Raw genomic sequence first — 57,671 nt, forward strand, 5'->3', positions numbered from 1 at the left:
TCGAAGGGAATATCGGCATGCGCGAACGCCTGCAGATCGGTTTCCCGTTGTCGTGTCAACACATCGGTGAACGACTCACCGCCCGACAACCGGGTGCGGAATACCACGGTATTGACGAACATTCCGATCAGGTCATCGAGTTCGCGCTCACCTCGACCCGCGACCGGTGTACCGACGGCAATATCGTCGGAACCGGACAATCGCGCGAGCAGCACCGCGAGCGCGGTATGCACGACCATGAACAGGGTGGCCCCATTGGCTCGTGCGAGTCGCACGAGGCCGGCGTGCGTGGCGGCATCCACCGACACTTCGACCCGAGCGCCGGCCATGGATGCCACAGCGGGTCTGGGCCGGTCGGCGGGCAGCTCGAGCAGGTCGGGCAACTCGGCGAGGTGTTCGCGCCAGTACGCGATCTGTTGTGCGGCAATGGACTCGGGATCGGATTCGTCGCCGAGTGCGGCTCGCTGCCAGAGCGCATAGTCGGCGTACTGCACCGGCAGTGGCGTCCACGCCGGGACATGACCCGCGGTCCGCGCGGCATAGGCCACGGTCACATCGCGTACCAGCGGCCCCATCGAGGAGGCGTCGGCCGCGATGTGATGGACCACGACAGCGAGCACATACTCGGGTGGTGCGTCGACGGGGCCGCCGCCGATCTGCCACACCCGCACCCGTACCGGCACCTCGGAGGTCACATCGAACGGCGTCGACGCCAGCGCGTACACCGCCGCGGCAACCTCGGACTCGGTCACCCGTTCCGGCGTGACATCCAGTTCCACCTGTCCGGCCGGTAGTACGACCTGCACGGGGCCCTCCGTGCTTTCCGGGTACACGGTACGCAGCACCTCGTGCCGTGCGACCACATCGCCGAGCGCCGCACCCAGTGCCGCGACATCGAGCGAGCCGGTGAGCCGGAGCGCGAACGGCAGGTTATATGCCGCCGAACCCAACGCCGCCGCGGCATCATCCTCGACTTGGTCGAACCGGTTGAGGAACCACATCCGCCGCTGCGCCAAGGACAACGGCAACCGCTCCGGCCGAACGAGACTGCCCAGCTCGACACCGCGACGGCCATGCGTCTGCGACTCGATCGCCGTCGCCAGATCGGTCACGGTCGGCGTCTCGAACAACGCCCGCACCGGAACCCGCGCGCCCACCGCGGCGCCCAGCCGCGCGACCACCTGCGTGGCGACGAGGGAATTGCCGCCGAGGGCGAAGAAATCATCATCGGCGCCGACGCGGACCAGTCCCAGCACGTCCCCGAAGACTCCGGCCACGACCTCTTCGACCGGCGTCGCAGGCGCACGGAATTCGCGGCTGGCGAACGTCGGAGCCGGCAGTGCTCGACGATCGAGTTTCCCGCTCGAGTTCAACGGGAGAGCTTCCAGCGCGACGATCGTGGCCGGAACCATGTAGGCCGGAAGCGTGGCGCCGATTTTCGCCAGCAATTCCGCCGGCTCGATCGACTGCCCAGGAGCGGCAACCGCATAGGCGACCAGCTGATCACCCAGCGTAGACGGCGCGACCAGTGCCACCGCCTGGCTCACCGAGGGCTGAGCCAGCAACGCCGTTTCGATCTCCCCCAGTTCGATGCGTTGCCCGCGAAATTTCACCTGGAAATCAGTGCGACCGAGGTATTCGAGCCGATGCGACAGGTCTCCCGTCGGCGCATGCCACATCACCAGATCACCGGTCCGATACATTCGCCGACCGGCGTCGAACGGATTGGCGACAAACCGATCCGCGGTCAGATCCGGGCGCCGCACGTACCCGCGGGCGAGCTGATCGCCCGCCAGATACAGCTCCCCCGCCACCCCGGCGGGCACCGGACGCAGCCGTGCGTCCAGAACGAAGAGCTGGGTATTCCACTGCGGCAACCCGATCGGCACCGACCGCCGATCCGCACCCCGAGCGGGCCAGTAGGTCACCGACACCGCGGCCTCGGTCGGTCCGTACAAGTTATGTACTCGAGCATCCGACACTGCGTGGATGGCAGCCACCGTCTCCGGCGGCAACGCCTCACCGATCACGAAGATGTGCGCCAGACTCGGACACGCGCCCACCGCGGTATGCGCGGCGAACACCGTCAACATGGACGGCACGAAATCGGTCACCGTCACCCGCTGTGCGGCGATGACGTCCGCGACATAGGCCGGATCACGATGACCATCCGGCGTCGCCACCACCAATTTCGCCCCGACGCGCAACGGCATGAAGAAACCCCACAGCGACACATCGAATGTCGTCGCGGTCTTCTGCAAATACACGTCGTCCGGACTGAGTGGATATTCGGCCAGCATCCACTCGATCTGGTTGTGAATCGCCGCATGCGAAACCGCCACACCCTTGGGCCTGCCGGTCGACCCCGAGGTGAAGATGACATAGGCCGGATGCTGCGGCAGTACCGGGCGCACCAGTTCCTCGGCGCGCACCGGCGCGCTGTCGAAGGAATCCAGCTCCAGCAGGTCGAGATGAAGCAGCATTGTGCCGGACGGGACCGGCACGGCGTCCGCGATCGTGGTCACTACACAGGCAGGCTGTGCCGTATCGAGAATATGGGCGATCCGGTCATCCGGATGATCCGGATCCAGCGGCACATACGCGCCACCGGCCGTCACGATCGCGTACATGCCGACAACCAGATCGACCGAACGCCGAATCGCCAACCCCACCAACGACTCGGCCCCGATACCCTGCGAAATCAGCAGCCGAGCGAGTCGATTGACGCGCTCATCGAGCTCGCGATAAGTAAGTTCGACACCCTCGTAAACGACCGCGACCGCGTCCGGATACGCAAGCACCGCCCGGCGATAACCATCGAGCAACAGTTCGGCCGCCACCGGTTGGCGGGTGTTGTTCCAGTCGACCAGAATTCGATCGCGCTCGGCCGTCGTCAACAGGTCTATCTCGCCGACGACCTGTCCCGGGTCTGTCGCCACAGCAGCGAGCAGACGCTCCAACCGCCTGGCGAACTGCGCGATCGATGATTCATCGAACAGGTCGGTGGCATAGGTGAACATCGCCGACAATCCGGCCGCGATATCCTCGGCCCGAGGCGGAACCACGGTCAGCTGTAGATCGAATTTGGCGACCACGCCACCGAATTCGACAGCGGACATGGAAAGGCCGGGCAATTCCAGTCGCGGGGAGTCCAGGTTCTGGAAGAACAGCGCGACCTGGAACAACGGGTGATGGGCTTGCGACCGAACCGGGTCGAGCACTTCCACCAGCCGCTCGAACGGCAACTCGTTGTGCGAGAACGCCGCCAGATCCGTTTCCTTGGTGGCCGCGAGCAACTCGGTGAACGAGGCGCCGAGGTCGATTCGGGTCCGCAGGGCCAGCGTGTTGACGAACATGCCGATCAGATCGTCGAGTTCACGCTCGCCACGGCCGGCGACCGGCGTGCCGATGACGACATCGTCGGTACTCGACAACCGGCCGAGCAGTACCGCGAACGCGGCGTGCACGACCATGAACAAGGAAACGCCGGTGCGGTGGGCCAGCTCGGTCAGCTCCGCATGCGTTCGCGCCGGAATCTCGAAGGAGAACGCCGCACCCCGACCGGAAGCGACCGGCGGTCGGGGCCGATCCGCGGGCAACTCCAGCCGATCCGGGATGCCATCCAACGCCGTACGCCAGTAGTCGATCTGGGTGGCAGCCAGCGATTCGGGATCGGACTCGGCACCGAGGACCGCGCGCTGCCACACGGTGTAATCCGCGTATTGCACCGGCAAGGGCGCCCAACTCGGTGCGGCGCCGGCGACCCTGGCCAGATACGCGGTCATCAGGTCCCGGATCATCGGCGCGACGGACGCGCCGTCGGCGGCGATGTGGTGGATCACGACAACAAGGACATGCTCGGTGTGGTCAGGATGATCCGTGGACTCCACGCCCCGCCCGATGTCGCCGAGGGCGATTCGTAGCGGGACCTGCGCGGCCACATCGAAACCGGCGGACGTGGCTTCGAGCAGCCAGTCCGCGAGATCCGCCTCGGCCACCGGCTGTGGCGTCAGCGTGGAAACCGCCTGCTCGACAGGCAGGATCTCCTGATAACCGACGCCGTCCGACGCGGGATACACCGTGCGCAACGTCTCGTGCCGACCGATCAGATCGGCGACCGCCGCCTGCAAGGCCGCCACGTCCAATGCCCCGGACAGCCGGACGGCGAACGGAATATTGTTCGCCGCCGACACCGGGTCGAACTGATTGAGGAACCACATCCGCTGCTGCGCCAACGACAACGGAATCGGCGGCGTCTCGCCGCCTCGCTCCGGGCGCGGCACCGGCGCCAGCGCGCGACGTCCGCCTCCGCCCTGCAGCGATTCCAGCCGCGCCGCGAGCACGGCGACCGTCGACGCATCGAAGATCACCCGAGCCGGCATTCGCGTGTCGAGTGCCGCGCCGAGCCGAGCGATCACCTGGGTGGCGACCAGTGAATTACCGCCCAGGTCGAAGAAATCGTCGTCCGCGCCCACCGGGCGGTCCGCACCCAGACCGAGCACTTCGGCGAAGGTGGTCGCCACGAGCTGCTCGAGCGAAGTGGACGGTGCGCGGAATTCCCGTTCCTGGACAACCGGTTCGGGCAACGCGCGGCGATCCAGCTTGCCGTTCGCGTTCAGCGGCAAAGCCGACAGCACCACGATCGCCGCGGGCACCATGTACGACGGCAGCCGCGCCGCGAGGTGCTCCCGCAACTGTGCCACCGACAACTGTTCGGCGTCGGCGTTGTCCGGCCGCTGCGCACCGACGACATAAGCGACCAGCTGATCGCCCAGGTGTCCGCCGGACCTGATCATCGCGACGGACTGCGCTACCGAATCGTGCGCCGACAATGCCGATTCGATCTCGCCCAACTCGATGCGCAGACCGCGCAGCTTGACCTGGAAGTCGGTGCGGCCGAGAAAGGTGAGCGAACCGGTCGCGTCACCGGAGACCAGGTCACCGGTGCGGTACATCCGGCTGCCCGGCGCACCGAACGGGTTGGCGACGAACCGATCCGCGGTCAGATCGGCGCGACCGAAATAGCCGCGCGCCAACTGCACGCCCGCCAGGTACAACTCTCCCGCGACACCCGAAGGCACCGGATGCAGGCGCGAATCGAGCACGTACGCCTGCGCATTACGCACCGGAAGGCCGATCGGGACCGCACCCGCTACGTCGTCGGCGACCGGAGCATGCGTGGCGTGGACGGTGAATTCCGTCGGCCCGTACAGGTTGTACAGTGCCGCCGAACTCACCCGACGGATCGCCTGAACGGTGTCGGAGGTGAACGCCTCGCCCGCGACGAGCAGCGCTCGCAGCGAGCCGAGTCCCACCGCCCCTGCAGCCCCCGCCGCATCGGCACTGTTCGCGAAAACGGTCAACATCGACGGCACGAACGAGGTCATGGTGACGCGCTCGGCCGCGATCACTTCGGCCAGATACCGCGGATCGCGATGCCCGTCCTGGCTGGCCACCACGATCCGACCACCGGTGGTCAGCGGACCGAACAACTCCCACACCGACACATCGAAGGTCGCCGGCGTCTTGAACAACACCACGTCATCGGCGCCGATGCGGTACTCAGCGGTGATCCAACGAATCTGGTTGACCACCGCGGCATGCGCGACCGCGACGCCCTTCGGGCGACCGGTCGAACCCGAGGTGAAAATCACATAGGCCGGATGCGCCGGACGCAAGGGAGCGATCCGCTCCCGATCGACCACCGGCTCGCCGGAATAAGCGGACAACTCCAGCTCGTCCAGCGACAGCGTGGTCGCCCCCGCACCGTCGAAATCGTCGCCCGATCTGGTCAGTACACACACCGGCGCCGCCGATTCGAGCACGTACCGGATACGCTCCACCGGCTGATCGAGGTCGAGCGGAACATATCCGGCGCCCGCCGCCTGCACCGCGTATGCGGCGACCACCAAATCCACCGAACGCCGGATACCCAGCGCGACCAGGGTTTCCGGACCGACACCCGCGGCGATCAACCGCCGCGCGAGCCGATGTACCCGGGCGCCGAGTTCGGCGTAGCTCAGCGACTCCCCACCGGCGACCGACCGGTCGACCACCGCGATCGCCTCCGGGGTCGCCGACACCTGGGCGTCGAACAGGTCGACCACCGTAGTCGCAGCGGCCTCGACCGGCTCCGGACCGCCGAGGAATTGACGGGTCAGACCTCCCGCGATCGGTTGCGCCCAACGCCGCACCAGAGCCGGCGGGCTCGCCTCGCCGATCGCGACAACAACGCGCAGTTCATCCAATCCGGCCGGATCCAGCGCGGCCAGTGCGGCGGGGGCGGCGAATACATGCGTCACATGCTCCTGGCGCAACAATGCCGCCCACCGCGCGCCGCCGAGCCCGGTAGCCGACACAATCGTCGCCGCACTGCTGATGGCCAGCATCAACTCGAGCACCGACTGATCGGAGGACGGTGCGACGAAGTGCAGAGTGCGCGCTTGCGCGGTCAGCTGATAACGCTCCCGCTGCTCGGCACCGAAACCGGCCAATCCGGCCTGCGCGACCACCGTCCGCTCCGGCTGCCCGGTCGAACTCCGCGGATAAATCACGTATGCCGGATGCTCGGGCTGCAACGCGCGCACCCGATCGATATGGGTCACCGCATCGGCCGGTTGCTCCTGGAGCACACGCTCGAACTCCGGCGTGTCGACGACCGACCACTCCACCGGTCCAGGCAGCTGATCGCGCACCGCGGCGACGGTCAACCCGAACACCACGCTGGGATCGGAGATGATCCGCGCGATCAAGTCCGGCGCATCGCCAGGATCAACCGGCACGAACCCCGCACCGGTCTTGGCGACCGCCCACATCGCCACCACGGACGCGAGCGAGTGCGGCATACCCACCGCGATCAAATCGTCGGGGCCGATGCCACGACCGATCAACACCCGGGCCAACCTTGTCGAGCGGGCATCCAGCTCGGCATAGCTCATTCGCACCGCCGACCCGCCCTCGACGACGCCGTCGGGTCGCCGCGCCGGTTCCACGACCGCGACGCCGTCCGGATTCGTCTCCACCACCATCGCCAGCAACTGCGGCAAGGTGGTGACCCGCGGCCGCCGAGTCCGGGTGGGCCGCACACGTGCCGGGCGTGTCATGCACGTTCCCCGACGCCGGTCACGATGTACAGTTTGTCGGCCACCCGAACCAATGAATTCCCTAACTATCTGGTTTAGCTGTATCTCTGCCCAGGCGTCAGCAGCACTATTCGCCGCCGCGCACGATCGGCCGGGCAAGATTCGGCATACCCCGCTGCCATCGTTGCACCATCACGCGCGGCATCATCTCGTCGAACACCATACCGACCGCGCCAGCGTCCTCGATCACGCCTCGGTCAGGGCGACTCACTCGACATCGCTCGATGCCTCGACCCCGAGGAGATCCACGAGCCCGACAACCTGCACCGCGGTCTCGGCGACCGGCGTCGACCCCTCGTCCACCAGCACGGCCCGCAGATCTTCCAACTCGGCCGGGTCGATCGCGGCAAGGCCAGCGGCGTCGGTGAACAGGTGGGACACCCACTCCTGCGCGAGCAGCACCGACAACTCGGTCTCCGCCGCTTCGGCCTCGGCCGGGACCACGACCGTGGCGCCCGCGCTACCCGCGGCCACCACCTCGAGCACGGCGGCCAGCGACGCCGGGCGCCCGTGTCGGAAGGTGCGGGATTCGAAGGTCAGCCCGGTGCGAGCAGACAATCGATACACCACGTCCGCCAGCGCGTCATAGGACAGCGTTCCGTCGTAGTCGGCGGGGCGCTGCGCGGGGTCTGCTGCGGTCAGCACGACGGCGGCATCGTCGCCACGAAGCGTTCGGGTCCGATTCGCGTACGTCACCGGCCTCGGCGATTGCGCGTCGATCTCGGCGACCACCTCAGGATCATCGAACGCCAGCCAGTCGATACCGACGGAAGCCGACGCGCCGCTCGTTGCCCGGCGCACGGCGTCGGAGGAGGCGGTGAGACCTACCTTGACCTCCAATTCGCCGGTCAATGCCGAGTCGATCGAGGGCACCGGAACCAGCGCGGCGCCGGCTTCGAGCACCGCCCAGACGGCGATCGCCGCATCGACGCCGCGATCCATACAGATCGCGACCCCCATACCTGGCCCACAGCCGCGCCCGATCAGCGCCCGCGCCAGCCGCGACGACCGGGCATGCAGGTCCTGGTAGGACACCGCGTCCTCGCCCGCCACCACAGCCGGTCCGTCCGGATCGTCCTCCACCGCGACGGCGAGCAGCCGCGTCAGTGCGGTTCCGGTGGCCGATGCCGCGGTATCGGTCTGCGCCGGCGCCGTCAGGTCCGGTGTGGCAAGCACCCGGTTCCGTTCGTCGGCATCGAGGATGTCGATATCGCCGACGCACACCTGAGGGTCGGCGACCACGGAGGTGAGGATGCGCTCGAGCCTGCGTCCGAACGCCTGCGCGGTCGACTCGTCGAGAACGTCCGTCGCATAGGTGAACACGGTGATCAGATCATCAGGGGTCCCGTCCGCGCGGTGCCGCGGCTCGACGGTCACTTGGAGATCGAACTTCGCCGCGACCATACCTGTCTCCAGCGCCGTCGCCGTCAGCCCGGGCAGCGTCAAGGTCGGCTGCTCGGTGTTCTGGAACGAGAGCATCACCTGGAACAACGGGCTGTAGGTGGTGGCCCGTCCTGGGACGACCTCCTCCACCACCCGCTCGAACGGGATATCCGCGTTGGCGAAGGCCGCCAGGTCCGTCTCACGGGCCGCATCCACCAGCTCGGCGAAGGTCATCCCGGAATCGACGCCGGTGCGCAGCGCCAAGGTATTGACGAACATGCCGACCAGATCGTCGAGCGCTCGTTCACCGCGACCGGCGATCGGCGTGCCGATGGTGATATCGGAACCACCCGACAACCTGGCCAGCAGGACAGCCAGTGCGGCGTGCATCACCATGAACAACGTCGAATTATGTTCCCGCGCAATCCGAACCAGTTCCTCGTGCACCTCGGCGGGCACGGTGAAGCCGGTCGAGGCTCCGCGCATGCTCGGCACGGCCGGGTGCGGCCGATCCAAGGGCAGGTCGCGTTCTCCGGTCAGATTGTCGAGAGTGTCGCGCCAATACGCCAGCTGCCGCGCGGCCACCGAGTTCTCGTCGTCTTCGGTGCCGATGACGCTGCGCTGCCAGATCGCGAAGTCGGCGTACTGCACCTCCAACGGCGACCAACGCGGCGAGTTTCCGCCGATCCTGGCCAGGTAGGCGGTCATCAGATCGCGGGCCAGCGGTGCCATCGAGGCGCCGTCGGCGGCGATGTGGTGCGCGACCAGGGCAACCAGGTGCTCGTCCGGTCCGGATTCGAGCAGCAGAGCGCGCACCGGGACCTGCTCGGTCACATCGAATCCGGTGTGCATCAGCTCGGTGATCCGGCCGATCGGATCGTCGGTGGCGTCGACCTCCTCCAGCCCGCCGGGCAGTGCCTGGGCAACCGACAGGATCTGCTGGTACGGCAGCCCGCCCGCCCGGCTCACCGGGTAGCGCGTACGCAGCGACTCGTGCCGCTCCAGGACGTCCGCCATGGCGTAACGCAGCGCGGAGACGTCGAGCGCACCGGTCAGCCGGATGGCCAACGGGATGTTGTAGGCGGGCGAGGCCGGGTCGAACTGGTTGAGCACCCACATCCGCTGCTGGGCAAGCGACAGCGGCACCCGCTCGACCCGCTCGCCGCGAACCAGCTGCGGCCGTGCGGCCACAGCACTCCCGGAGCCGGGCGTCACGCGGGCGGCCAACGCGGCGACAGTGGGCGCCTCGAACAGTTCGCGCACCGCGAGGCTGGCGTCCAACGCCTCGTTGATCCGCGCGACCACCCTGGTGGCCAGCAGCGAGTTACCACCGAGCGCGAAGAAATCGTCGTCCATACCGACCTCACCCGCGCCGAGCAATCCGGCGAACACGTCGGCGACGGCCTGCTCGACCGGCGAACTCGGGGCGCGGAAGGTCGCCGAGCCGACGAATTCCGGCGCGGGCAACGCCCTGCGGTCGAGTTTGCCGTTCGGGGTGAGCGGCAGCTGGTCCAGCACGACGATGGAGTCGGGAACCATATAACCGGTGAGGAACTCGGCCACCTGCGCGCGCAGCACCACCGCATCGAGCGCAGCACCGGTGTCGGCCACCACGTAGCCGATGAGCCGGTCGCCCAGGTGCGCGTCGTCACGAACCAGCACCACGGCCTGGCTCACGCCCGGGCAGCGCAGCAGCGCCGACTCGATCTCACCGAGTTCGATCCGGAACCCGCGCAGCTGCACCTGCTGGTCACCGCGGCCCGCGTACTCCAGTGTGGCCTGCCCACCGAAACCGACCCAGCGGCCGATGTCGCCGGTGCGATACATCCGAGAGCCAGGCTCGCCGAACGGATTCGCCACGAATCGCGCGGCGGCCAGACCAGGTCGGCCGAGGTAGCCGCGGGAGAGCTGGCCACCGGTGACGTAGATCTCCCCCGCGACGCCGACCGGCGCCGGGTGCAGCCGGTCGTCGAGCACATACGCGTCCAGGCCGGGCAGCGCGCGGCCGATCACACTGGCCGCGTTGTGCACCATCTGCTCATCCAGCGAGAGGAACGAGACGTGCACCGTGGTCTCGGTGATGCCGTACATGTTCACCAGCCACGGCGCGTCCACGGCATGCCGCTCGTACCAGCGCTGCAGTTGGCGCAGATCCAGCGCCTCGCCACCGAAGACCACATAGCGCAGCGCGAACTTGCCCTGTTCGGTCGGGTGCACCGCGCGATCGGCCTCGGCGAGCTGGTAGAACGCCGACGGGGTCTGGTTGAGCACGGTGACCTGTTCGCGAATCAGCAACTCGCGGAACTGTTCCGGCGACCGCGACGTCATGTAGTCGACGATCACCACGGTGCCGCCGTTGGCCAGCGCACACCACAGCTCCCACACCGAGAAGTCGAACGCGAACGAATGGAACAGCGTCCACACGTCGGTTTCGTCGAACTCGAACAGCAACTGGGTATTCGCGAACAACTCGACCACGTTGCGGTGCGCGACACCGACGCCCTTGGGCACACCCGTCGACCCCGACGTGTAGATGACATACGCCAAGTTGTCCGGACGTAGCGGCGCGAGACGGTCGGCGTCATGGATCCGGGTGTCGGCGAAGCCCGTAGCCGCCTCGAGCAGAACCACCGGAATATCACCCGCGGGGACCGCGGCACGCTCGTCCGCCGTGGTCAGGACGCAGATCGGCGCGGCATCGGCGAGCATGAACTGCAACCGCTGCGCCGGATAGCTGGTGTCGATCGGTAGATACGCGGCACCGGTCAACAGCACCGCCAACAACGCGATCGGAAGCTCCTGCGACCGTGGGACCGCCACCGCCACCAGCGATTCCGGACCCACGCCCTGGGTGATCAAGGACCGAGCCACCTGATTCGCCCGCCGCTGCAACGTATCGAAAGTCAGCGTGGTGTCGCCGAAACGGACCGCGTCCGCGTTCGGCCGCCGACGTACCTGCGTGGCGAGCAGATCCACCAGGGTAACCGCGGGCACCGTCGCGCCCGGAGTGTTCCACTCGTGCAGCACCAGGTCGCGCTCGCCGGGGGCGAGCACGTCGATGTCGCCGACGGTCACCGCGGAATCCGACGCCACCGCGGCCAGGATGCGACCGAAGCGATCGGCGAAGTCCTGCACGGTCGTCTCTTCGAACAGGTCGGTGGCGTAGGTGAAGGCCGCCGAGATACCGTGCTCGGCGCCGCGCCGGTCGATGTTCTCCACCAGCGCCAGCTGTAGATCGAACTTCGCCAGCGGCACCGCCAGGTCCACCGCCGACACCGAAAGTCCGGGCAGCTCCAGGTCAGTGCGTGCCAGATTCTGGAAGGTCAGCATCACCTGGAACAGCGGATGCCGTCCCGTCGAGCGCGCCGGGTCCAGCAGTTCCACCAGCCGTTCGAACGGGACGTCGGCGTGGCCGAACGCCTCGACGTCGACTCTGCGCACCGTGGACAGCAGCTGGTCGAAGGTCAGTCCGGAGTCGACCTCGGTGCGCAGCACCAGCGTGTTGACGAACATACCGATCAGGTCGTCCAGTGCGGCCTCACCGCGACCGGCGACCGGGGTGCCCACGGCGATGTCCCTGGTGCCGGACAGGCGGGCGAGCAATACCGCCAGCGCGGCGTGTATCACCATGAACAGCGTTGAATTATGCCGGTGCGCAAGGTGATTCAGTGCTGCGTGCACGTCGGCGTCGATCTCGAAGCCGAGCGTCGCACCGTGATGGGAGGCGACCGCCGGACGCGCACGGTCCGCGGGCAGCTCCATGTGGTCGGGTAGCGCGGCGAGTTCGGTGCGCCAGAAGGCGATCTGCTGCGCCAGTACCGAATCCGGGTCGTCCTCGGCGCCGAGGATCTCCCGCTGCCAGATCGCGTAGTCGGCGTATTGCACCGCGAGCGCGGGCCATTCCGGTGCACCGCCGCGCATCCGCTCCACATACGCGCCCATCAGGTCGCGGGTCAGCGGTCCCATGGAGAAGCCGTCGCCCGCGATGTGGTGCACCACGCAGATCAGCACGTGTTCGGTCTCGCTCAGCGCGAGCAGCCGCACCCGCACCGGCGGCGCGGTGGTCACGTCGAAGCCCTGGGTGACCACGGCGGCGACCAGCGCGGCCACCTGACTCTCGTCAGCCTGCTCGACCACGAATTCCGGCTCGGCGCGCGGATCATCGGGCGGCAACACCCACTGGTAACCCTCGCCGTCGACCTCGGGATAGACGGTGCGCAGCACTTCGTGCCGTTCGGCGAGATCGCCCACCGCGGCTCGCAGCGCGTCGACGTCGAGCCGTCCCGTGAGGCGCACCGCGGCAGGAATGTTGTGCACCGCGCCGGCCGGATCGAAACGGTTCAGGAACCACATTCGCTGCTGGGCGTAGGACAGCGGCACCCGTTCCGGGCGCGGGCGCGCGTGCAGCGCCCGACCGGCGGCCGAACCCGCATGCTGTTCCACCCGTTGGGCGAGCGCGGCGACGGTGGTCGCCTCGAACAGCAGCTGCACCGGCACCCGCAGATCGAGCGCTGAGCCGATGCGCGCAGCGGCCTGCGCGGCGAGCAGCGAGTTGCCGCCGAGCTCGAAGAAGTCGTCGTCCGCGCCGACGCGGCCGTCCGCTTCGGGCACCAGTAATACGGCGAACACCTCGGCGACGATCTCCTCGACCGGCGTCGAGGGCGCGCGGAACGCCCGTGCGGCGAAGATGGGTTCGGGCAGCACCGCACGGTCGAGTTTGCCGACCGGGGTCAGCGGTATCTCGTCCAGCACCATGATGGCGGCTGGAATCATGTACGCGGGCAACGACGCTGCGAGGAATTCGGTGAGCACGCCGGTTTCGACGTCGGCCCCTGCGCGCGGCAGTACATAGGACACCAGCGCCGTCGCGCCGGAAGGCAGAGTCTTGCCGAGGGTTGCCGCGAAATCGATGTCCGGGTGGCGGGTCAGGGCATTGTCGATCTCGCCGAGTTCGATGCGGAACCCGCGGATCTTCACCTGGAAGTCCGAGCGCCCCAGATACTCGAGGACACCGCCCTCCACACCGTCGGATTCGGTCCGACGCACCAGGTCTCCGGTGCGGTAGAGCCGTGCGCCGGGATTGCCGGCATCGGCGCCGAAGGGGCTGGCCACGAACCGCTCCGCGGTCAGGCCCGGTCGCCCGAGGTAGCCCTGTGCCAGCGCGGGTCCCGACAGGTACAGCTCACCGACCACCCCGGTCGGCACCGGGCGCAGCCGCGAATCCAGCACGAACACGCCGACTCCCGGAACAGCCGAGCCGATCGTGAGGGACCCGCCGGGCCGCATCGGGAGAGTGCTGGTGGCGAGAATAGTCGCCTCGGTGGGGCCGTAGCCGTTGTAGAACTCGCGCTCGCCCGCCCAACGGCCGACCAACTCCGGTCCGAACTTGTCACCGGCCACCACCACGACCTGCAGGTCGTCCAAGCCCGCCGGGTCCACCGATTCCAGTGCGCCCGGGGTGATGAGCATGTGCGTGACGTGCTCGCGCCGGAGCAGATCCGACAGTTCGAAGCCGCCGAACACCGAGGGCGGCGCGATCACGAGGGTCGCGCCGGAGGAGAAGGCAAGCAGCAACTCGAGGACCGAGACGTCGAAGTTCGGCGAGCAGACGTGCAGGACCCGCGATTCCTCGGACACCCCGTAGTGCTCGCGCTCCGCGGCGACCAGCCCGGCCAGGCCGCTGTGCGTGACCACGACACCCTTGGGCTTTCCGGTCGAGCCGGAGGTGTAGATGATGTAGGCCGGGTGCCGTTCGTCGAGCGGTCGGACCCGGTCGGTGTAGGAAATGGGGTGACTGGGCCGCGCGGCGATCCGCGCGGATTGCACCGGGTCGTCCAGCTCGATCCAATAGGCCCCGGTGCCGAGCACCGCACGGTGCGCCGAGGTGGTCAGACCGAACGTCGCGCCGGAATCGGACACGATGTGGTTGATGCGGTCGGTCGGATACGTCGGATCCACCGGCACGTAGGCCGCGCCGGTCTTCGCGATCGCCCAGACGGCGAGTACCGATTCGACGCTGCGCGCGATACCGATCGCGACCACATCGCCCGGCCCGACACCGCGCTCGATCAGCTCTCTGGCCAGCCGGGACGACGCCGCGTCCAGCTCCGCGTAGGTGAGTTCGCGATCGTCGGCGGGGTCTCCCGTCGGGTTGAATCGGATCGCGACCTCGGTGGCAGCGGACTCGACCGCGGCGGTGAGCAGCTGCCCGAAGAGCGGGCTGCCCGACCTGCGGCGACGGTTACCGCGAGCGGATCGACGGGCGGTTTCCATTCGAGTGCATTCACCTCTCGCATCGAGCCAGGACCCGGGCCTACCCAGATCAGGGCGTGCTCCCCGGGGCCGGCGCGGTCCGGGCAATCATATAAGGGACTGGTCGGTAGCCACGCGTGCCGTATTGGATTGCCGCTCCTGCGGTCCGCGACTGCCTCGAGTTCTCTCATTCTCCCGTCGAACACCGCTCGACCGGCTGGAATCGGCGTCTTTCCTGATGCCAGCGGTTATATCGGCGCAGGCTCCCCCGTGTTGCAGAAGAATCCGGATCGGTGAACTAGTTCACAACCAACCGCGCCGGGTCGCCTGCACGCCCGCCTGGAACCGGGTGCTCGCACCGAGTCGCTCCAGGAGCCGGGCGGTGCGGCGCACAACGGTGCGCCGGGACATTCCGAGCCTGCGCGCGATCGTGTCGTCGGTAGCGCCCAAACCCATCAGGGTCAGAATGGCCCGATCGCGCTCGTCCAGCGCCTCCGCGTTCGGATTGACCGAGATCGGCGCGGCCATCGCCCACAGCACGTCGAAGGTTCTGATCAGCAGCTCCAGCGTGGACGACCCGGTGATCCGCAGACCCATGGGGTCGGGCCTGCGTTCGTCGCCGTGCAGCACCAGGCTTGCTCGTTCGTCATCGCTGATGATCAGCTTGAACGGTGGCTCGGGCAGCGTTCTGGCCTGTGCCCCACTGGCATTGGTGGACAGTGCGTGCCGGAGGCGCTCGGGGTCGTGATAGACGGTGTCCTGATAGAGGGTCTGGTAGCGGATGCCATCGCCGATCCTGGCCCGTTTGAGGTGGAACAACCGACGTTCCCGGTCCACATCGCTGAGATAGGGCCCACGCTCGACGAGCTTGACGCAAGTGCGCGCACCGGTCTGCAACTCCTCGAAATCGGCGAGCATCTCCAACCGCTCGAACACCGGCACCACGGCGCCGTTGCCGCGCGGCGAGCGGCGCACCGAACGGAACGTCTCACTCAGCCGCGCGGCGGCGGCATGCATGTGGTTGATCTCCTGTTGCCTGCGCCGCGCTTCGGCTTCCGACAACGATTCCGGTGCGTGGGCGTCCCATACGGCGCCACCGTCGGCCGACTCGATACGGACCGCGGCGCGCACCTCGCACAACCGGTCCAACGATTCCGCGGCGAAATCTTCCGAAACACCCAGGTACTGTGCGATATCGGCGAGACTCGATCGCGGATGGTGCACCAGCACGGCGTAGGCTCGCCCATGCGGTGATCCAGGCTCGAAGATGTCGCCCAGCTCTGTCACTGCCCGAGCCTGACGACCGACCGATACCGCTGGGGCAGCCCTGGCAGACCGATACGCACCATGCTCATCGCGCCACCCGGGTACGGACACCTCATGGCGGCACCACATCTCGATCGTCGGAATATCAAGCCCGGCAACAATACTCAGTGCTCGGTGGGGCCCCACTGCATGGGCACGCCCTTGGCGGCCAGATACGGGAGGGGATCGATCTTGCTACCACCCTGGTCCCAGATCTCCAGATGCAGATGCGGACCGGTGGAGTTGCCGCGGTTGCCGACCGTGGCGATCACGTCGCCCGCGTTCACCCGCTGCCCCTCGCTGACGTACATCTCGTTGACGTGGCCGTACACAGCGGTGGTGCCGTCGTCCTGCAACACGCGCACCCACAGACCGAACCCGGAAGCCGGGCCCGCCTCGATAACAGTGCCGTTGCTGACCGAGTGGATCGGCGTACCGAGCGCGTCAGCGAAGTCGAGGCCGTAATGCATAGCACCCCAGCGGCTGCCGAAGCCGGAGCTGAGCTCGCCGGCCACCGGGCGGACCGCGGACGGCGCCGGAACAACCTGCTGCTGCACGCCGTTGAGGGCGTCCTCGGCCCGAGAAAGCGGCCCGACGACTTCCGGCGGGAGGTTGGGGATACCGAAGGGAGTGGTGCCCGGGGCGGCGATCTGCTCGGCGACCTGCGTGGCAGCGGGCGCGGGCGCGGGCTGCGGCGCGGCCTCGGCGACCTGCGTGTGGGCGGCACGCGCCTCGGCGACCGGCACAGCACCCGTCCCCTTGACGGCGATCTGGGTGTCCAGCTGGTCTTCTTCCTGCGCACCCAGCAACTGCGGGGAGGCGACGGAGGGGCCGATCTGGGCGGCGGTACCGATCAGGGCGCCGGTGGCGACCGCGACGCTGGCGGCGACCCGCACCCGCGTTGTGGACGGCTCGGCGCGATGCCGCGTCGGGCGGCCCGCACCACCCTCGCCGACTAAGCTCGTGACGGTAACGGAACTGGGGCCTACACGGTGCTGCGACAAAGCTGCGTCCTTGGTCGGAGAACAGGGTCCCGGACGCCCGACCACCGACCGATAACGATCCGATAAAGCCGTACAAAATAACGTTTTGGCATCCGTTGTGACGGGAACTCTACCTCGTCGTGACCATTCCGCAACCTTATGCGGAAAATTAGCTGTTGAGCTGCTGATCGCCCGGCCGGATGAGCAAGACTTGGCTCATGATCCTCGACCAATTGGACGTCCCGATCGTGCTGGCCCCGATGGCCGGCGGACCCTCCACTCCCGAACTGACCGTCGCGGTCGCCGAAGCGGGCGGTCTCGGCCAACTAGCGGCCGGTTACCTGAGCGCCACCGACACCGCCGCGCGCATCGCGGCGACCCGCGCCCTGACCGACAAACCGTTCGGCGTCAACCTCTTCGTACCTGGCCCCAGCACCCCCACGGCCGAGCTCACGGACTATCTCGCCGAACTCGGCGCCGACCACGAACTCGGCGATGCGAAATTCGACACTGACGACTGGGCCGCCAAACTCGACCTGCTCGTCGCCGACCCGGTCGCGGTCGTGTCGTTCACCTTCGGTTGCCCGACCGCCGAGGAGATCGCCCGGCTGCACGCGGTCGGCTCCGAGGCGTGGGTGACCGTCACCTCGGCAGCCGAGGCCGCCGCCGCGGTCGACGCGGGCGCCGACGTCCTGATCGCGCAGGGCGCGGAGGCGGGCGGACACCGCGGCAGTTTCGCCGATCGTCCGGCCGACGACGCGACCGATCCGCTGACGTTGCTATCGCTGACGCAGATCCTGACCGCCGCCACCGATCGGCCGCTGGTGGCCGCCGGTGGCATCGTCACCGGCGCGGGGATCGCGGCGGCGCTCGCGGCGGGCGCCGCGGCCGTGCAACTGGGCACCGTCTTCCTGCGCTGCCCCGAAGCGGGCACCAACCAGGTGCACCGGGCGGCACTCCCCGAGGACACCCCCACGATGCTCACCCGCGCCTTCACCGGACGCCGGGCGCGCGGGCTGCGCAACCGGTTCATCGACGAACACACCGCGACCGCACCCGCCGGATACCCGGAGATCCATTACGCCACGGCCCCGCTGCGGGCCGCCGCCCGCGCCGCGGGCAACCCCGACGAGGTGAACATGTGGGCAGGACAAACCCACACCCTGGCGCCCGAGCTACCCGCACGCGACCTGGTGCGCACGCTGGCCGCCGACACGAAAACCGCGCTGGAGTCGGCACTTTCGCGCCGAATACAGCATAGTTGACAACGACTTTCGTTTAGACTCGAGTGGCATCGCAGCGACCATCCATTCCTGGAGGAGAGCGTTATGTCCCTTGATGTCCCCACCGCACTACTCGAGCGCGCCGAGCGCGGCGAGGTCGATGACGCCGATTTCGTCGAGGTCGTCCGCCATTCACTGCCGTACGCCTGGGAAGTCGTCAGCCGGGTCGCCACCGAACTCCAGTCCGGCACTGCCGAATTCGCCGACAACATGGTTCCGCCACCGGACGAAGTAGCCCGCGGTCAACTGCTGCGCGCGATGGCCTCGGATGCGATTCGAGGCGGGCTGGAGCGGCATTTCGGAGTAAAGCTCGCCTTCCAGAACTGCCACCGGGTGGCCGCGTTCCCCCTCTCCGCGGTCGGCGGTGAAACCTACACGACGTTCATCGGCACCCGCGCTCAACTGCTCAACCAGAGTCCCGAACTGCGCAACTGCTGATCGGCAACACCGGACACCCGGCGCGGCAGAGGTTTCGGCCGCGGCCGGGTGTTTGTCTGTCAGCGGTCGGCTCCGCGGGTCGCCACCCCGCATCCTCCGCCTCAGCGCGTAGTGTGCACCGGCATGACCAGCAACGATCTTCGAAGTGAGATCGAAAGCCGGCTCGGTCCGTGGCAGCAAACTCTCGGCAGGGACCGCGCGGCCTACACCAATCACGTCCTGCGCGTGCTGACCCTGTGCGATCTTCTGGCACCTGACCAGCAACCCCCGCCGAGCCGCCGGGAGGAGTACCTGACCGCGGCCACCCTGCACGACATCGGCATCTGGTCGGCGGGCACTTTCGACTACCTCGCGCCCTCGTGCGACCACGCGCGCGCCTGGCTGGCGAGCATCGACCGCAGCGACCTGACCGACGTGGTGGTGCCGATGATCAACGAACACCACAAGATCCGTGCCGCGGGAGCGCCGGACGACGCGGTCGAGACTTCCGCCGCGCCGATGCGATCGACGTCGAACTCGGCCTGCTCGGCCGGTTCGGCGTATCCCGCTCCGCCTACCGTCACGTGGCGAAACGTTATCCGGACCACGGCTTCCACCGGACGCTGGTGCGACTGGTCGCTCGACGGCTGCGCACCGACCCCACGTCACCGCTTCCGATGCTGAAGTGGTGACGTGGGGCAGGGCGCTCAGGCGAGCGTGGTGACGTCGAGGGCGCCCTCGGCGTACTGAGTACGCAGCCGCTTCTTGTCGAACTTGCCGACGCTGGTCTTCGGGACCTCCGCGATGAACGTCCAGCGTTCCGGTAGCTGCCATTTCGCGAACTTGTCGGTCAGGAATTCACGCAGCTGTTCGGGTTTCGCCTCGGCGCCCTCGACGAGCACGATCGCCACCAGCGGCCGCTCGTCCCACTTCTCGTCCGGCACGCCGATCACCACCGCCTCGGCGACCGCGGGGTGCCCCATCACGGCATTCTCCAGATCGACCGACGAAATCCACTCACCGCCGGACTTGATCACGTCCTTGGAGCGGTCCACCAAGGTGAGATAGCCGTCCGGGCTGATCCCGCCGACATCGCCGGTACGCAGCCAACCATTGTCGAACTTCTCCGCGTCGACCGCGGCGCCATCGGGCGAGTAGTAGGAGCCGGTGATCCACGGACCGCGTACTTCCACCTCACCGAGCGACGCACCGTCGTTGGGGACCACACTCCCGTCGTCGGCGACCAGGCGGGCCTGCACCCCGGCCGGGAATCGGCCCTGGGTTATTCGATAGGCCCACACGTCTTCCTCGGTGAGCGCGGTCGCGGGTGGATGCGCGACGCTGCCCAGCGGCGAGGTCTCGGTCATACCCCACGCGTGCAGCACTCGTACATTGTGCTTGTCGTCGAAGGCGCGCATCATCGACGGCGGCACGGCAGAGCCACCGACGATGACCGAACGCAGGTGGGAGATGTCCTGCGGATTGGCCTCGAGTCCCGCCAGCACGCCGCCCCAGATGGTGGGCACCGCGGCGGCGAAGGACGGCTTCTGCGCGGCCATGAACTCGAGCAACGGACCCGGCTGCAGGAAGCGGTCCGGCATGAGCAGGTTCGCCCCCGACATCAGCGCCGCGTACGGCAGGCCCCACGCGTTCGCGTGGAACAGCGGCACGATGGTCAGGATGGAGTCGGTGCCGAACAGACACATGCCACTGGGCGCACCGACCTGCATCGCGTGCAGCCAGTTGGAGCGGTGCGAGTACACCACACCCTTCGGGTCGCCGGTGGTGCCCGAGGTGTAGCACATCGCCGCGGCGGATCTCTCGTCGATTACCGGGAAGTCGTAGGTATCCGGCTGCGTGGCAAGCAGTTCGGGGTACGAGTGCACCTGCACGCCCGCCGGCGCGGTCAGTGTCGAGGCATCCCCGTTGACCACGATGACGTGGCGGACCGTCGTCATGTTCGGCAGCAGCTGGGCGAACAACGGCACCAGGGTGCCGTCCACCAGCACGACCTGGTCCTCGGCATGGTTGGCTACGTAGACGACCTGGTCCGGGAACAGCCGGATGTTCAGCGCATGTAGTACCGCACCCATCGCGGGCACCGCGATGTAGGCGACCACGTGCTCGTTGTTGTTCCACATGAACGTGCCGACCCGATCGCCGATGCCGATCCCCAGCCCGCGCAACGCGTGCGCCAACCGCGCCGACTCGGCGCCGAGCTCACGGTAGGTCATGGTGCGCACGCCGGAACCGGTCCAGGTCGAGACGGTGGAATCACCGACGAACGTCGATGCGTAGCGCAGCAACGTGGCCAACGACAACGGCTCGTCCTGCATTGTGCTCAACATCGGAACTCCTTTTTCTTCAATGACTTCCCCTCGGAAAGCCAAGTCTGGATCGGTCACCTGCGAGGCCTCCGACATCTCCCGGAGCGCACCCTGTCGCGGCCGTCAACTGGACATACCCGATCGGTCCGCCACCGGTGAACAGGGCATGTCGGCGCACAGGATCGACCCCGGCCACGGCGTTCGCGCACAAGCGCGACACCGCCTGGGGCAGCGCTATCGAGATAGGAAGAGGGGGCCGACGCATTACCCGTTTCGGCAGCTCGGGAAGCGGTGATACCCGACAGACGGTCCTGCGCGTTCGATCGCGCTGCGGCCGACGACGTGCCGGGGCGGTCGCAAACCACCTGTCCGGACCTCCGGACACGGAGTCGAATGCCGCGATGTGTGCCGCCGCGGTACACCGACCGCGTGCGCTGCCGGATCCCCTGGGCCTCGCGCGGCAGGCCGGCCTCGCCGGTTCGACCTCGGCGCCGACGGCCGCGATCGAGTCCAGATCCTCGCGAATGTGGCTTCGTTGAACCAGAGGGGAAAGCTGCGGGAAGTTCGGGACGCGCGCCAGCATGTTCAGTACGCACCGACCATGAGCCACATCACAGCGGCGATGCTACCCAACAGTAGGCGCGACGGCAGGGCTGACCGGAAATCGCCTCGCCCACCGAACCGGGCGGCAGTTGCCCTCACTTCCAGACCTACCTGTTCGCCACCCGCAAGTCGCAGCGCAGACAGGGCGCCTACCGCGCCGAACTGTCACACGACACCGTACGGGGAGCTCAGCGCTCGCGCCTACACCGAGGCGAGTCAGACCGGAATAGTGAAACCGCATGATCCGGCGGCATCCCCGCGGCAGCCACCGAAAGACCCGATACCGCGCATGGTTTCGGGTGGCGACGTAAAATCCCCGATGTTGGGGTCGAGCGCAAGGGTCGAGTTCTCGGCGAGTCGCCATCTGAATCGAATCGAGGTTTGCGCATGACGTGTGCGACTTCCAACCTCGGGCGCGGCAAGAACGGTTCAGAAGGTCTGTTGACGTCCATGTATCGTCAAAGATCGACCTCCGGCAGGGTGTACCACTGCAGACTGGCCCGTAAATACTCACATTCCAGAGGATGCCCGCCGCCCGATAGGCAGCGCACTCACGTCGGGACCAGTTCGAGCAAATGAGCAATTACGTCCGCAAAATAATGTTCGACATTAGCGACACCTTAGCAAGCGCTTTCAACAAATTGAGTGCCGCCACGGCAAAGAGGTATCGGCATGCACGTGGCGATATAGACGGGGCCATGACCATCTATTTGGATGCCGATAACAGATTTGTCCCCAGTATCGCGGAACGCGCTATGGGCGATGTTCGATTTCGCAGGACATTCCTACTCGACAAAGAGGGATGGAACGAAACCCACAAGGTGATATCCAATAGCGGGATGAGCATCTACAAGCCCGCCAGCGGCGAATACTTGAGCAATTCCATGAGTATCTATTTCCCGCAGAAATCCGGGGAATACGCCAAGCGAGAAGTTGCCGCATATCGCGTCAATGAACTACTCGGCTTCGATTTGGTGCCACCGACCGCAATGGTCGACGGACCCAAAGGGCTGGGATCGAATCAGAAGTTCGTGCCATCACGGCGCGCCGCAGATACCGACAAATACGACGACTTGCAAATGCAGCAGATGGCCGTGCTCGACTACATCATCGGAAATTTAGACCGCTTGACGCGCAACTATCTAGTGGCCCCGAACGGCGATCTCGTTGCGATCGACCACGGAAACTCGTTCCCAGAGAAACGAGGAATCGGCATCCGGTCCGTATTCGTGGATAAATTGAGAGATCAAGCGCTGGACACGAAGGTCTTGGAACATGTCGACGCGGTCGATCCAATGCTGCTCCGTGCAGCATTGCGAGACCTCGAGCTCAGCGACAAAGCAATCGATGGGGCAGTCGAGCGTCTGAACGAGATAAAATCTCAGAGAAAGATCACAGGCAATAATTGGCTCATGCCGAAAATCGAAGAAGGATACCTATTCAAAAAGCCTGGCGATAATTATCCCATATCCTATAAGAAATTTTGAGAACATTCAGTTCGCCGGCCGGGGAGTGCATCGGTGTGCCACAAGCGTTTGCAGCAGCACATCCACTGGTCTGGCGTACATATCGGCGGCCAGCGACAAGCGCGGACAACCCGCACACCACGGCGGGGTCCTCGGCATCGACTTTGTCTCCGCGCTCACCCGGTGTGCGCCGGATAGGCATGGACTACCGCGGTGTTCAACTTGGGCACGACATGGGTAAGCGTGTGCTCGGCGTCATGCGCGACCCGGTGCGCGTCCGCGAGCGTGATCGTCGGCGCGACGTCGAGTTCGACATCGGCGTGCAGACGGTGTCCGATCCAGCGCATCCGCAGGCTGCGCACGCCCTGCACGCCGGGCTCGGCGGCCAGCGCCCGTTCGGCCGTGGCGACCAGCCCCGGTTCGACCGCGTCCATCAGTCTGCGCAGCACATCTCGCGCCGCGGTGCGCAACACGGCGAGGATCGCGACGGTGATCAGCAGGCCGACGATCGGGTCGGCCAGCGGGAAGCCGAGTGCCACACCCCCCGCGCCGAGCAGCACGGCCAACGACGCGAACCCGTCGGTCCGCGCATGCAAGCCGTCGGCGACCAGCGCGGCCGAGCCGATTCGCCGCCCGACCCGAATCCGGTACAGCGCAACGGTCTCGTTGCCGAGGAATCCGATCGCACCCGCGGCGGCTACCCAGCCGAGATGGTCGATCGGCACCGGTTCGATCAGCCTGCGCACCGCCTGATACCCGGCGATGAGCGCGGAAAAGGCGATCGTGGCGACGACGAACAGCCCCGCCAAATCCTCGGCCCTGCCGAACCCGTAGGTGTAGCGCCGGGTCGCGCCCCGGCGACCGAGCGCGAACGCGATCCACAGCGGCACCGCGGTCAGCGCGTCGGAGAAGTTGTGGATAGTGTCGGCCGCGAGCGCCACCGAGCCGGACGTGGCGACGACCAACACTTGGAGCAACGCGGTAATACCGAGGACGACCAGGCTGATCTTGACCGCGCGGATACCGATCGCACTGCTCTCCAGCGCATCATCCACGCTGTCGGCGGCATCGTGACTGTGCGGGACGAAGATCTCCCGAATGACTCCGCGCAGACCGACCGGGTGTTCGTGTGCGTGGCGATGTCCGGCGTGCGGGTGATGCCGGTGTTTGTGCTGATGGCCGTGGACAGAACCGTGTTCCTGCGGATGGCGCGGCGGCATTACACGCGAATCATCCTCTCGGGCACCATGTTTCGCGCAGCTCATCGGACATCCGTTCGGGCTCGAGGCGGAAGTTCTCGAACCGCGGCATCGCCGCGATGATGCGGCGGCACGCCGGGTCCGGCATGCTCGGCATTCCACACCGCGTCCACGACCAACTGCCGAATGTGCTCGTTCTCCAGGCTGTAGAAGATCGTGGTGCCCGACCGCCGGGTGTTTACCAGTCGCGCCATCCGAAGTTTCGCCAAATGCTGCGACACCGAGGAGGCCGGCTTGCCGACCTGCTCGGCCAGGTCGTTCACCGATAGTTCGCAATCGACCAGGGCCCACAGCACCTGCACGCGAGTGTGATCGGCCAGCATCCGGAAAACCTCGACAACCAGCCCGACCTGATCTTCGGCGAGCGGAGGTCGCATTTCCTGGCTATCTGCATTCATACGCAGATAATAGTGCGGAGCGCGCGTCGACACCAGATCACCGACCCACTCCTGGCCGGCGTGGCGGCGACGCCCCCTGCGTCGTCGCCGACACGCCGACCGGCCCCGGATCGAACAGTCTTCATGTCTTATCCGAGTGTCGCGCCAGTGCGCCAGACAGCTGACCCGATATCACTCGAATGAGACATATCGAGCCGTCAGACGGCGGCACCGGCGCCGATCTCGCCGGGACGAGCACCACGCTGAACTGCACGAATCAATCAGCACGGCAATGAATTTCCCAGGCCGGCCGCACACACAGCTGCACGTGCACCGAGCGTGTTCGAGCATGTGGCGACTCGGCTACTCGCCTGGCCAGAGGCTGCCGACCGGATCGGATCGCGAGGCATGGCTTCGTCGCGATCGAACGCCAACGGCAACTTCGCCGAGCCGGGTGACTATGACTCGCACCACTTCCGCGCCGTCGACAACGGGAAGCCGGGCTCCGGATCCCGCGCGGTTTACTGTGAATCACGAAGCACACCGAGCGACCCGCGGAGTAGACGACATGCCAGTGGACCGAATCCTGCCCACCCCCGAGGCCAGGGATCTGCTCGAACTGACCCGGGACATCGCCGACAAGGTGCTCGAGCCTCGGGTGGTCGACTGCGAGAAGACCGGGACGTTCCCCGTCGGCGTCTTTCCGGCGCTCGGCGCGGCCGGGCTGCTGAGCCTGCCGTACCCGGAGGAATTCGGCGGCGGCGCGCAACCCTACGAGGTGTATCTGCAGGTACTCGAGGAACTCGCCGCCCGCTGGGCCGCCGTCGCGGTCGCGGTCAGCGTGCACAGTCTGTCGTGCCATCCACTGTTCACCTTCGGCACCGACGAGCAGAAGCGGCGCTGGCTGGCCGACATGCTCTCCGGCGAAACCATCGGCGCCTATAGCCTTTCCGAACCGCACGCGGGCTCCGACGCCACCGCACTGCGTTGCCGGGCGACTCCCGTCGATGGCGGCTATCGGATCAACGGGGCGAAGGCCTGGATCACCAACGGCGGCCGCGCCGACTTCTACACCCTGTTCGCCCGTACCGGCGAAGGCTCGCGCGGTATCTCGTGCTTTCTGGTTCCGAGCGACACCGAAGGTCTCGTCTTCGGCAAGCCCGAGGAGAAGATGGGCCTGCGCGCGGTGCCGACCACCACCGCCGCCTACGACGACGCGTTCCTGCCTACCGAACGACTGATCGGCGCGGAAGGACAAGGGCTGTCGATCGCCTTCAGCGCCTTGGACTCCGGCCGGCTCGGCATCGCCGCGGTCGCCACCGGTCTGGCGCAACGCGCCCTGGACGAGGCCGTCGGCTACGCCAAGGAACGCGAAGCCTTCGGCCGCCACATCATCGATCACCAGGGCCTGGGCTTCGTCCTGGCCGATATGGCCGCGGCCGTCGACTCCGCCCGCGCCACCTATCTCGACGCAGCACGCCGCCGCGATGCCGGTCTGCCCTACGCCCGCCAGGCCAGCGTCGCCAAGCTCGTCGCGACCGACGCCGCCATGAAGGTCACCACCGACGCGGTCCAGGTTTTCGGCGGTTACGGCTACACCCAGGACTTCCCGGTCGAGCGCTACATGCGCGAGGCCAAAGTCATGCAGATCTTCGAGGGCACCAACCAGATCCAACGCCTGGTCATCGCGCGCCAACTGGCCGGGCAGTAGTCGTCGGGATGGCCGAAAATACCGATTGCTTGACCGAGGATATGTTCGGACCTGCGGATTCGCGATTTACGCTCAGAGGATGACGTCTCCGTCCATCATCATCATCGGAGCCGGTTTCGCCGGACTCGGCATGGCACTGGAGCTGCGGCGGGCCGGGCTGGACACGTTCACCATCCTGGAGCGCGCCACCGACCTCGGCGGCGTGTGGCACGCCAACACCTACCCCGGCGCGGCATGTGATGTGCCGTCCCCGCTGTACTCCTGGTCCTACGAACCCCGATCCGATTGGCCACGGCGTTTCTCCGAACAGCGCGATATCCACGCGTATATGCGCGGCGTCGCGGATAAGCACGGGCTGGAGCGCTTCATCCGATTCGGCGCCGAAGCGACCGAGGCCGAGTTCGACGAGCGGACGGGCCGGTGGATCGTGCGCACGGCCGACGGGTCGCGGTTCACCGGCGACATCCTCATCCCGGCAGTCGGACAGTTGTCGCGCCCGGCCTTGCCCGACATCCCGGGAATCGACTGCTTCGCCGGTCCGGCATTCCACTCCGCCGAGTGGAACCACGAGGTCGACCTCACCGGCAAGCGCGTCGCATGCGTCGGCACCGGGGCCAGCGCGATCCAGTACATCCCGCGGATCCAGCCGAAGGTCGCCCACCTCACGCTGTTCCAGCGCTCGGCAGCGTGGGTGCTACCGAAGGCCGACCTCGAATACAGCGCCGCGCACCGCGCCCTGTTCAGGTTTTTCCCGCCGAGCCGGCTCGCCGAGCGCCTTGCGATCTGGTTATTGTTCGAGGTGCTCGCACTGGCGCTGACCGACATCCCCTCGATGAAGCACCCGGTGATCGCCCTGGCCGACCGGCACCGCGCCGCACAGGTGCCGGATGCCGAACTGCGTGCGAAACTGACGCCCGACTACGCCGCGGGCTGCAAGCGCGGTCTGTTCTCCAACGAATACTTTCCCGCGCTCGCACAACCGAACGTCACGGTGCGGACCACCGCGATCGAGGCGATCACCCCGACCGGCATCCGCACCGCCGACGGCGTCGAGTACGAGGTGGACGTCATCATCTACGGCACCGGGTTCAAGGGCACCGAATTCCTGGCGCCGATGACTATCCACGGCCTCGGCGGGCGCACCCTCGCCGACGTGTGGGGCGACGCGGGCGCACGCGCCTACCTCGGCCTTTCGGTGCCGAACTTCCCGAACCTGTTCATGATGTACGGCCCGAACACCAACCTCGGTTCCGGCTCGATCATCTACATGCTCGAATCCCAGGCCCGCTACATCCGTCAGGTGGTGCAGTATCTCACCGGCCGGCCCGGCCGCTACCTCGCCGCCCGCGGCGCTACCGAGCAGAGCTGGGATGACTGGCTGCAGCAGCGATTGAAAGAGACACCGTGGAATTTCTGCTCGAGCTGGTACCGGAATGCCGCGGGGCGGATCACCAACAACTGGCCCGGCGCCACCGCGCTCTACCGGTGGAAGACAAGGACTTTCGATCCGAACGACTACGACGAGGCACAGGCGCCCGCCGCCGCGGCCTGACCTTTCGCACTCAGCCTGCTATTAGCAAGCGATCAGTAAACTGGTCTTGATCCGATCCAGGCAGCGGAAGAGGTACACCATGGTGTGGGTGCTGATCGTCGTGGTTCTCGTGGTTCTCGCCGCCTTGCTGATAGGGCAAGCCACACTCAGCAAACAACGCGCGGCCACCGCACTGGCCGACGCGCTCGCCGACGCCCGACAGGTGAACGAGCGACTCGGCGGCCAGGTCTACAACCTGACCGGCAGCAACGCCCCAGCGACCCAAGCCTTGGCCGACGCGTCCGAACGGCATATCGCGGCGGGCGCGCAACTCGATCAGGCACGCACCCCCGCACAAGCGCGGCTGGCGAAACAGACTGCGCTGGAAGGGCTCTACTACATCAGGGCAGCACGCGCCGCGATGGATATGGACCCTGGTCCCGCGGTCGCGCCGCTCGACGGCCAGGACACCGCCGGACAGGTCAGCGAGAAACGCGTCGTCGAATACGAAGGCAGACAAATCGGCGCCTCCCCGGAGCCATCGGCGACGACCCCGAATTACTATCCCGGCGGCAGAGTCGCCGGACGACCGGTGCCCGCGGGGTGGTATTCCGAGCCGTGGTGGCGGCCCGCCCTGGTCGGCGGCGCCTGGGGCTTCGGCTCGGCACTGCTGTTCACGTCGCTGTTCTCCGGGATGTCCGGGGTGGGGTACGGCGCGCAAGGGTTCGAAAGCGGATACGGCGAGGGGTATCAGGACGGGCTGAGCGCCGGCGATGGAGGAGGTCAGGACGCAGGTGACACCGGGTACGACCAGGGCGGTGACTCCGGTGGATACGACCAGGGTGGTGACTTCGGTGGGTATGACGGTGGAAGTGGATTCGACAGTGGTGGCGGGTTCGACGGCGGGTTCTGACGCACTGAACATCGCTTGGAACACAACGTCTGACCTGGCCCTGCTCAATCTTCCGGTAGAGCGATGCGGCCTGTTCGTCCTCGACCCGGTAGACTCCCGAACGTCCCGGGTAGGCCGAGACCTACCATGACCAGCCTTCGTAGCTCAGGGGATAGAGCACCGCTCTCCTAAAGCGGGTGTCGCAGGTTCGAATCCTGCCGAGGGCACTAGTTACAGCGCAGGTCAGGTCGTTTTCTTGCCCAGTCGACATCCAACCCGGTCGGGTACGCAGTGGCGAAGTCGGTGCGTGCTGCGCTACAGCGCCCGATCAGCACGTTCTTCACGCCGCATCGGGAGATGCTCGGGTAGGACCAGCACCGAGTTCGACCACCTCATCCTCGGCATCCGGATCGAGTACCTCCGGTCCGGGAGAACGAGTCGAGGCCTACTCGCCGGCGCGGGCCCCTTCGGGCACAAACCCGGCAGGCCAGACTGCCGTTTCGGCAACCTACGCAAACGAATTCTGCCCCAGCAAACGCATCAGCCCCCACAAGCCGATTTGGGCCGCTGAAAGTGAGCACCATGCCCCCGTCATCGACATGCGTGCCCCGCAGATCAGTCTCTCGGAACACGGCATCGCTCGAGCTGCGGCCGAGAGGTCAGCGTTCTGAAGGGTCGCACCGTCCAACCTCCGCCATGCAGATCTGCGATCGTGAGGTCCGCACCACTGAGACCCGCCTGCGCCAGAGGTCGAAGAGAGATCCGCTCCGAGCGACCTCACCTTCGTCAGGTTGCTGCCGCTCCGCTACGAATCGAGAAGGTTGACCTGACTCAGGTCCACGTTGGCCGTACAAGAGTTCGAGAGATCAATAGCATTGCGCTGGAATGCCTCTCGCCGACCGCTAACAGTAACCACCGTTTGTCACATGACCGGAAGCCGACTTCCTGGAGTCGCACCGCGGCCAGGCGAGTTGGGCAGTACGACATGACCTCTTCCCTTGTCCAGGGTTCGAGTTCGTACTCACCCGCAAGATAGTCGACGCGGCGATAAGCGCGCCGGCAACGCAACGACGATCTCGGTAGTGCGTGGGCTCATCACGAGAGAGCCTTTTCGCTACGCAGGCGATCGACCCCGCAAACTCCGGTAACCGATTGCCCTCCATTATGTTTGATCGATCCCTCGGCTGTTCGATTGCCCAGTCCGACGTTGCGATTCGGTACTATTGAGCAGCATGGCGTGCGGGCAGACCGTCTTCGTCCTCGGTGCGCTGCCGGATCGTCTCGACCGAGCGTTCCTTCGGGAGACGTTCCGGCCACACGGTAACCGCGAGCACGACCACCGAAGGCAGACCGATCACGATCACCCACCCGAGTATCATCCATCCGTCTCTCATCGAATTCCTCTGTCCTGCAACGTTATTTGTTCCACTTCCAAGATCGTGCCCCAGAGCGGCTATCAATTCGACATGAAAGCCGGCGAAGCCGACCGTCGACACCTCGGCAGGAAATCGAATAGTTATGCCGGGGCGGACCATGACATTCATCAGGGCCGGGGTCGGTGGCCAGCCTCGAACAAGACGATCAGCGGAGCCGCAGCCCATCGACCACACGGCCCTGGCAATCGACCGGCTCGCCGCCTTTCTCGGACGCCGATACCACCGGCTGCAGGCCGTAACCCGGACCTATGCCGTCGCATGACACACATGCGGGGTCGGTGTGCTGTCGCCGTGCCGCTCAATCTCTTGTCGGCGAGGCCGGGCCGCGCGGCGCTTTGTACACCTCCCAGTGCTGTACACCGGCGCTTTCCGACCTATCGGCTGGGGGGTGGACGCTGAGGTTGTCGTAAGTTGTCACGCTACCTGGCGTTCCAGTGATAGCGACTGACTCGCGGGAGGCGTACACATCGAGTTGAATTCCCGCCTCGTGTAGCGCTCGAGCCGACTCGCGGGCCGCCGAGCCAGCGGCAGGGCTGCTCGATATCTGAATCAGCAGACTTTTCGGCTCGGCGCGCAGCGCCTCCCGAAAATGATCATTCGCGGCAAGAATACGACCGAAGTTGTAGCCGTCGACTGGCAATCTCTTCATCGTGCGCCCGGTGTCGACTGAGATCGAATATCCGTCCGGGCCAGCATACGCAAGGGAGAACAGCATTGCCTCGGACTTCGCCTTGTCCGACCACAAAGCCTGCAACCGCGGGCCCCTACCGAACCGTCGCTCGAAGTTACCGTGCACAGTGGGCCCGCCTACCTCGAAACCGTAGTTCCCAGCCACTCTGCCGAGACCCGCGCGGCTCCATTCCAAAACGCCGAATGGGTCACGTGGGTGTGACGGAAAAGATACTCCCATGGGTTTCCGGCCCGGTCCGAGGATCGGAATGCTGTGGATTATGTCGCCGGTGAACAGACCGATCGAGCGGCCGCCGTTTCGCGAGTACACGAACACCGGCGTATCGGGTTCACGGTCGAGCATCGCCTTCAGGGACCTGCTCGCATCTTTGTCGAGTCCCTTCATTTCCCTGCCGTACGCATGCAGGTCGTCGGCGATGTCGGCGATGTTCGTATGCACAGTCCTGGCGCCTTCTGTGAACTTCGCGGCCAGACGTCTCGCGGCCTCGTAGAATCCAGTGGAGAGACGCAAGATCGGTGGCGGCATGGCATCTTCTCGATTGCGGTAACGAGTCGGGTTGTATGACCAGAAGTGCGGGACCGGCTACGGGATGGCTCCGGTCATTCCGGCCCGAGCGCCTCGGCGCGCAGCCGGAACTGTGCGGGGCTACCCGGATTGACCATGATGTCCACGCCCGACGGCAGGACCTGTGGCAGCATGCGGCCGAGAACCGGGTTCCAGCGTTGCGCCTCGACATGGCGCTTGTGCGTCGCAGCAGTGACGACGGCAATACAACGGATGCCATCGGGCGAAAGCCCGACCATAAGTTGATCGTGTTCGTCGCAAGCAACCTCCACGACCGCACCACGGACAGCGGGAACGATTTCACCTCCGACATCGGCTCCGTCAGCGGCCAGTCTCAGCACCGCGTCGATGGGATCGGACGGCGCCCCGTCCTCGGCAGGCATGTAGCCCGGATTCGGCTCGAACGGACCGGGAACGCCTTCATCCAGCATCCAGGCGCCCACCATCATCGATGACGGTGGCACATCCGACGCAGCGGACGACCGCCACCGCGGATCGACCAACACAACCCAGTCCTCACGCCGACCGGAATCCGATCCGGTATCGCCCATTCGATCCTCCTGGCACCACGCCACTGCCGAGAACGTTTGCGATGTCGGCGCGGCTGCTGTCATGCAGGCATGGAGATCCACCCGCCGAGCGAGTCGATAGGGATGTGTCCACTGTGGCTCTGTCCGTCATTTCAGCCTTCAGAAAGGTCACGTTCGACTACTGGGAAAGCTTCTCAGCCCTTCGAATCGAACGGTATGGGGAAAATTCCTCCAAAAGGCGGCGAATAGCCGGACCCTACCCCGCCGCGTTGGCGGCTCCAACGCGATCGACGACAATCGAGTAAGACCCCAACCGTGCCGTTGCGGTTCTCCGAACCACCACCGGCACTGACACATACGACCGAGACCTGGCAGCCTGCTACGGATACTGCCCGTCTGGCGGCCCGAAATATTTGGGTGCGGAATCCACGACCACGCTCTCGGAAACGTGGGTTTCGATACCGAAGTTCACTGCGAGATCGCATGATCCGACGACGAACTGCTCGAAGCGACCTCGCCATAGGCTGTCCTCTCCAGAGGGCCTATCGGCGAGGCAGCCGGGACCGCGGAGAGATACTCCCGACGAGTGCCGGAGCGACCGTCGCGGTCTCGGCCGGTCGGGCCAGCCAGGGAAGCCCGTAACTGCGCGTTGCTTCCAGCGTCATACCGAGATTCGTCAAGAGGGCGTCGCCGGGCTTCGCTCCGTGAGCCAGTCGGCGAATGTCTGGGTGCCGCGAGGTCCAGGGCCGGTCGGCAGCAGACCACCATTTCTCATTCCGCCGGGAAAGTACACCGGCACGACCGGACGTCGGCGTGCGCCGCCCGCGGCGATGAGACGTCGGGCCAGCTCGACCAGCGACTCGACCTGCGGCCCTGCGAGTTCCGGTGCCATCCCCTGGGGCGGTTCGAGAGCGAGGTCGACGAGGGCTTCGGCTACTTCCCGTACCGCGATGGGCTGGACCGGCGCGATCGGCACCAGCGCGATCGGCCCGGGTACGCCACTCAGCACCTGACCCACGAACTCGTGGAACTGCGTCGCCCGCATGATTGTCCACGGCACCGCCCCACCCCGAACAATCTCCTCCTGCCGCAACTTACCTGTGTAGTACGGGAGCCTGACCCGGTCGACCCCCACGATCGACGGCGTCACGAGGTGCCGCACCCCGGTGCGCTCGGCCGCCCCGGCGAGATTGCGCCCCGCCTTCTCGAAGAAGTCCACAGCGACCGACTTGCGATTCGTGGTCACATTGCTGGCGTCGATCACCACTTCGACCCCGGTCAACGCCGCATCCAGCCCGGACCCGCTCACCAGATCGACACCCTGTCCGCGCGACAACACCACGGGTGTATGTCCGCGAGCCTGCAGTGTCTCCACCACCACTCGTCCAGCCACTCCGGTACCACCGGCGACTGCGATCTTCATGACCACTCCTCCCGCTCGGCGCTGCACGAGAGGAGGAAGGCCACACCCATCGCGACAGCTCACCCAGTAGTTACGGTCGTGACAGCATCATTTAATACCAATACCGCGACCGCCGGTGCCGTACCTGACACCCACCCGAGTCTCCCGACTTGCAGTCGTAGCCCGCAGGCCTGAATCTCGCCTACCGCTCGAACTTCGCGGCCGGGCGCGCTGTCGCACTGCGCCAGAAGAATCGCCCGATGGCCACCCAACCAGTACTCGACACCAACCGTGCCCTCTTGCACTCGACAGCTATGTTGTCATCTCGAGCCGATTCAGCTGGGAAATCGCCGCCTCACACGTCGTTAAACCGAAACGGAGCGCGTGGACCATCAACGGCGAGCAACGCCGGCGGTAGTCGAATGGCGGTTCGTAAGACTAGCTAAACCACCATTGCACTGGCGTCGATCGGACAAAGTGACGAGGGCATCGGGTTGGAGCTGGGCGCTCAGTGGGCTCGGTTCGGGTCGGGGGCGTGCTGGGTGGCGAGCATGTCGAGTAGGACCATGGCGTCGTGGTCGGGGCATCCAGCGTCGGCATAGTAGGCGACGAGGCGGTGGCCAAGGGTGCCGTCGAGTTGCATGGACTGGTAGCCGAGGGTGAGGGCGCCGACCTGGGGGGTGGTGGAAGTGCTCGGAGCCGGGGCGATGGGCGCGCACGCTGCCGCGCTTCCAGCAGGACAACCTGCGAGCGAACCTCGACATCGCGGCGAAGGTCCACGACGTCGCCGACCGGATCGGTGTCACCCCCGCGCAGGCGCCCTTGCCTGGCTCGTCGCACAGGGCGAGCACGTAGTCCCTATCCCCGGTACCAAGACCCCGAAGTACCTGGCCGACAACATCGGTGCCGCGAACGTTGAGCTCTCCGCGGCCGACCTAGCAGACCTCGACGCGCTCCCGGCACCAGTCGGCGCTCGGTACTGACCGGCACACTTTTACCGAAAACGACCACGATGGCGCGGGAATACGCCGCGCCTTCATGGTGTCCCCTCAATGTTTGTGGAAGGCCTCCTGCAACCACCAAGCTCCCCCGTCGGAGGCGATTCGCGCGTCCAGCAGGATCGGGCGATCACGTGGCCCGGCCAGCCATTGCCCCAACCGATCGAGGTCGGCGACCGAGCGCACGGTGGCCGCCGCATAACCCATCCCCGCCGCCATCGCGGCGAAGTCGGTGGTCGGGAATTGGACCGTCGCGAGGTCGCTGTCCGCGCCGAAGTGGTGGACCTCCGCGCCGTAAGCGCTGTCGTTGTACACCACGACGACCATCGGCAACCCGAGGCGCACCACCGTCTCGAACTCCGATGAACCCATCAGCGCACCACCGTCACCCAGCGCTGCGATCGGGAGCCGATCCGGCTGTGCGAGCGCCGCACCGATGGCGGTGGCCAAGCCGAGGCCGACCGACTGGAACGCCTGGGTGAAGCAGAAGCCGAACTGGTCGGGAACGGCGAGGTACGCGCTGGGATAGCCCATGAAGTTGCCCGAATCGACGGCCACGACACGCTGTTCGGGAAGCATGCGGTCCAGCGCGATCGACAGCACGCGCGGGTCGATGCGATCCGACGTCGAGAGATCATCGAATGCGACCTGCGTCCAGCGGGCGCCGGCGACGATCCGCGCCCGCACGTCGTCGGTTCGGTACCGGTTCGATTCAGCGGACTCTTTTTTCCACGCGGCCGCTACCGCGCGCGCGGTTTCCCCGACGTCGCCGAGAATCTCGATCGACACGTTCCGGTGCGCACCGAGGGCGCTGACCTCGTTGTCCACTTGAACGACGGTGGCGCCGTCGCCGATGAGTCGTCCGTGCCGCATGGTCCACATGTTCAACGCGCACCCCCATCCGATCAACAGGTCGGCGTCTCGAATCAGTTCGACGGCCAACGGTGTGGCGAAGCCTCCCGAGATACCGATCGACCACGGATCGTCGTGAAACAGTCCGTTCGCGACAGCCGAGGTAGCCAGGAGCGCGCCCGCCGACGCCGCGAGCTGGCGAAGGTCGGTGGCGTATCGGCGGGCTCCACGACCGGCCACGAACACCGGCCGCTCGGAGTTTCGCAGCAGGTCGGTCAGTCGATCCGTATCGCTATCCGCGGGCCGGACCGGATGCGGTGTCGGCGCAACGGGTGGCGTGTCCCACGCCGCGGGAAGCGCCTGGATGTCGATCGGAAGGTTCAGCACAACGCATCGTCCGTCATCGCGTGCCGTGCGGAAGGCACGAACGGTATCGGCGATCGCGCTGGCGGGCCCGTAGACCCGTTCGGGGACGGCGCCGACGGCTGCCGCGAGAGCGTCCTGCGCGACGCGGAAGTTCGACCGCACCGCGTCGCCGGGCGTGTCCGCGGCCAGGACGATCAACGGTGTGCGGCTTTTCGCGGCCTCGCCGATACCGGTCAGGGCATTGGTCAGACCACATCCTTGATGCAGCGTGACGACGGCGACACCGTCGGTCATGCGGGCATAGGCGTCCGCCATCGTCGTTGCTCCGCCCTCGTGCCGGGCGGGGTAGAACGCAACGCCGGCGGCTCGCAAGGCATTGGTCACCTGAAAGTTGCCGCTTCCGACGACTCCGAAAGCGGCTCCGACACCGAGTCGCTGCAGGGTCCGTCCGACGACGTCGGCAACGGTCGTGTGGTTCGCGGAGGTCACCTCTGAATCATGGCAAGGACCCGTGCTGGGCTGCCCGAGCCCCCGACGATCGGCAGCGGCGCCACGACGACCAGGAAACCCGTCGCGGGCAGCGTTGCCAGGTTCTGGAGTTGGGTCAAGCCGAATTTGCCGGCGCCGAGCAGATAGTGGTGGCAGGGAAAGGGCGTCTCGAACCCGGCTGCCGCGCCGGCGTCGGTACCGACCGTTTCGACACCGAAGCCGAACAAACTGGTCTCTTCCGCCAACCATTTCGCACATTCGGCCGAGACGCCGGGCGTGTGCGATCCCTTGTCATCGACGTTCAGGAAAGATTCGGTATCCGACGAGCGCGCGTCCCATCCGGTCCGATAGAACAACCAACCGCTCTCGGGAAGCGGCCCGTTTTCGTCCACCCACTTCTCGATGTGCCCGACCTCGAGCAAGAAGTCCGCGTCGCGTTCGACCTCTTCGGACATATCGATCACCACGCCGGGAGCGATCAGGTTCTGCACCGGCGCCTGTGCGACGTCCAGGCCGTCACGGCCGGTGACCCAATGCTTCGGAGCGTCCAGGTGGGTCCCCGTGTGTTCGCCGGTATGAATGTTGTTCCAGTACCACGCGGGCCCGACCTCGTCGTATGCGCTGATCGGTTCGAGACCGAACGGGATGGTGTTCGCGAACGGTTCCGGCAGGTGCAGAATCGGCGTCGATGCTTCCAGCGGCGCGGTCAGATCGATTACCTGGACAGCTCCGCCGGCCAGTGCCGACTGCAGTGTGGACAACACGGTCATGGGTAACTCCTGAGATTATTCGTGTCCGGTCGGTCGCCCGACCTACAAGCGACCCCCTGCGGGCGTTGGCGTTGACCGGCGGGTCAGTAGCTGGGCGGTGTCACGCTGATCATGAAGCGGACGGTGGTCCTGCCTTCGTTGCGGAACCGGTGCGGGATGTGCGAGTCGAAGTAGCAGCTGTCACCGGTTTTGATCAGGTGGGTTTGGTCGCCGACCTCGATGGTGAGCCGTCCGCTGAGTACGACGACGCATTCCTCCGACGGGTGCGAGCGCAAGGAGTCGGAGGAGACGGCCCCGGGTTCGAGCGAACCTTCGAGAACTTCGAGTTTGGCGCCGCCCGGCGAGGCGCGGGTGTACGTGATGGCATGGTGCGGTGAGGAGATCCGGTACCGGTCGTCGTGCCGGATGACCGCGACGGTCTGGTCGTCGCCGTCCTGGAACAGGCTGAACAAGGGGATGTCGAGAACCTCGGCGATGCGCCGCATGGTTTCGAGGCTGGGGTCGGTGACACCGCGTTCTACCTGGCTGATCAGCCCGGTGGAAACCCCGGCTCGGTCGGCGAGTTGGCGGACGGTCATACCCCGGAGGTTTCGATACTCACGGATCCGTGTCACGGTCACCGGGACATTATCTTCCGACGGGTAGCCTGCCCTGGTCGCCGGGCGGATATGCCCGGCGACCAGGACAGGACGACGCCGACTCGAATCATCGGGTCAGGCTGTCCGCCGTCACCAGATCGGGCTCGGTAGGCGCGCTGTTCCCGATTCCGACATCAGCCGCGAGGTCCGACGGCGGACGCGTGACGAGGCTGACCGCCACGGCGACGACGATATTGACGACCAGTGCGGGGAGCCCGACCACCGTGCCTGGCGGCAGGGCCGCGGTGACGAACGAGCCCAATGATGGCACCCCGACTATCAGCCCGCCGCAGATAGCGCCGGCGGCAAGGCCCACCGCGGTGACTCGCCGCCACATCATCGAGAAGAACAGGGCGGGCGCCAACTGGCCGACAGCGCTGTACACATTGGACATGATGCTCAGAAGCTTGGCATTGCTGTGCGCGACGAGCAGTACCGACAGTGCGGTGAAGACGAGGACGCCGATCCGGGTCAGCGTGAGCGACGAAGCCCACCGCGGCGACACCGCCCCGATGATGTTACGGGTGAGCAGGCTGCTGGCCGTGAGGATGAGTACCGCGGTGGGCACGAGTGCGACGAGGATGCCCGCACCGCCGAGCAACCCGATCACCCAGTCCGGATACTTCTCGCGCACAAAGATCAGCAGTGACGCGTTGGCCTGCTTGTCGGTCAACTTCGGCAGTGCGAGCAACGCGGCGAGCGCGATCATGACGATCAAGACGTAGAACAGCGAGTACAGCGGCTGGATCACCTGGTTGCGGCGGATCGTCGCCACATCCTTGGCGCTGTAGGACACCTGGAACATATGTGGCAGGGCGAATGTGCCGAGCGGGGTGAGCAAGAGGAAACTCATCCACCACCAGGTGTTGGTCGCGGCCGCCCCATGGATACCTGGCAGCGTGGCGCCGTTGGGGTGGGTCTGTTTCACCGCGTCGAAGATGCCGAGCAGACCATGGACACCGGCCGCATTCGCTGCGCCCACTGCGATCACGAGCAGGATCAGGATCAGCAGAATGTCCTTGACGATCGCCGTGAACGCAGCACTGCGCATGCCTCCGACCAGCACGAACAAGGCGACCAGAGCGCCTCCGGCCACAACGTAGGCCAGTGAGGGGACGCCACTGCCGAACAAACTTGCCAGAATGAGACTCAGTCCGGTCAGCTGTACCTGGGTATAGAGCAGCAGCGCGACGATGCCGAAGACGGCGATCAGGGCACCGAACCAGGGCGCGTCGAAGCGGCTGCTGAAATAGTCGGCCATGGTGACCAGCCCCCGGCTTTTGCCCGCACGCCAGATCTTGGGTACGAGCCAGTAGCCCACCGTTGCCGTCAGCACCACCGTGCCGAGGACGTAGTACCCGGGCGCACCATTGCTGAATACCGCCTGGGAGGCGCCCAGCAGCGCGAACGTGGTGAACGTTTCGCCGACGAGCAGAAACCAGAACAGCCAGGTGCCGAAGCGTCGGCCACCGACAGACCATTCCTGCATATTCATAGTTCTGCCGCGAGCGGCCGCCACGGTCCCCCACACGATCGATCCGACCGCGATCACGAAGGCAAGAATCAATGCCATCTCGCGCTCCTAGAACCGATCCAGTTCGCCGTTGCGCCGATCGATGGCGTAGATGACTCCGATCGCGGCCGACCCGACCAGCACGCCGAGCGTCATCCACACCAGCAGGAATGGAATCGAGCCGAAGACGTAGTCGACCCGATTGACCAGAGGAATCGCCGCGATGCACCACACGGGAGGGATCGCGAGTAGAAGCCAGTGCCGGCGCCGTCGCGATGTGCGCCCGGCTTCGGGCGCTACCGATCGAGACATGGTAACTCCTGTCAGAACATTATTCATGTTCACTTCAAATGAATTTTCATCAGTCTGAGTGACCGTTACCACGTCGTCAAGCCGGGGAGGAGAGAATTTTTACCCGAAAGTCTTGCACATTGACAGTGACGACTGTTCACTGTGACTGACATTATCTGTGTTTTTCAGGTTGGAGGCGATTCGTGGATCCCCACCGGTTTCGGGCCCAGTTCCCCAGTTTGGTCGACACCACGCACCTTGCGTCGTGCAGCCAGGGCGCGATTTCCACCCAGGTCACCGCCGCGCTGGCCGAACTGGCCTACTTGCTGCGGGATCAGGGCGCGCCATGGGGACCGTGGATGACCGAGGTCGAGCGCCTGCGCGCCACGGTCGCGGCCTTCCTCAACGCGGACACAGCGGAGATCGCCCTCGTCCCCTCGGCCTCCCATGCCGCGTTTGCGGCGGCCACCGCGGTCGACTTCGGCAGCGACGGCGTGATCGTGTCGATGGGTGCGGAGTTTCCCAGCGTCGCGCAGGCGCTGCACGCGCAACGGCCAGCGCCGGGCCAGATGCGATGGGTGAGCCAGGACGCGATGCGCGCAGTCGGCGTGGTCGAGGCGTACCGCGCGCAGATCGATGACTCGACCCGGCTCGTGTCGATTCCGCTCGCGCTGTACACCGACGGGTCCCTGCAGCCGGTGAACGCGATCGCCGAACACGCGCGGGCAGTCGGTGCGCGGGTTCTGGTCGACGCGTACCAGGCCGCCGGCGTGTACCCGGTCGATGTAGCCGAGATCGACTGCGACTACCTGATCACTGGCACCCTGAAGTACCTGCTCGGCCTTCCCGGGATCGCGGTGCTGTTCGCCAGGTCCGGCGTGGAAGACCAGCACCCGCCACGGATGACGGGATGGTTCGGCCGGGTCGATCCGTTCGACTTCGATCCGACCAACCTCGACGTCCCCGTCGAGGCGCGACGGTTCGAGTCCGGCACTCCGGGCATTCCCGCGGTATACGCCGCGCGGGCCGGAATCGAGGTGCTCGATCAGATCGACCCGATCACCCGATGGAAACACGTCGAGAGCCTGGCCGCCGAAACCACCGCTCGGCTGACCGAGGCGGGCGAGACCCTGAGCCTGCCCGCACCCGACGCCCGGCCCGGCCCGCAGGTGGCGATAGTCGATGCGGTTCCGGAGGCGTTGACCGACTTTCTCGCTCAGCGCCGGATCGTCACCGCTCCACGCGGTTCGATCGTCCGGATTTCCTTCCACTACTACAACACCACTGACGACATCGACCGGCTGTGCGCGGCGATCGAGGACTACCGGAGGCAGGCATGACCACCCGCACGAAACTGGTCGCCGCCCGACTTCTGACCGACGCCGAGGCGCCGCTGATCCATGACGCGGCCGTGTGTGTCGAAGGCGGCACCATCACCTACGCCGGTCCGCGCGGTTCGGCGCCGACCAGCCCCGACACCGACGAGACGATCATCGATCTCGGCGACACCACCATGATGCCGGGATTGATCGACTGTCACATCCACCTCTGCCAGGACCCGGCCTCCGGCGAGATCACCCTCGAAATGTCCACCGACGACGACGCGCTGCGCCGACGGATGGTGACCAACGCGCGGCGACTCCTCGATGTCGGCGTCACCACAGCCCGCGACCTCGGCTCGCCCGGCGCGCTGGGCACCGACGTGCGCGACCTGCTGACCACCTTGCCGCACGCGACGCCACGACTGCTCGCGGCGAACGCGCCGATCACCGTCACCGGAGGCCACGCCGCGTCGATGGGCGGCGTCGCCGACGGCGTGGACGAGATCCGAGCGGAGGTACGTCGGCACGCCGAACAAGGCGTGGACCTGATCAAAGTGATGACCACCGGCGGGTTCATGACGCCGGGCAGCCACCCCTCCCAAGCCCGCTACACCGTCGACGAACTGAGCGCGCTCGTGACCGAAGCGCACGCCCACGGGCTTCCCGTCACCACCCACGCGCTGGGTATCGAGGGCATCGAACGGGCCGTACTCGCCGGAGTCGATTGCATCGAGCACTGCGGCTGGGTCACCACCGACGGCACCCAGTTCGATCCCCGGATCGCCGGCATGATCGTCGAACGGGGAATCGCCGTCAGCCCCACGATGAACAGCGCCTGCACCGCCGAGCACTACATGTGCCCCTGGGATGAACGTGACGCCGTGGTCGGCAATCTGCGCAAACTCGTCGGGCTCGGCGCGACCCTGGTCGCCGGGACCGATGCCGGAATTCCACTGGTGTACTTCGAACAGTACGCCGACTGCCTGGACACCTTCCTCGAAGCGGGCATGACCCCGAGGCGAGCGATCGCGAGCGCCACCCACATCGCCGCCGAGGTCTGCGGTCTCGACGATGTCACCGGGCGGCTGCGGCCCGGCCTGAGCGCCGACCTGATCGCTGTCGACGGCGACCCCACGCAGAACATCGCCTCCCTGCACCACCCCCGTTTCGTCATGGCGGCCGGCCGCCGCCACGAGATACACGCAACCGAACTCGACAGCGGCTACTCCGCCACCCGCGAACGAATCCGGCGAGAACTCGAAAGGGGAGCAGGCCGCCACACCTCCACGGGCACTGAATGATGGAGGCGTTTCATTCGCCTCGGCGGTGGCCGCTCGTGAGTTCGGTTGTCAGCGTTCGAACACGATGACGACTGGGCCGGATCGCAGATCGGCACAGGCGGTCCGCGGATAAATCAGCGGATCGCATGGCGACTGCTGCACCGAAAGGTATTGGCAGCCCGCACACTACAAGCGGCGCCCTCCGAACCGCTCAGTTCCCAGATCAGGGAAGTAGGCCGAAGACACTCTGCTAGAGAACCGTTTCCGCATGTCATACCAGGTACAGGAGTAGGCGACCGAACGCCGCGTCGCGACCTGTCGGGTAGGTTTTGCTCACGATGATTGTGGGTAGTGCCGAAAGCGATCGGACGAAGGATAATTCGGGCGGCTGGTTCGCCAAGGTGCCACAGCGCGCCGGTTTTATCCGCACGATCACGTAAGGAGCACAGTGTGACGACGTCACTCCCGGTGAATCTCAAGCACGCCAAGGACATTCATCCTGGGATTGACGTACCGCTGTTACACGACGCCGTCCGGCCGGAGCGGACGCTGTGGTCGCCCGCGGAACTGCGCGAGCTGACCAGTGCGGTGGCCACCGAGTTGGCGACGCCACTGCGGGACATCGTGCGGTTCGACACCGAGCAGCGTTGGTGGGCCAGATTGGCGCTGACCATGGGCGTCGAGCTGTGGTTGCTGTCGTGGACGCCGGGACAGGGCACCGAACCGCACGACCACGGTGGCGCCGCCGGCTCGTTCACGGTGTTCCTCGGCGAACTCGGCGAGGAGTACCTGCACACTGGTGGGCCGGTGCAGTCGGCGCAATGGCAGGCCGGCAACTCCGTCGCATTCGGACCGGGCCGGGCACACCAGCTGCGCAACAACAGCTCGCGCCCGGCGGCGTCGATACACGCGTATTCGCCGCCGTTACGGCCGGTCCGCGAGTACCGCACGCTCACGGATTTCGCAGGCGTGTGAACGAGCGCGCGAACAGCGGCTACACCGTGGCGGGCATGATGGAGTTGCGCGTCGACGAGACGCCGTCGTCGAGTGCCGACAAGGAGCAATCATGAGTGCCGAAGAGTTGCTGGACCAGGCACGAGCGCAGCTGACCCGGGTCGACCCGGAGCAAACAGCAGCCTTGTTGGCCGACGGGGCGCTGGTGGTCGACATCCGGCCGCACGCGAACCGACTCGCCGAGGGCGAGATTGCCGGCGCCGTGGTGGTGGAGCGGATCGTGCTGGAATGGCGCCTCGACCCCACCGGCGACCACCGACTGCCGGGCCTGACCGCGGATACCCCGGTGGTGATCATGTGCAACGAGGGCTACGCGTCGAGTCTCGCCGCCGCCGATGCCCGCCGTATCGGGCTGCGCCACGCCACCGACCTGATCGGGGGGTTCCGAGCCTGGCGGGCGGCGGGATTGCCGGTAGTTGCGGGCGGATCGCCGGCGGTGCCGTAGTCGGGCTCGGTTGCCGCACTGGCCTTCGTCTCGTCAGCGGTCGCCGCAGCCAGGTCCGTGCAGGCCGACTTCGCGCAGAATGTGGGCCAGCGTATCGCGTCGACCCGGCGGATGTCACGGACGCGGTCGTGGAAACAAGACGATCCGGACCGGCACCTCGAGGGTGAGGTCGAACGCCGTCTTCTGTCGACCGGCAGTATCCCTCGGCTCATCGGCCGGTGAAGTCGGGCGGTCTGCGCTCCAGCATTGCCGCGACGGCCTCGCGGTGATCGTCGGTGTGATGGGCGATCGCCTGCATCGCCGCGGACAGTTCCAAGAGACTTTCCAGACTCTGCTGCTGACCCTCGCGCAGCAGTCGCTTGGTCATTCGCAGCACGTGCGGCGGGTTGGCGGACACCCGGGCGGCGAGCCGGTGGGCCGCGTCGAGCAGGACGTCGGGTTCGACGACCTGGGAGACCATGCCCCATTCGAGCGCGGTCTGCGCGTCGATCGGTTCACCGGTGAAGGCCATCTCACAGGCTCTGGCCATGCCGATCGCCCGCGGCAGCAGCCAGGCGCCGCCGTCACCGGGAATGATGCCGACCTTGATGAAGCTCTCGGCGAATGCCGCGGTGCTGGCGGCGATACGCATATCGCACATCAGCGCGAGATCGCAGCCCGCGCCGATGGCCGGTCCGTTGACCGCGGCGATGGTGGGAATCTCGCAGTGGTACAAGGCTTTCGGGATGCGCTGGATGCCGTGCCGGTACCCCTGACGCAGCTGCGCCGGTGTGCCGCCGAACATTCCGGCCCGATCGCGCATGTGTTTGACATTGCCGCCGGACGAGAACGCCGACCCGGCGCCGGTGAGAATCGCCGCCCGCAGGCTGTGGTCGCGATTGGCTGCCGTCACCGCGTCCTCGATAGCGGCGATGGTGTCGGATTCGGAGAGGGGGTTGCGCGCCGCGGGATTGTTCAGCGTCCACACGACGACATCACCACTGCGGTCGATCAGGATCGGTTCACTCATGGCCACCTCCAGGGGTTTCCTCTGACACTACGATCCGGATATCGACCGGAACCGTTCCGGACCTCGAGGCGATGACGGGGTTGAGATCGATGTCGGCTATCTCCGGGTGGGCGGCCACGAAATCGCCGACGCGCACGAGGAATCGGGCCAGCTGCTGGCGGTCCACCGCAGGGAGATGGCGGTAGCCGTCGAGCATGCGGGAGGCGATCGTCTCGCCGATCATCTCGTACGCCTCCAACTCGGTGAACGGCGCGGCCCGGAATGCGACATCCTGCCATGCCTCGACCATCACTCCGCCGCTCCCGAAGGCCACCACCGGTCCGAAGATCGGATCGCGCGTCGCACCGACGAGCAGCTCGACCCCGGCATCGGCCATCGGAGCGACGATGATTCCATCGATATGGGCTTCGGGCACGTGGGTTCGAACGGAATCGATGATCGCCTGGGCATGTCGAGCGGCGTCGGCGGCCACCACGCCGAGCCGGACCCCGCCGACGTCGGACTTGTGGATCACCTGCGCGGAAACGACCTTCAGCGCACAGGGACGTTGATAGTCGGCGACGGCCGCGACCACCTCCGTGACGGTAGCCGCGAAGCTCCAGGCGCCGACGTCGAATCCGGCGTCCTCGACCACCCGCCGTGCGGTCGGTTCATCGAGAAGTCCCGATCCCGACACGGGTGGGGCGGGAAGCGGCAGGACCAGCGAGGAGCGCTGCGCGGCATCGGCCAGCCTGCGTCCGCGCCGCTCCAACGCGACCACGGCCCGCACGGCGTGATCAATCGAAGCGAGTACCGGGACGCCACCTGCCCGTAGGCGGTCGTGATTGGCTATCTCGGCGCCGGCGTAACAGCTCTGAATCAGCAGGGGGACGCGGCGCTCGGTGACGAGCTCGAGCAAGCGGGCGGCCGCAGCGTCCTCGATCTCACGTAGCCCGGGGTCGAATCGCAGGTGGTAGCCGCCGTAGAGGCCGATGATCAGCACCAGGCCGACCTCGGGATCACGCATGAGCACGTCGGCGGCGTCGACGAACACCATCGGATCGGTGTCGGTAGCGCCCGCCACATCCACCGGATCGGTCACCGCAGCGGCGTCGCCGAGCAGTTGTCGTAGCCGCAGCCGAGTCTGCGCACCGAGCCCGGCCAGTTCGATGCCGCGAGCGGCAAGGGCATCGGCGGCCAGCGTCGCGTGGCCACCGCCATCGCTGAGTATCGCGACTTTGCACCCCTGGGCGATCGGAGCACAGGTGGCGAGGGCGCCTGCGACGACCGCGAGCTCGTCCGAGCGCTCGATCAGTTCCACTCCTGCCTGCCGCAGCACCGCCGTCGCCACCGCGTCCGACCCGGCGATCGAGCCGGTGTGCGAGCACGCGGCGCGGCGGCCGACTTCCGAACGTCCGCCGCGCAACACGGCGACCGGCGTATCCGGTACCGCGCGTGCGGCGGCGACCAGGAACGATCGGCCGTCGATGAATCCTTCGGAATGGATCGCCACCACGCCGGTGCCCGGGTGGCCGGCCAGTTCGGTGAGGCATTCGTCGTAGCGGACGTCGGCCTGGTTACCCAGCCCCACATAGGCATGGAAACCGGGGCCTCTGATCGCGCGATCGTCGTTGACCAGCGAGAGCAGCATGTTCCCGCTCTGCGTGATCACACTGATCGGACCGGGCGGAACGCCGTGGAGACCAACCAGATTCGCACCCGAGGAGACGTTGATCAGGCCCGAGGTATTGGGTCCGATGACCCTGATGCCGGTTTGCGCGATCACCGTCGACAGCGCGGCGGCGAGTTCGGCGCCGGCGTCCCCGAGCTCGCCGAAACCGTTGGCCAGCACGACAGCTCCGGCGATGCCGGCGGCGGAGCATCGACGCAGCGTGTCGGGAACGGCGGCCGCGGGCAGCGCGATCAGCGCGACGTCGACACCGTAGGGAAGCCGATCGATCGACGAGTACACATCGAGGCCGAGGATCTGCATCGCCGTCGGGTTGACCGGGTAGATGGGATGGGCGTAGCCGGATTGCTGGAGAGCGCGAATGGCGTGGAACCCTCGCTTGGCCACATTGGCCGACGCGCCGACGATAGCGATGGAATGCGGGTCCAACAGCCGCTCCAATGCGGTGCGAGCGGAGGTGTCGCGACCGAATCCGCGCTCGGCGATGCTGGTCATGCCTACTTTCCTTCGAAAGTGGGGGCGCGGCGTTCGGCGAACGCGGCGACGCCCTCGGCCCAGTCCCTGGTCGCCATCAATTCGAGAAGCTCCCGCGGCTCGGTGGCGAACGCGACATCGAGTGGATCGTTGCGGCGCAGTGCCGCTTTCATCCGGGCCACTGCCAGCGGCGCCTTCGCCGAGAGGGTTTCGGCCAGCTCGTTGGCCGACTCGAGCAGCAGGTCGGTGGCTGCCACGGAATGCGCCAGTCCCCAGTCGAGTGCCTCCTTGCCGGTGAATCGGTCCCCGAGAATCAGCAGGTCCGTGGCGCGACGCAGGCCGACCAGGCGCGGAAGGCGGTTGGTCACACCCCCGCCGACAAAGGTGCCGATGCTCACCTCGGGGAAGCCCATCTGCGCGTCCTCGGCCATGACGAGGAAGTCCGCGCTCACCGCCAGTTCGGCGCCGGCCCCTAGGGCGTAGCCATTGACCGCCGCCACCACCGGCGTTCCCATCGTCTGGATCTGTTCGCAGGCGCGCTGACCGAGGTCGAGGTAGCGCGCCTGCTCGGCGGGAGTCCTGGCGCCCGACTTGTGCGCCTTCAGGTCGGCGCCGACACAGAATGCCCGTCCGGTGCCGGTGAGAACGACACAGCGGATATCTGGATCGGAGTCGGCGGCAACCAGTTCGACGATCAGCACGCGATACAGCTCCTCATTGACCGCGTTCAGGCGTTCTGGGCGGTTGAGCGCAAGTGTCGCGACAGAACCGGATCTGTTGACCAGCACAGTCGACATGGGGCCTCACTTCTTCTTCCGGCATGGGAAATACGGTGCGGAGCAGGCGGATCAGTCGATCGCGAGCCACCGCGGCCGCCGCGGCCGGGTCCACCCGGTCACGGCCCGTCCCCACACTATGCCATAGAAATTGCATTACGTAACGTCTATGCAAAATCTATTGCTCACGCCGTGCCGACCGTGTTTCATGACACACAATCAGTTATCTGGGTCACAGCCCACAGCCACGGAAGAAGGCATCGTGCCCACCTCAGGGAATCTGCAGCACAGCATCAACACTCGCCAGTTGACGATGATCGGCATCGGCGGGGTCATCGGCGCCGGACTGTTCGTCGGCAGCGGCAAGGCGATCTCCGCGGTCGGACCGGGCATCGTCCTCGTCTATCTGTTCACCGGCCTGGTCATCATCCTGGTGATGCGCATGCTCGCCGAACTGGCCACGGCCAGCCCCGAGACCGGGTCGTTCTCCAGCTACGCCTCCCGCGAACTCGGTTCCTGGGCGGGGCTGTCGGTCGGCTGGGTCTACGCCTATCACTGGTGTGTCACCGTCGCTTTCGAGGCCATCGCCGGCGCGGCGATCGCCAATCAGCTATTGCCCGCGGTGCCGACCTGGCTGTTTTCCCTGATCTTCATGAGCGCACTGACCGGCGTGAACCTGGCGGCGGTGACCTCATTCGCCCGTTTCGAGTTCTGGTTCGCCATGATCAAAGTGATTGCGATCGTTGCCTTCATCGGAATCGGCATCGCCGCGGTCTGCGGACTGTTCCCGCACTTCCACACGCCAGGAACGGCGAACCTGCTCGGGAACGGCGGCCTGTTCCCGAATGGGCTCGCGCCCTTGCTGGTCGCATCGTTGACGGTCTTCTTCTCCTACTTCGGCACCGAACTGGTGACGATCGCCGCGGGCGAGGCGACAGATCCGGTCCAGGCGGTGCGCGCGAGCATGCGCAGCATCGCCGGACGCATCCTGGTCTTCTACGTCGGCTCCATTCTGGTCGTCGTCACGCTGTTGCCCTGGAACGCAACGCAAGTCACCGAGAGCCCCTATGCCGCGGTGCTGGACCTGCTGGGCGTTCCGGGTGTGCAGACGATCATGAATCTGATCGTGCTCACCGCCGTGTTGTCGTGCCTGAACTCGGGCCTGTACTCGTCTTCTCGGATGCTGTTCGCGCTGGCGCGGCGCGGTGAAGCCCCTCGCCTGCTCGGCACCACCGCCCGTTCCGGGGTGCCGGTCGCCGGTGTGCTCGCGGCCTCGAGTGCCGGATTCCTCGCGGTGGTGGCGAACTACTTCTTACCCACCGGAGCGGTTTTCACGTTCCTGCTCAGTTCCTCGGGCGCGATCGCGGTCGTGGTCTACCTGTGCATCTGCGCTACCCAGATCGTCGGACGCCGCACCAAGACCGAGGCGGAGATCGCCGAGCTGCCGGTGAAGATGTGGGGCGCCCCGTACCTGTCCTATGCGGTCGGAGTGATTCTGCTGGGCATCGTCTGCGGGATGGCGTCCACCTCCGACACTCGGACCCCGCTCGCCTTGACCCTGACGGTCACCGGTATCGCCGTCGGTGCGGGCCTGATTCATCAGCGTCGAACGACCGCGGTTGCGCTGGTGCCGGCGGAATAGGTCGGCGCGCCTTCGCTATTCGCCCGTGGTATCGGAGGCGTAGACGCCGAACTCGCCCAGCAGTTTCTCCTCTTCGAGCAGTGTCGCGCGCACCCGATGCCCGAGCAGATGGGCAACCTCGCCGGTCATCGCCTGGGCGAGGGAGGTGAACGCGGTCATCGAGCGCAGAACACTCGCGCTGGATGCCTCGATGTAGAACGTGTCGTGCGCCGACACCGCCAACGGCGAGACGGCGGTATCGGTCAACGCGATGACGTGCGCACCACGCTGTCGAGCCCACTGCGCGGCACGCACGGTATCGAGGCTGTAGCGATGGATCGACATCGCCACGAAGCAATCGCCCGCCCGCACCCGACGAAGTTCGTCGGTCAGGGATCCGGCGCTGGCATCGACCGTCGACACGTCCTCACGCAGCATGCCGAGCAAGTAGCTCAGCAGATACGCGGGCGCGTGGCATTTTCGCAACCCCATCACATGCACGCGGGGCGCATGGGCCAGCTGCTCGGCGACCGACTCCCACATCGCGTCATCGATGCGCGCGAACGTCCGGGCGATATTGGCCTGATCCAGCGCCACGGTGTGTTCGCGCAGGCCCGCCCCCTCGGCGGCAAGATGCTCGAGATTGTCGAAGCGGCGCAGCAATTGGGCCTGCTCCTGCAGCCGTTCCCGGCACAAACGGGTCAGCCCGGGATACCCCTTCAACCCTAACCCATTGGCAAAGCGAACAACCGTGGCCTCGTTGACTCCGACCGCGCTCGCGAGTTCGGAGACGGTCATGAACGCGACGGCTTCGGGATCCGACAGCACTCGCTGCGCGAGCTTCTTATGCGAGCTGGACAGCGCGTCCATCCGACCACGGAGTTCGATCACCAGCTCGTCGAAGGTCGCGGGGCCCGCAGCGGTCTCCGCATTCGTATCCACCGAGCCTCCTCCCGTCCACCCCAGGCGGTCCACCTCGCCAAGGCCGCGCTACACGCCAACTTATCCGATTACGCCGATCGCGCAGCCAACGGATCGCCGGGCACGCCACGATGTCAACAGTGAGCGATGAGACCCTTTCCTCGCGCTATAGCGGGATGCGGCCGTTCCCCTTGCATCCACCCCGGTCCACGTGTCCGACGAGGTACAGGTGCTGTTCGCCGCGGCGCTCGCTGTGAGCTACGGCGGCGACTGGAGTCGACCCGTTGGCCCGACGACGCCGTACGTTCCGCGGGCGGCGCTCGCCGAACATGCGGCATTGTCGACCTGATCGCGGTTCACCTCGTATGGAAAAGTCCTTCCCCTTCCGAGTCGGCGCGACTCGCCACTGTGAACGCGTCCAGGGCTTTCTTCTCGACAGCGGGAAGGCTGACTTCTCGAGCCCAGCACAATTCATAGACTACGGTCCAGTCTCGATTTCTCGGTTCGCGCCTAGGCCCGGAACTCCGGGCCGGACCAGCTCGATTGGCGCAGGCCGTTCGGCGTGAAAGCAGGAGGCACACCGACCAGGCACGCCGCACTTCACACTTCAGGACAGTTTCGCCGATTCCGGGGCCGCTCGAAGCCGATCCCCGGACATCGGTCCTTTACGCCTATCGACTCCCCTGCCGACCAGGTCGGCGGTGCAGGATTCCGCGGTGCGGTCGCCCAGCGGAAAAGCGATATCCGAAACCGCACGAAGATGTCGCGTCGGCACCGACCCTCCCACATCCTCAGCCTTCTATGAATTGACGATCAAGTTGATGCGAATAAACCAAGTACGGTCCAGCCAGTACGGGATCGAGCAATTCCCCATCCCCGAGCCGGACCTGCTCGAGGCGCTCGATACCTTCATCGCGGAAATGCGGACAGACGAACCCTATGTGCTGGGGTTCCCAGCCAATCTGGACTTCAGCTTCAGCAGGTTCGCCGGTCTGCTCGACATCTTCGTGAACAATGTCGGGGACCCGGACAGTCACGAGAAGTCAAATGTCAACGCCAAAGCAATGGAGCGTTCCGTGGTCGACTTCATAGCCGAACTCGCCAACGCGGACCCGCAGCAGGTTTACGGATATGTGGCCGGCGGCGGCAGTGAGGCCAATCTATTCGGGCTGGACCGCGGCTGCGCACTGCTTCCCGAAGCCAGGATCTACTGCAGTGCGGCGGCGCACTACAGCATTCACAAGAGCGCCCGGCTGATGCGCAAGGAAATGGTCGTCGTCGCCTGTGACGACCAGGGCCGGATCGACGCCGATGCCCTCGCCCGCGAATGCCGTGCCGACCCGGGCCGAGGCGCAGTCGTAGTTGCGACGATCGGCACGACCATGACCGGTGCGATCGACGATGTCGACGCGATCATCGGGGCCGGCGCGGCAGCGGGCCGAGTCTATGTTCATGTCGACGCCGCCCTCAGCGGGCTCATCGTGCCGTTCACCGCCGAGCAGGAGTCGTGGGGTTTCGCCCGGCGTGAAGTCGGCAGTGTCGCGATAAGCATGCACAAGGGTCTGGGCATGCCTGTGCCGTGCGCGCTGGCGCTGTGTCGGGCGGAACTGATCGACTCCACGGTCGGCGCCGAGTATGTCGGGGCCACCGACTCCACCCTCAGCTGCTCCCGCAGCGGACTGGCCAGCGCGCTGCTCTGGTACGCCTTGGCAGCCAAGGGAAAAGCGGGCCTGGAGCGCACCGCCCACCGGGCCCTCGACATGGCCGAGTACGCGACCAGGAAACTGGCCGATGCCGGGCTGCGTCCGACCCTGCATCCGGCATCGATCGTCGTTGTCTTCGACCGGCCCGCCGAGTGGATCTGCAGGAAATACCACCTGGCCACCGAGGGAAGCCTGGCCCATATCGTCACTGTGCCCCACGTGAGCGAACAGATCATCGATGAGCTGCACCGCGATGCACAACTCAGCCTGCGCTGACCTCGACGATCATCGACCGGATCGACGCCGCGACCCGACAGGTTCTGCTCGAGGGCTGACCAGCTGGGTCACCTGCCACATCCAGAGTTGAGGGGTCCAGGCTCGGGCTGCGGGGCATGATTTTCACCAGCTACAGATTCCAGTCGTCACAATTGCGCGTCGGCGGTCCGACGGCCCACGGGATGCCGCGGTTCCATTCCGGTCGCGGCAATATTGTGTTGTCCATCTGCCGGGCAAGGGCCACGATCTCGACATGGAAACCGGACTTCCCCGAGCGCTGGCGCCGGACGTTGCGCCGCCTGTCCGCGCGGACCTCGGCGACATCCTGATCCGCCGCTGGACGTCACAGGACCTGGTAGCCCAATTCGAGGCGATCACCGCGTCGTTCGACCACCTCCACGCATGGATGCCGTGGTTGACCGAGCCCAGGACGCTGGACCAACAGCGGGAGTTCAACCAAGCCGCTAGCGCGAACTGGCCCACCGACGAGGGCTTCAACTATGGCATCTTCGACTCCAGGGGAACTCTGCTCGGTGCGATCGGCCTACACGACCGAGTGGGACCCGCCACGTTGGAGATCGGTTATTGGTGCCACATCGCGCACACCGGCCGCGGGGTGATCACCCGGTCCGCCGCGAAACTGACCGAGACGGCGTTGAGTCTGCCCGGGATCAGTCGCGTCGAGATCCGCTGCGACGCAGCCAATACGCGCAGTTCTGCGGTCCCCCGCCGGCTCGGATACCGACTGGATCGGATCGTGCCGCGCGAACAGCGCGCGCCGGCCGAGTCCGGGCGCGGAATGGTATGGGTGACGGGCGATGGCATCGGGTGAATTCACTATGCAGACAACAGCTTCGGTCGAGCGCGAAGGTTTCGAGAGGCCATCCTCGAGTGCAGACATCAGTCGAGGGGCAGCCCCAACTCATTCACCAGTGCCAGCGCCTGCTCATCGTCGACGAGTACGTAATAGTTGGTCTCCGACTCATCGAGGTCGACCGACCGGAACGTCCTGTGGTCATCCACACCGGGCGGATTGAGATCGTCGATGTTGGCCAGGATGCCCATCTGGTCGAAATAGCCGTCGAAATCGTGTTCCAGTGACCATTCGACAACCGAGCCGTTGCAGACGAACCGAAGGATCTCCGCACCGTCCGGGTCGCTGCTCAGTTCGACATCCTCGACGACGACGGCCCCGCCGGTGCAAGCTGCCGCGTCACGCAACAGGTATTCGTAGCTGCCCTCCAGGTCGTCGACTTGGTCGCTGTGTACCCCGAACGCCACCCCGAAACACTCCAGTGCATCCGACAAGCCTTCGTCGTCCAGCTCGTAGTCCAGCCCGTCGTCGTCCAGCTCATCGATGTCGCGGAGCACACGGTGCGCGGTATCGGTCGAGATCATGCCAAGCGAAATCAATCGCTCGGCCAGGGTGTTGAATGTCGCGTTGCGCGCCGTCGTCACCACCGCAGCCTGACAGCTTCGACGCGGCGACCGCAAGCCGTGATCATGCCGTGGCGACCGACAGGCCAGCCCGTAATGTACCGATCATGGTGCCCACCGAGAACTCCGAGTTGGTGCAGTCGGTCGTGGAGTCGTGTTTGCTGGACGGACCGCGACGGTATAACCGCGCCGAGGTCGCCGAGCGGACCGGGACAACCGAGGCACTGACCCGGCGGCTGTGGATGGCACTCGGTTTCCCCGCCAGCGTGGACGCGGAAGCGATCGACTACACCGACGCCGACGTCGCCGCGGTCGGCAACTTCCAGCGGCTGAATGTCTTGTCCTCGGCCGACAAACGGCAGCAGGCGGCCACCGCGCGGACGCTCGGGCAGGGCATGGCGCGCCTGGCGGAATGGCAGGTCGATGTGGTGCTCGCAGAGGTCGCCGGACGTATCGCCGAGGCCGAACCGGACGCCGACCCGGCCGAGACGGTGCGCGCCGCGACCGTGAGCGCCCTCGCCACGCTGGAGCAGCTGAACACCTACGCCTGGCGTCGGCATCTCGCTGCGGCGGTGTCCCGTTCGCTGGACCCCGCGACCACGGCCGGCGAGTCGGTTCGTGAGCTGGCCGTCGGCTTCGCCGACATGGTCGGCTACACCCGACTGACCAGGCACCTGCACCCCGACGAACTGTCCATGCTGCTGGAGGCATTCGAGTCCACCACCACTGCCGCCATTACCGAGAACGGCGGGTGGGTGGTCAAGAATGTCGGCGACGAAGTGATGTTCGCCGCGGCGAATGCCGCTGACGCCGCCCGAATCGCGCTGGCTATCCAGGAGTCGACCATGATGGTCGGCGGCACGCCGGAGCTGCGCGTCGCCCTCGCCTACGGTCCGGTGCTGCAACGGTTCGGCGACCTGTACGGCTCGGTGGTGAACATCGCGTCCCGGCTCACCGGAGTCGCGCAACCCGGCACCGTGCTGGTCGACGACATCGCCGCCGACGCGCTGGCGGACGATTCGGAGTTCAGCATCAAGAACCTGCGCAGCGTCCGAGTACGCGGCTTCACCCGGCTCCGTCCACACGTGCTGCGCCACAGCAGCACGAGCACCTAGGTTCCGCGGCGCGCACGTGCCAGGCCCCCTAGGCTCGTCCAGGTGGAGAAGGACTGGTCACAGTTGCGCGCGCATTCCCTCGTCGAGGAGGACGCGGCGATTCTGGCGTTGCACAAACCTGCCGGAATATCCGTCACCGGCGAACGCCACGACACCGACATCGTGCAACTCGCGGCCGCGGCGGGCGAGCCGCTGTATCCGGTGCACCGGATCGACAAGGCGACCTCCGGCCTGATCCTGTTCGCCAAGGAACTCGGCGCGCATGGCGAGCTGACCAGGCAGTTCAACAAACAGACCGCCGAAAAGGCGTACCTGGCCGTCGTCGCGGCCACCGGAGTTCCGGACACCGGCGTGATCGATCTCCCCTTGAGTATCGGGCGCAAGAACAGGGTGCGGATCGCGGCGCCGCGCGAGCGCATCCGGCACGAGTCGGACCGGTGGTTCGTCGACCAGGCCGACCTGCTCGATGCCAAGAACTATCCGTCGGTGACCCGGTTCGCCACCGTCCACCGCGCCGACGAACACACTGTCCTCGCGCTGCGCCCGATCACCGGCCGTCGCCACCAGATCCGCGTGCACCTGGCCTGGGTCGGCTACCCGATCGTCGGGGACCCGCTGTTCGACAAGTCCGACCGGTACGACCGGACCTACCTGCACTCCTGGCAGCTCGGCCTGGCCGCATCCTGGCGCACACCACCGGAACTGGCGCTACGAGCGACACCTGGTCCCGACTTCTGGCGACCGGTGCCGGCCGATTCGGACACCGCGGAAGCGATTCTCGAGCGTGCCGCCGCCCTGCTGCCCGACAACGAATCACCGCTCCACGCCAGCGATTAGGCGACTATTCCGGCCAGTTCGGCGAGCGGCCGAGCAGCGCCACGATGTCGTCGAGCGGGGATTCGCCGGACCAGGCGACTACTGGGGCGAACGGGGATCCGGGGGCCAGACGCGCCGTGCCGCGGGGAACGGCTTCGGCTATCGGCAGGGCGGCGGCGAGCAGGACGTCGTCGAAATCGACTGCGCGGCCGATAGTTCGGGCTACGTCCCACGAGTGCACGACGTAGTCGATGAAGTGGAAACCGACAGCCTGGGCTCCGGAGACTTCGAAGGATCTGGCGACCCCCGGCAGGGGGAACATCCGATCGAGGACATCGCCCCCGGCGAAGGCTTCGAGCACATGTTCGGCTGCCGCGCGGTAGTCCGCCACCGGATCCGCACCCAGCAAACGCGGCTGCCACAGCGCCGGATCGCCTTCACCACGAGAAGCGGCCGCGAAACCGTAGTGCTGGGCGATCATGTGCGCCAGCAGGCCGTGCAGGGTCCAGCCCCTACAAGGCGTCGGCTCGGCGAGATCCGCCGCGGTGACGTGCGATACCACGTCGATGCTGACCCGGACCGCTTGCGCGTCGAGCGCGACCAGATCACGCGGGACTTGCCGTGGGTCGACTCCGTGCACCTGAGCGGTGACCGCGCTGTTGTCGGAATGGAGGGTCATGTCAGTCCTCTCGATATGCGGGGCAGCACCCTGCCCGAACGGCGTGGCCGAGACCGCCGTAATCCCGACGCCCTCGGCTCATATAGTAAGCGCTTGCTTATCATAAGCAAATGCATATCGTATGCCAAGCAGTATTTTCTACTCATGTCGGCAGTGCAGCGCCCCGATCTCGCCACGATGATCGCGCCGCTCGGCCGTGCCCTCATCGCGGCGGAACTGCCCATACTCGAGCGCAACGGTTTGACCATGTGGGGATACGCAGTGCTGCTCGGCCTCGGCGACGAGCCCGTTTACACCCAGGCCGCACTGGCCAAGAAGATCCACGCGGACAAAACCCGCATCATCGGCGTGCTCGACGAACTCCAAGAGCGCGGACTCATCGGCCGCGACGCCGATCCCGTCGACCGCCGCGCCCGCCTGGTGTCGCTCACCGAGGCGGGCCGGGCACTGCGCGATCGCGCGCAGCGCGATATCCAAGCACACGAGGATCGACTACTCGAGCAGCTCACCCCCGCGGATCGGCGCGCATTCCTGCGCGCCCTGTACACCCTCTCTGTCGCGGTCACCGAGCAATCGCAGTAGACCCGGTCACCTACACCATCGACGCGGCACCCGCATCCCGTTGCCGCGAGACCAGCCGAACGCCATGGCGGCGTCCACTGAACCACCGGGCTGCTCCCGTTCGGTGGCGAGCCTCATAACGACGCGGAAGACGCAGCTCATCTAGCCTGATGACGTGCCACGGATGCGACGTGAGCACACTGCGGCGCACGAAACGATCCCCTAGCGAAGGTGAACGCCGATGATCCTGGTGGCTCAGGTCAGCGACACCCACTTCGATGTCGGCACCCGCAACGCCGAACGTGTGCGGCGGGTCATGGCTTTCCTCGCCGACCTGCGTCGCAGGCCGGACGCCGTCCTGGTGACCGGCGACATCACCGAGTCCGGTGCGCCGGAGCAGTACACCGCGGCCAAGCGCACCTTCGACACCGATATCCCGGTGTACGCCATCCCCGGCAACCACGACGACCGCGCGAGCTTTCGCACCGCGCTGCTCGGCGAACCCGCTTCGGACGCGCCGGTCAACCACGCCCATCGAGTCGGCGACCTCACCGTCGTCCTGCTGGATTCGAGCATCCCCGGCGAGCCCGGCGGCCGGCTCACCGACGAGACCTATGACTGGCTGCGCGGCGTGCTCGCCGCGGCGCCGGACCGCAAACCGGTCCTGCTCGCGTTGCACCATCCGCCCGCACACCTGTTCAGCCCGGTCGTCGACGAGATCTCGCTCGCCGACCCGCAGCAGTTCGCGGACCTGGTCGCGGGCGACGACCGTATCATCGGCGTGCTCACCGGGCATGCGCACTCGGCGGCTACCACGATGTTCGCCGGGCGCCCCTTGCTGGTGGCCCCGAGTACCGCGTCGGTGCTGGGCGGCGACTGGGAACTCGAACTGCCCGACCATGTCATGGACTATGCGCCGGACCCGGCGGTCACCCTGCACGTCATCGATGAGAACCACCGCCTGACAACCCATTTCCGCACGGTACCGATGGGCGGACGGATCGGGGTACAACCGGACTGAACCGGTTTACCCACCGGAAGGCCGGGCAATCGGGAGACATCAGCGATGTCTACCACGGAGG

Annotated in this window: 44 protein-coding genes and 1 tRNA gene (1 of these 45 cut by a window edge); 21 read left to right on the plus strand and 24 right to left on the minus strand. The window is 66.4% G+C overall.

Features of this window, described 5'->3' with window-relative positions; translation table 11 throughout:
• The 5 genes from AB0B25_RS09925 to AB0B25_RS09945 all read right to left on the minus strand — a co-directional run.
• Positions 1-7,103, minus strand: the beginning of a protein-coding gene (locus AB0B25_RS09925; RefSeq protein WP_357176851.1) for a non-ribosomal peptide synthase/polyketide synthase. Its footprint begins 12,904 nt before the window's first position; the window shows 7,103 of its 20,007 coding nt (coding positions 1-7,103); its start codon is at positions 7,101-7,103; the stop codon falls past the left edge of the window.
• Between the two features lie 106 nt (positions 7,104-7,209).
• Positions 7,210-7,353 carry a hypothetical protein gene (locus AB0B25_RS09930; protein WP_357176852.1) on the minus strand — a complete coding sequence of 48 codons (144 nt, stop codon included), beginning with the start codon at positions 7,351-7,353 and terminating at the stop codon, positions 7,210-7,212.
• A complete protein-coding gene (locus AB0B25_RS09935) occupies positions 7,350-14,798 on the minus strand; it encodes an amino acid adenylation domain-containing protein (RefSeq protein ID WP_357176853.1) in 7,449 nt (2,482 codons plus the stop codon). Before AB0B25_RS09935 ends, AB0B25_RS09930 begins: the two co-directional genes overlap by 4 nt.
• Positions 14,799-15,080: 282 nt before the next feature.
• The gene (locus tag AB0B25_RS09940; RefSeq protein ID WP_357176854.1) at positions 15,081-16,064 is read right to left on the minus strand and encodes a LuxR C-terminal-related transcriptional regulator; all 984 of its coding nucleotides are present in this window, start codon (positions 16,062-16,064) and stop codon (positions 15,081-15,083) included.
• A gap of 143 nt (positions 16,065-16,207) precedes the next feature.
• The gene (locus tag AB0B25_RS09945) at positions 16,208-17,086 is read right to left on the minus strand and encodes a M23 family metallopeptidase (protein WP_357176855.1); all 879 of its coding nucleotides are present in this window, start codon (positions 17,084-17,086) and stop codon (positions 16,208-16,210) included.
• Between the two features lie 197 nt (positions 17,087-17,283).
• Between AB0B25_RS09945 and AB0B25_RS09950 the strand changes: the two genes are divergently transcribed.
• From AB0B25_RS09950 to AB0B25_RS09960, 3 genes are all read left to right on the plus strand, one after another.
• A complete protein-coding gene (locus tag AB0B25_RS09950) occupies positions 17,284-18,330 on the plus strand; it encodes a nitronate monooxygenase (RefSeq protein ID WP_357176923.1) in 1,047 nt (348 codons plus the stop codon).
• Between the two features lie 63 nt (positions 18,331-18,393).
• Complete coding sequence (locus AB0B25_RS09955) at positions 18,394-18,786, plus strand: SCO5389 family protein (RefSeq protein ID WP_357176856.1); 393 nt, start codon at positions 18,394-18,396, stop codon at positions 18,784-18,786.
• Positions 18,787-18,909: 123 nt separating this feature from the next.
• Positions 18,910-19,449, plus strand: a complete 540-nt coding sequence (locus tag AB0B25_RS09960) for a hypothetical protein (RefSeq protein ID WP_357176857.1) — start codon at positions 18,910-18,912, stop codon at positions 19,447-19,449.
• A 23-nt stretch (positions 19,450-19,472) separates the two neighbouring features.
• Here the strand turns inward: AB0B25_RS09960 and AB0B25_RS09965 are convergent, their stop codons facing one another.
• On the minus strand, positions 19,473-21,113 hold the full coding sequence (locus tag AB0B25_RS09965) for a long-chain fatty acid--CoA ligase (RefSeq protein ID WP_357176858.1): 1,641 nt from the start codon (positions 21,111-21,113) through the stop codon (positions 19,473-19,475).
• A gap of 1,157 nt (positions 21,114-22,270) precedes the next feature.
• On the opposite strand from AB0B25_RS09965, the gene AB0B25_RS09970 reads away from it, so the two are divergent.
• Positions 22,271-23,182, plus strand: a complete 912-nt coding sequence (locus tag AB0B25_RS09970; protein ID WP_357176859.1) for a hypothetical protein — start codon at positions 22,271-22,273, stop codon at positions 23,180-23,182.
• Positions 23,183-23,337: 155 nt separating this feature from the next.
• Here AB0B25_RS09970 and AB0B25_RS09975 read toward each other — a convergent pair whose 3' ends face one another.
• Together AB0B25_RS09975 and AB0B25_RS09980 are read right to left on the minus strand one after the other, a co-directional pair.
• Positions 23,338-24,381 (minus strand): cation diffusion facilitator family transporter, encoded by a 1,044-nt coding sequence (locus AB0B25_RS09975; protein ID WP_357176860.1) that lies wholly within the window; start codon positions 24,379-24,381, stop codon positions 23,338-23,340.
• Between the two features lie 41 nt (positions 24,382-24,422).
• A complete protein-coding gene (locus tag AB0B25_RS09980) occupies positions 24,423-24,818 on the minus strand; it encodes a metalloregulator ArsR/SmtB family transcription factor (RefSeq protein ID WP_357176861.1) in 396 nt (131 codons plus the stop codon).
• 547 nt (positions 24,819-25,365) lie between these two features.
• Here AB0B25_RS09980 and AB0B25_RS09985 point away from each other — a divergent pair.
• The 4 genes from AB0B25_RS09985 (at position 25,366) to AB0B25_RS10000 (ending at position 29,158) form a co-directional block, all read left to right on the plus strand.
• Complete coding sequence (locus AB0B25_RS09985) at positions 25,366-26,508, plus strand: acyl-CoA dehydrogenase family protein (RefSeq protein WP_357176862.1); 1,143 nt, start codon at positions 25,366-25,368, stop codon at positions 26,506-26,508.
• Positions 26,509-26,587: 79 nt separating this feature from the next.
• A complete protein-coding gene (locus AB0B25_RS09990) occupies positions 26,588-28,060 on the plus strand; it encodes an NAD(P)/FAD-dependent oxidoreductase (protein ID WP_357176863.1) in 1,473 nt (490 codons plus the stop codon).
• A 79-nt stretch (positions 28,061-28,139) separates the two neighbouring features.
• Complete coding sequence (locus tag AB0B25_RS09995) at positions 28,140-28,952, plus strand: DUF1542 domain-containing protein (protein WP_357176864.1); 813 nt, start codon at positions 28,140-28,142, stop codon at positions 28,950-28,952.
• Between the two features lie 133 nt (positions 28,953-29,085).
• A tRNA-Arg gene (locus AB0B25_RS10000) sits at positions 29,086-29,158 on the plus strand.
• A 993-nt stretch (positions 29,159-30,151) separates the two neighbouring features.
• On the opposite strand, the gene AB0B25_RS10005 is transcribed toward AB0B25_RS10000, so the two are convergent.
• The 5 genes from AB0B25_RS10005 to AB0B25_RS10025 form a co-directional block, all read right to left on the minus strand.
• On the minus strand, positions 30,152-30,325 hold the full coding sequence (locus tag AB0B25_RS10005) for a hypothetical protein (RefSeq protein WP_357176865.1): 174 nt from the start codon (positions 30,323-30,325) through the stop codon (positions 30,152-30,154).
• Between the two features lie 340 nt (positions 30,326-30,665).
• Positions 30,666-31,583, minus strand: coding sequence for a hypothetical protein (locus tag AB0B25_RS10010; RefSeq protein ID WP_357176866.1), 918 nt, complete (start codon positions 31,581-31,583; stop codon positions 30,666-30,668).
• A gap of 74 nt (positions 31,584-31,657) precedes the next feature.
• The gene (locus AB0B25_RS10015; RefSeq protein WP_357176867.1) at positions 31,658-32,173 is read right to left on the minus strand and encodes a type VII secretion system-associated protein; all 516 of its coding nucleotides are present in this window, start codon (positions 32,171-32,173) and stop codon (positions 31,658-31,660) included.
• Between the two features lie 655 nt (positions 32,174-32,828).
• Positions 32,829-33,575 (minus strand): NAD(P)H-binding protein, encoded by a 747-nt coding sequence (locus AB0B25_RS10020; protein ID WP_357176868.1) that lies wholly within the window; start codon positions 33,573-33,575, stop codon positions 32,829-32,831.
• Positions 33,576-34,062: 487 nt separating this feature from the next.
• Positions 34,063-34,197, minus strand: coding sequence for a hypothetical protein (locus AB0B25_RS10025; protein WP_357176869.1), 135 nt, complete (start codon positions 34,195-34,197; stop codon positions 34,063-34,065).
• A 64-nt stretch (positions 34,198-34,261) separates the two neighbouring features.
• Between AB0B25_RS10025 and AB0B25_RS10030 the strand changes: the two genes are divergently transcribed.
• The gene (locus AB0B25_RS10030; RefSeq protein ID WP_357176924.1) at positions 34,262-34,537 is read left to right on the plus strand and encodes an aldo/keto reductase; all 276 of its coding nucleotides are present in this window, start codon (positions 34,262-34,264) and stop codon (positions 34,535-34,537) included.
• Positions 34,538-34,603: 66 nt separating this feature from the next.
• Here AB0B25_RS10030 and AB0B25_RS10035 read toward each other — a convergent pair whose 3' ends face one another.
• The 5 genes from AB0B25_RS10035 to AB0B25_RS10055 all read right to left on the minus strand — a co-directional run bounded on the left by AB0B25_RS10035 (position 34,604) and on the right by AB0B25_RS10055 (position 39,492).
• Positions 34,604-36,259 (minus strand): thiamine pyrophosphate-binding protein, encoded by a 1,656-nt coding sequence (locus tag AB0B25_RS10035; protein WP_357176870.1) that lies wholly within the window; start codon positions 36,257-36,259, stop codon positions 34,604-34,606.
• Positions 36,256-37,029 carry a cyclase family protein gene (locus tag AB0B25_RS10040; RefSeq protein ID WP_357176871.1) on the minus strand — a complete coding sequence of 258 codons (774 nt, stop codon included), beginning with the start codon at positions 37,027-37,029 and terminating at the stop codon, positions 36,256-36,258. Before AB0B25_RS10040 ends, AB0B25_RS10035 begins: the two co-directional genes overlap by 4 nt.
• Before the next feature lie 83 nt (positions 37,030-37,112).
• Positions 37,113-37,649 carry an XRE family transcriptional regulator gene (locus AB0B25_RS10045; protein WP_357176872.1) on the minus strand — a complete coding sequence of 179 codons (537 nt, stop codon included), beginning with the start codon at positions 37,647-37,649 and terminating at the stop codon, positions 37,113-37,115.
• Positions 37,650-37,734: 85 nt separating this feature from the next.
• Positions 37,735-39,240 carry a sodium:solute symporter family protein gene (locus tag AB0B25_RS10050; RefSeq protein WP_357176873.1) on the minus strand — a complete coding sequence of 502 codons (1,506 nt, stop codon included), beginning with the start codon at positions 39,238-39,240 and terminating at the stop codon, positions 37,735-37,737.
• A 9-nt stretch (positions 39,241-39,249) separates the two neighbouring features.
• Positions 39,250-39,492, minus strand: a complete 243-nt coding sequence (locus AB0B25_RS10055) for a DUF3311 domain-containing protein (RefSeq protein WP_357176874.1) — start codon at positions 39,490-39,492, stop codon at positions 39,250-39,252.
• A gap of 182 nt (positions 39,493-39,674) precedes the next feature.
• Between AB0B25_RS10055 and AB0B25_RS10060 the strand changes: the two genes are divergently transcribed.
• The 4 genes from AB0B25_RS10060 (at position 39,675) to AB0B25_RS10075 (ending at position 43,532) form a co-directional block, all read left to right on the plus strand.
• Positions 39,675-40,811 (plus strand): aminotransferase class V-fold PLP-dependent enzyme, encoded by a 1,137-nt coding sequence (locus tag AB0B25_RS10060; RefSeq protein WP_357176875.1) that lies wholly within the window; start codon positions 39,675-39,677, stop codon positions 40,809-40,811.
• On the plus strand, positions 40,808-42,094 hold the full coding sequence (locus tag AB0B25_RS10065; protein ID WP_357176876.1) for an amidohydrolase family protein: 1,287 nt from the start codon (positions 40,808-40,810) through the stop codon (positions 42,092-42,094). Before AB0B25_RS10060 ends, AB0B25_RS10065 begins: the two co-directional genes overlap by 4 nt.
• 429 nt (positions 42,095-42,523) lie before the next feature.
• Positions 42,524-43,048 (plus strand): cysteine dioxygenase family protein, encoded by a 525-nt coding sequence (locus tag AB0B25_RS10070; protein WP_357176877.1) that lies wholly within the window; start codon positions 42,524-42,526, stop codon positions 43,046-43,048.
• Between the two features lie 91 nt (positions 43,049-43,139).
• Complete coding sequence (locus AB0B25_RS10075) at positions 43,140-43,532, plus strand: rhodanese-like domain-containing protein (protein ID WP_357176878.1); 393 nt, start codon at positions 43,140-43,142, stop codon at positions 43,530-43,532.
• 208 nt (positions 43,533-43,740) lie between these two features.
• Here AB0B25_RS10075 and AB0B25_RS10080 read toward each other — a convergent pair whose 3' ends face one another.
• From AB0B25_RS10080 to AB0B25_RS10090, 3 genes are read right to left on the minus strand one after another with little or no spacing between them, the layout of a single operon-like run.
• On the minus strand, positions 43,741-44,541 hold the full coding sequence (locus AB0B25_RS10080) for a crotonase/enoyl-CoA hydratase family protein (protein WP_357176879.1): 801 nt from the start codon (positions 44,539-44,541) through the stop codon (positions 43,741-43,743).
• Positions 44,534-46,705: an acetate--CoA ligase family protein gene (locus tag AB0B25_RS10085; RefSeq protein WP_357176880.1), complete on the minus strand. Its 2,172-nt coding sequence runs from the start codon at positions 46,703-46,705 to the stop codon at positions 44,534-44,536. The genes AB0B25_RS10080 and AB0B25_RS10085 overlap by 8 nt, the downstream gene beginning before the upstream one ends.
• Positions 46,706-46,707: 2 nt before the next feature.
• A complete protein-coding gene (locus tag AB0B25_RS10090) occupies positions 46,708-47,481 on the minus strand; it encodes an enoyl-CoA hydratase/isomerase family protein (RefSeq protein ID WP_357176881.1) in 774 nt (257 codons plus the stop codon).
• Positions 47,482-47,722: 241 nt separating this feature from the next.
• On the opposite strand from AB0B25_RS10090, the gene AB0B25_RS10095 reads away from it, so the two are divergent.
• Positions 47,723-49,102: an amino acid permease gene (locus AB0B25_RS10095; RefSeq protein WP_357176882.1), complete on the plus strand. Its 1,380-nt coding sequence runs from the start codon at positions 47,723-47,725 to the stop codon at positions 49,100-49,102.
• Positions 49,103-49,117: 15 nt separating this feature from the next.
• On the opposite strand, the gene AB0B25_RS10100 is transcribed toward AB0B25_RS10095, so the two are convergent.
• Complete coding sequence (locus AB0B25_RS10100) at positions 49,118-50,023, minus strand: MurR/RpiR family transcriptional regulator (RefSeq protein WP_357176883.1); 906 nt, start codon at positions 50,021-50,023, stop codon at positions 49,118-49,120.
• A 190-nt stretch (positions 50,024-50,213) separates the two neighbouring features.
• On the opposite strand from AB0B25_RS10100, the gene AB0B25_RS10105 reads away from it, so the two are divergent.
• The 3 genes from AB0B25_RS10105 (at position 50,214) to AB0B25_RS10115 (ending at position 52,813) form a co-directional block, all read left to right on the plus strand.
• Entirely contained in the window at positions 50,214-50,351 is a 138-nt protein-coding gene (locus AB0B25_RS10105; protein WP_357176884.1) for a hypothetical protein, read from the plus strand.
• 457 nt (positions 50,352-50,808) lie between these two features.
• Positions 50,809-51,981, plus strand: coding sequence for a histidine decarboxylase (locus AB0B25_RS10110; RefSeq protein ID WP_357176885.1), 1,173 nt, complete (start codon positions 50,809-50,811; stop codon positions 51,979-51,981).
• A 253-nt stretch (positions 51,982-52,234) separates the two neighbouring features.
• Positions 52,235-52,813, plus strand: a complete 579-nt coding sequence (locus AB0B25_RS10115) for a GNAT family N-acetyltransferase (protein WP_357176886.1) — start codon at positions 52,235-52,237, stop codon at positions 52,811-52,813.
• Positions 52,814-52,881: 68 nt separating this feature from the next.
• Here the strand turns inward: AB0B25_RS10115 and AB0B25_RS10120 are convergent, their stop codons facing one another.
• Complete coding sequence (locus AB0B25_RS10120) at positions 52,882-53,439, minus strand: hypothetical protein (RefSeq protein ID WP_357176887.1); 558 nt, start codon at positions 53,437-53,439, stop codon at positions 52,882-52,884.
• Between the two features lie 86 nt (positions 53,440-53,525).
• Here AB0B25_RS10120 and AB0B25_RS10125 point away from each other — a divergent pair, with 86 nt between their 5' ends.
• Positions 53,526-54,533, plus strand: a complete 1,008-nt coding sequence (locus AB0B25_RS10125) for an adenylate/guanylate cyclase domain-containing protein (protein ID WP_357176888.1) — start codon at positions 53,526-53,528, stop codon at positions 54,531-54,533.
• Between the two features lie 42 nt (positions 54,534-54,575).
• Positions 54,576-55,370 carry an RNA pseudouridine synthase gene (locus AB0B25_RS10130; protein WP_357176889.1) on the plus strand — a complete coding sequence of 265 codons (795 nt, stop codon included), beginning with the start codon at positions 54,576-54,578 and terminating at the stop codon, positions 55,368-55,370.
• 4 nt (positions 55,371-55,374) lie between these two features.
• Here AB0B25_RS10130 and AB0B25_RS10135 read toward each other — a convergent pair whose 3' ends face one another.
• A complete protein-coding gene (locus AB0B25_RS10135) occupies positions 55,375-56,028 on the minus strand; it encodes a TIGR03086 family metal-binding protein (protein ID WP_357176890.1) in 654 nt (217 codons plus the stop codon).
• 144 nt (positions 56,029-56,172) lie between these two features.
• On the opposite strand from AB0B25_RS10135, the gene AB0B25_RS10140 reads away from it, so the two are divergent.
• On the plus strand, positions 56,173-56,610 hold the full coding sequence (locus AB0B25_RS10140; protein ID WP_357176891.1) for a MarR family transcriptional regulator: 438 nt from the start codon (positions 56,173-56,175) through the stop codon (positions 56,608-56,610).
• A 220-nt stretch (positions 56,611-56,830) separates the two neighbouring features.
• Entirely contained in the window at positions 56,831-57,610 is a 780-nt protein-coding gene (locus AB0B25_RS10145) for a metallophosphoesterase (RefSeq protein ID WP_357176892.1), read from the plus strand.
• Positions 57,611-57,671 lie beyond the last annotated feature (61 nt).

Origin of the sequence: Nocardia sp. NPDC049190, from assembly GCF_040648115.1 — a bacterium.
GTDB lineage: Bacteria > Actinomycetota > Actinomycetes > Mycobacteriales > Mycobacteriaceae > Nocardia.

What these genes read in the sequence shown, in the direction of transcription:
- AB0B25_RS09965 (WP_357176858.1), bottom strand. Translation starts at nt 21,113, where the DNA reads ATGTTGAGCACAATGCAGGACGAGCCGTTGTCGTTGGCCACGTTGCTG.
- AB0B25_RS10115 (WP_357176886.1), top strand. Translation starts at nt 52,235, where the DNA reads ATGGAAACCGGACTTCCCCGAGCGCTGGCGCCGGACGTTGCGCCGCCT.
- AB0B25_RS10005 (WP_357176865.1), bottom strand. Translation starts at nt 30,325, where the DNA reads ATGAGAGACGGATGGATGATACTCGGGTGGGTGATCGTGATCGGTCTG.
- AB0B25_RS09935 (WP_357176853.1), bottom strand. Translation starts at nt 14,798, where the DNA reads ATGGAAACCGCCCGTCGATCCGCTCGCGGTAACCGTCGCCGCAGGTCG.
- AB0B25_RS09960 (WP_357176857.1), top strand. Translation starts at nt 18,910, where the DNA reads ATGACCAGCAACGATCTTCGAAGTGAGATCGAAAGCCGGCTCGGTCCG.
- AB0B25_RS10015 (WP_357176867.1), bottom strand. Translation starts at nt 32,173, where the DNA reads ATGGGCGATACCGGATCGGATTCCGGTCGGCGTGAGGACTGGGTTGTG.
- AB0B25_RS10020 (WP_357176868.1), bottom strand. Translation starts at nt 33,575, where the DNA reads ATGAAGATCGCAGTCGCCGGTGGTACCGGAGTGGCTGGACGAGTGGTG.
- AB0B25_RS10085 (WP_357176880.1), bottom strand. Translation starts at nt 46,705, where the DNA reads ATGACCAGCATCGCCGAGCGCGGATTCGGTCGCGACACCTCCGCTCGC.
- AB0B25_RS09995 (WP_357176864.1), top strand. Translation starts at nt 28,140, where the DNA reads ATGGTGTGGGTGCTGATCGTCGTGGTTCTCGTGGTTCTCGCCGCCTTG.
- AB0B25_RS10080 (WP_357176879.1), bottom strand. Translation starts at nt 44,541, where the DNA reads ATGAGTGAACCGATCCTGATCGACCGCAGTGGTGATGTCGTCGTGTGG.
- AB0B25_RS10065 (WP_357176876.1), top strand. Translation starts at nt 40,808, where the DNA reads ATGACCACCCGCACGAAACTGGTCGCCGCCCGACTTCTGACCGACGCC.
- AB0B25_RS10090 (WP_357176881.1), bottom strand. Translation starts at nt 47,481, where the DNA reads ATGTCGACTGTGCTGGTCAACAGATCCGGTTCTGTCGCGACACTTGCG.
- AB0B25_RS10050 (WP_357176873.1), bottom strand. Translation starts at nt 39,240, where the DNA reads ATGGCATTGATTCTTGCCTTCGTGATCGCGGTCGGATCGATCGTGTGG.
- AB0B25_RS10030 (WP_357176924.1), top strand. Translation starts at nt 34,262, where the DNA reads ATGGGCGCGCACGCTGCCGCGCTTCCAGCAGGACAACCTGCGAGCGAA.
- AB0B25_RS10025 (WP_357176869.1), bottom strand. Translation starts at nt 34,197, where the DNA reads ATGCAACTCGACGGCACCCTTGGCCACCGCCTCGTCGCCTACTATGCC.
- AB0B25_RS10075 (WP_357176878.1), top strand. Translation starts at nt 43,140, where the DNA reads ATGAGTGCCGAAGAGTTGCTGGACCAGGCACGAGCGCAGCTGACCCGG.
- AB0B25_RS09975 (WP_357176860.1), bottom strand. Translation starts at nt 24,381, where the DNA reads ATGCCGCCGCGCCATCCGCAGGAACACGGTTCTGTCCACGGCCATCAG.
- AB0B25_RS10145 (WP_357176892.1), top strand. Translation starts at nt 56,831, where the DNA reads ATGATCCTGGTGGCTCAGGTCAGCGACACCCACTTCGATGTCGGCACC.
- AB0B25_RS09990 (WP_357176863.1), top strand. Translation starts at nt 26,588, where the DNA reads ATGACGTCTCCGTCCATCATCATCATCGGAGCCGGTTTCGCCGGACTC.
- AB0B25_RS09980 (WP_357176861.1), bottom strand. Translation starts at nt 24,818, where the DNA reads ATGAATGCAGATAGCCAGGAAATGCGACCTCCGCTCGCCGAAGATCAG.
- AB0B25_RS09955 (WP_357176856.1), top strand. Translation starts at nt 18,394, where the DNA reads ATGTCCCTTGATGTCCCCACCGCACTACTCGAGCGCGCCGAGCGCGGC.
- AB0B25_RS10140 (WP_357176891.1), top strand. Translation starts at nt 56,173, where the DNA reads ATGTCGGCAGTGCAGCGCCCCGATCTCGCCACGATGATCGCGCCGCTC.
- AB0B25_RS10125 (WP_357176888.1), top strand. Translation starts at nt 53,526, where the DNA reads ATGGTGCCCACCGAGAACTCCGAGTTGGTGCAGTCGGTCGTGGAGTCG.
- AB0B25_RS10010 (WP_357176866.1), bottom strand. Translation starts at nt 31,583, where the DNA reads ATGCCGCCACCGATCTTGCGTCTCTCCACTGGATTCTACGAGGCCGCG.
- AB0B25_RS10135 (WP_357176890.1), bottom strand. Translation starts at nt 56,028, where the DNA reads ATGACCCTCCATTCCGACAACAGCGCGGTCACCGCTCAGGTGCACGGA.
- AB0B25_RS09970 (WP_357176859.1), top strand. Translation starts at nt 22,271, where the DNA reads ATGAGCAATTACGTCCGCAAAATAATGTTCGACATTAGCGACACCTTA.
- AB0B25_RS09985 (WP_357176862.1), top strand. Translation starts at nt 25,366, where the DNA reads ATGCCAGTGGACCGAATCCTGCCCACCCCCGAGGCCAGGGATCTGCTC.
- AB0B25_RS10055 (WP_357176874.1), bottom strand. Translation starts at nt 39,492, where the DNA reads ATGTCTCGATCGGTAGCGCCCGAAGCCGGGCGCACATCGCGACGGCGC.
- AB0B25_RS10040 (WP_357176871.1), bottom strand. Translation starts at nt 37,029, where the DNA reads ATGACCGTGTTGTCCACACTGCAGTCGGCACTGGCCGGCGGAGCTGTC.
- AB0B25_RS09950 (WP_357176923.1), top strand. Translation starts at nt 17,284, where the DNA reads ATGATCCTCGACCAATTGGACGTCCCGATCGTGCTGGCCCCGATGGCC.